Genomic DNA, 57,671 nt, shown 5'->3' with positions numbered 1-57,671 from the left:
TTCAGCTAATCATAATAGCGGCAATACCAATAATAATTTTTCTCAAGAAAAACCAAACGAAAACCCACTGAATTAGTTTATAATAAATCATGTTGAGCTCAGGCTGTCGAGGTATCTCGATGGCCTCTATCCTTGTTTTGGAATAATAAAAAAACACAATGGTTTGGAGAGTTATTTATGGTCGACAAAAAAATGAAGGAATGTACCTCCATCATCACAAATTCAAAAAATATCGTTGTATTAACAGGAGCAGGAATCAGTACTGAGTCTGGAATACCGGATTTTCGGTCCCGTAGTGGGATTTATCAAAATACACCTGAAGAGATCTTATCAATAGATTATTTTTTTCAACATCCCCAAAACTTTTACCAATTTGCTTTTGAAAATTTATACTATCCAGATGCTGCTCCCAATATCGGGCATGAAATTTTGGCTAAATGGGAACATGAAGGCAAGGTAAAACATATTATTACCCAGAATATAGATGGATTACATCAAAAAGCGGGAAGTAAAAACGTCATTGAATTCCACGGGACGATGAAAACAGCCTCTTGTTTGAACTGTTCAAAATTGTATACTGCAGATGAAATGGTTAATAGAAAGAATTCAATGAAGGATTTTTACGTTTGCGATCATTGTGAAACGAAATATCCAGAGGATCACTATATTAAACCAGACGTTGTCTTATTTGGCGATGCGGGTTTATGGTTTACCTATGAAGGATTTAATACGATTTCAAGTATTATCCAACAAGCTGATTGTGTAATGGTATTAGGATCGAGCTTAAAGGTCACACCTTTTTCAACATTCCCACGTGACCGAGGTCCAGAGGCTCCGGTTATCATTGTCAACAAGGGGAAAACCTCATATGACTTTGAACCGAATACATATGTTATTCAAGAATCTATCGGAAAAACTCTGCAAATGATGGACGAACAACTTCTTTATAGTCGGTTGAAATAAAGCACAACGTTTAAAACCAAAAAAGGACCAATCCGGTCCTTTTATTAATTTTGTGCCTTTTTATCAACATTAATCTTCCCATCAGCCTGCAATTCGGCGTAAAACACTTCCTTTACATTTTTCACACCCAGCTTGTTAAGTTGGTTCATAAGCCATTCTTCTTTTAAATTATGCTCCTTCAAATTACTTTGCACAATTTTTCCGTCAACAATCAATTCTGACGGTATGTATTTTCGCGGTGTGATTGGGATGTTTGCATCCTTTTTCGTCACAGGTTCTTGCTCTGCCTTTTTAAGAACACTGAGCTGTCCGTTTGGCTCAAGGATGGCGTAATCGACTTCTGCTACGGAAAAAATGTTTTTAGCTCTTAACAGCATGCTGATATCGTCCATGTTTAATTTATTAGCTGCCATCACCTTTTCAAGTATTTTTCCCTTTTTTATAATGATCGACGGTTCTCCGTCCAAAATCACACGGGCTTTAGGAGATTTTAGGCTTACGTACTCAATCATTAAGGTAAGAATCGACCAAAGGGTTAATCCGGTTACTCCATCGATCAGTTTAATATCACGATGAACCACCATATCTCCTGCAATATTACCAAGTGCAATTCCTGTAATATAAGTGAAGAAGGTTATATTACTCAATTGCTTTTTACCAAGCATTCTTGTTAAAAAAAGCAAAACGAAAAAGCCAATTAAGGTGCGAATCGAAGTTGTGATAATCGTTTCCATATAAAGCCTCTTTACCAAGTTTTGTGTTTATTTTTCCCAATTGAGGAACAAATTATCAGTGGAAAATGTACAAATGATTCTGTTTGTAATTTTAATCAATATTGGTTTCACTTACGGATGTACCTACATAAAGTATCAAAACTAAAGTTGATGAGGGATGATCCATTTGCAGGAGAAAGTCCACTTTAAAACGATGGAAAAGGATAATGATTGTTATCAACCATTTATAAGTGCCAATCCTATTACTTCTTTTAACAAAAATCAAATTTACCCAAATATTGATAAGACCGCATATCTTAGTCCGTTCACAAGCGTAATTGGTGATGTTACAGTGAGCAGCAATGTTTTTATTGCCCCTAATGTGAGTATCCGCGCCGATGAAGGGACACCATTTGTCATTGGTTCCAATACGAATATTCAAGATCATGTCGTCTTTCATGGTTTGTTAAATAAACTCATTTCTTATGCTGGAAAAAAATACTCTATTTTCGTAGGAAATGAAGTTACGATTGCACATGGGGCGCTTATCCACGGTCCCTGCTTTATTGGTGACAGGGTTTTTGTTGGCTTTAATTCGATTGTATATAATGCTTTGGTTGGAGAGGGGGCTTTCATTTCGATTAACTCGGTTGTGACAAATGGGGTCAGGATTGCTGCCAACCGCTTTGTTCCGCCTGGCGCGCACATAGACACGCAAGAGAAAGCCGATTCTCTTTCTCAAATACCAAAAGAAAATAAAGCATTTTCACAGGAAGTTCAGCGGGTGAATCAGGAATTTCCTGCGTCCTATCATGTGCATTTTGGGAAGAAGTGTTGCTCATGTGGAATTCCTTATAATGATTAAGATGGCCTCTTTATTGAATTAAAAAAATGGCATTTTTTTAAAAGCATGCCAACCCGCATTAAGGTTAATCTATTACTGATTAATTTTTTAAAAGGGGACATTACAATGAGTCAATCTAAGCATGAAGCAGAACGATTGTGGAGAGTTCGCAAGGAAGCCCAGCATCCGCATGGGAAGATAAAGTCATTAGAACAAATAGCAGATGAAGTGGGAAAAAATAAAAATAAATGATCATTAAACAAGGAGGACCAAGATTGTAATGATCTTGGTCCATTTTTGGTTTACTCTTCGTCTTCGTATAAAATATCATCAAAAGCAGTTGACACTTTTTCGAATTCCTCATCTGATTCGATTGCCGCCAATTCGCCTTCTTCATCCACTTTTAAAAAGAAAATATCGATATCCTCTTCTTCGTTTTCGTTTTGAATATCTTCGACAAAGCCAACAGCGACGTATTCAGTACCTTCGATTTCGATAGTACCAAGCACCTCGACTTCTTGTTCAGTTCCTTCATGATCTTCAATGCTAAAAACTTCGCCGACTTCAATTTTATCCATATTCATTCCCCTTTCTTTTTTCCTAAAATGGAAAGACCTATAAACTATCATCCCATAAATGGGACATTTAATACAAATTTATAATGGTTCATTGGAATATAAAGGGGATTTTAAAGTTTAGATAGAAATGATTGTTAATTTTGAAAATAGTTATTTCAAAATAGTTTATAAAAGATATATCAAGTGGTAAACTTGGTATACCTTTTCTTCTTTTGAGGAAGATAATGGTGGTGAATTGAACAAAAAGTCATATTGGAGGAGAACATATGCCAAAAAGTCTGCAGGATACAACAACATTACATAACGGCGTGAAAATGCCATGGTTTGGATTAGGCGTATTTAAAGTACAAGAAGGTACAGAAGTCATTGAGGCTGTTAAAGCTGCCATAAAAAATGGTTATATCAGTATAGATACTGCCGCCATCTATCAAAATGAAGAGGGAGTGGGACAAGGGATTCGTGAATCTGGAGTTTCACGAGATGATTTGTTTATTACCTCTAAGGTTTGGAATTCTGATCAAGGATATGAGTCCACCCTTCAAGCTTTTGATACAAGCTTAAAGAAACTTGGAATGGATTATTTAGATTTGTATTTAATTCATTGGCCAGGAAAGAACAAATATAAGGAAACATGGAAAGCGCTCGAAAAGTTATATAAGGATGGCCGTGTTCGTGCGATTGGCGTAAGTAATTTTCATGTTCATCATTTGCAAGACTTACTTAGCGATGCTGAGATAAAACCGATGGTTAACCAAGTGGAGTACCATCCACATTTAGCTCAGAAAGAGCTTGTTGATTTTTGTAAGAAGGAAGGGATACAACTCGAAGCATGGTCTCCACTTAAGCAGGGGCAACTTCTAGATGAACCTACCTTAAGTGAAATTGCAGCGAAATATCAAAAATCAGTTGCTCAAATCATCTTGCGTTGGGATCTTCAAAACGGTGTAGTGACGATTCCGAAATCGATCAAAGAGCATCGGATCATTGAAAATGCTGATATCTTTAATTTTGAACTATCACCTGAGGACATGGAGAAAATTAATGGTTTGAACAAAAATGAGCGGGTTGGGTCCAATCCTGACACGATGATGAATGGATTTACGGAATAATTATCGAGTAGTGCCTTCGATCTTTACATAGAGCGGAGGCCTTTTTATTGGTTGTTTAAGTGAGATTGACAGTATTTGTGATTTTTTGTGAAATTTTGACTATTCCGAACAAATTCCAACTGTGGTATTCTTCAATCAGGTGTGAAGGTTTTACCTATTTTTTGTTTTTGGAGATGGAAGCATACAAGACTCTTGTTCCCCAAACCATTTATAGCGATTTTTTGCGATAATATCGTAACAATAATCGGTCATAAATTTGGGGATGAGTGATAGGACGGAACATGCTTTCCAGGGCCATTTTAACTTACTGCAAATCTTAAATATTGCCCGAGACTTTGTATAGTATTTCTCGTTTTCTATTAAAATGAGACTATTGAGGTCTTTATCAATCCGATATTCTTCGATTAATTTTTGTCCGGTTTTCCTTGAAGTGATGCAAACTGGAAATATCCATTGGGATCTCTTTTAATAATAAACTGAACACTTGCGTTGCAAAGATTGCAAACACCGTCAAATAAGATAATTCGTTTCACGGGACCACCTTCTCAGTTAAACAGTTATGCACTTAATTTTAACTCAAAAAACAAAAATGGCTAATGAAATGAAACTCTTAAGTGTTGAATTTCGTCTAATAATAGGAATTTAATATCACAAAATAAGTCGTTTGATTGGAAATATATCGATAAAGGAAGTTTAATTATGAGAAAAACACCAGCATTAGTATTTTGTTTTTTTCTGTTTTTATTTTTAGCAGGATGTAATGAGGGAAAACAGATCGTTGATACCGATATAAACCAGCAAACCTCCGGTTCAAAAACTCAGCAATCTGATACCAAAACGAAAGAGACAGTTCAAGAAAATCAGAATAAGCAAAATGCTGAAGATCAGCAGGCTGCGACGCCTGACCAAAAAACGGATAAAACTCCAGTGAAATCACAATCTCCTGCGCCAGATCAACCGACAACACCTGCACCACCAGCTCAAAACCAAAATGATGATGGGATTGCAGTGGTTGCTCAACCGGAGAGTATTCCTGTATTAGTTAACAAGCATTTTAAACTTCCTGATGGGTACGCACCAAAAGATTTGGTCACTACTACGATTCCGTTTGTCTCTAGTGCAACCGCTGAAAAACGAAAGCTTAGAAGCGAAGCGGCCGCAGCGATTGCCCAGCTATTTGCGGGCGCAAAGGCCCAAGGGGTTAATCTTTTGGGAGTGTCAGGCTATCGCTCTCATGCAACACAAGTTTCGTTGTTTAATTATTATGTAAGTAAGGATGGCTATGAAAAGGCCAGAACCTACAGTGCACTTCCAGGAACAAGTGAGCACGAAACAGGGCTCGCGATTGATGTGACCGGAGGTGATGGAAGATGTGCAGCTCAGGACTGTTTCGGTGGCACAGCGGAGGCCAACTGGCTTCAAGCTCATGCGGAGGAATTTGGGTTTATTATCCGATATCCAAACGGAAAAGAGGCGATAACCGGGTATAAATATGAGCCTTGGCATCTCCGTTATGTAGGGAAATCCATTGCCGCAGATATAATGGGCCGCAGCATAACCTTGGAAGAATACTTCAACGCGGTACCAGTAAGCAAATAACCAATTCATAAATTAAACCAAATGGGACTGACGCTCCGAAAAAACCTGAGCATCAGTCCCATTTCCTTCACCACACTACCGTGCTGGGGGACTGTCCCCCGGCACGGTAGTGCGGTGAAGGGAGGATGTGTGGTGCGGGCTACCAAAATTTCAGCAGTGCACGATTTACTGAATTTTACAAAATAGGCTAATAACCATGTGGAAAAGCACAAACCCTGTTAAAAAAGATACATATAGTATTAGAGTAAAAATACAACAGGGAAGGTCTGATAATATGTTCGATAAAAATTACGATAAACACTACGATAAGCACCACGACAAGCAGCATGATAACAAACACTACGACAAGCACAAGGATAGTGGCAGCAAATCGGAGGATTCCTCCAACAAAAATAAGCCGTATTACCCTAGTTCAAAGGATTCTTACTCTTACGAATCGATCAAAAAGGATGTCAATTCAGTACTGCCGATTTCCAAAAACAAACCACAAAAACCGAAATCCATTAAAAAAGCCGTTGTTAAAGTTCCAGTAGTATTAGGAGAAGCTACTGTTCAGATTGATATGTCGGCTAAAATCCATTTTCCTGAACCAGTTCTGGAAATTAAGGCAGTTAAGAAAAATTTAAAGCTTACACAATGTCGTTTATTGTTACCAACAAACAAGCTCTTTATCAAAGGATTTGTTCGTAAAAACATTCAGTATGCATCTCCAAGAAGTTCTTACCGTCATGGTGTAATCTCATCGATTCGCTCTTTAACAGTTGATGTTCCATTTGAAACGGTAACGGAAATCGATTTTATTAATCTTCCTCAATTTAGTAAAAATCCTGATCGCCATGAATTCACTTACTTTGCAAAGAATGACTTGCCAAAAGGCTTCTCAGACAAAGAGCACTTATTATCTGCGGATCTTTCACAATTTGACCAAATTAGTGGAGAGGTCTTCAACGAACTACCATTTTGCGAATTATTATCCAGCCATTTCATCGAATACGATGAAGCTCTAGATCGTGAAATGGGTAAAGTATATGGAAAAGATGATGAATGGGTAGATGCACCGTTTGAAGAAGGCACATTCAAGAAAATTGAAGAAAAAATGGTTCTAGAATTAACATTTAAAGTACTTCAAAAGCAACAGGTAGAAATTGATGGTCATGACCACAAACATAAAGGTAAAGACTGGGAATACTAAACTTATAGGGACAGCTCCCCATCACCGCATTAAAGCAACGGGGGACTGTCCCCCGTTGCTTTAATGCGGTAAAGTTCAGTTTTCGGGATCAAGAATTATTAAATATTTGTTTATAATTATTCAGTTTTGTGATTAAATATTAGTAGTTGATTTAATACACAATTAAAAATAATTAATAAACAAAGGTGAGAATGATGGTCGAAATTAGAAAAGCAAAGGTTCCCGATATAGAAGCTATACATGAATTAATTACAGGATATGCCGAACAAAAAGTATTACTTCCTAGAACGATAGAATCACTCTATCAAAATATCCAAGCCATGTTTGTCGCTGTCATCGACGAGCAAGTGGTTGGCTGCGCAAGCTTAACTATTTTTGATCATCAATTAGCAGAAATCCGTTCACTTGTGGTGGACCCGAAAATGGGGAAGAAGGGAATAGGAAAGCTTCTGGTCGATCAAATTGTCGAGGAAGCAAAGCGCATCGAAATTGATCGCCTTATCTCATTAACTTACCAAGTAGAATTTTTCCAAAAATGCGGGTTTGAGGTTACTGTTAAAGATAGTATGCCTCAAAAAGTATGGAGCGACTGTATCAATTGTCCAAAAATGCCTAGTTGTGATGAAATTGCAATGGTTTACTATGTTAAGTGATAACTAGAGTTGAAAAAATACGAGATAACCAGGTAAATACATGCCTAACTAATTACAAAACGAATTTCATTCAAAGAACCAAGAATGAAAACAAAGCACTCACTTAGTAGTGAGTGTTTTTTTCTAAGTACAGCTGGAAGGCCCCTAATCCACTTTAAACATTCAAGAAAATAGGACCTTCGACCCCATGTCCATCCCAACGGTATTTTCCTTATTATTTTGAATATATTTATTACAAAAGATTTCTTGGAAAATATTAGAACTACACTATGGTGATTAAGGGGTACTATATGTACAAGGACCGTGTAACCTTTTACAGTAATCAAAATAGAACAGGTCATATTTCACTTTTCCTAAGAAGTTTTTTCATATCTTGTGGAGCTGCGCTTGTTGCAATCTCATTGCAATTTTTTTTAATGAAAAACTTTGTAATAGATGGAGGAATTGTTGGGATTGCCATTTTACTTTCGCATATTTGGAGTTTAAAAGTGGGAACACTTTTGTTTATTCTAAACGCGCCTTTCTTAATAATCGGAAGTTTTTACCTTGGAATAAGGTTTCTTCTGCTAAGTCTGTATGCCATTCTTGTTCTTGCGACGGGTACGAATGTTCTCGAACCTTATCCTGCTTTAACAGATGATCCTGTACTGGTAATTCTTATTGGAGGATTTCTATTGGGACTAGGTGTCGGGGTCATAATTCGATTTGGCGGATCACTGGATGGGACTGAAGTCATCGCCATTTTATTAAGTAAACGGTCCGGTTTTTCAATTGGGCAATTTGTCATGATAATGAACATTTTTATTTTTGGAAGCTCGATTTTCGTTTTTGGACTGAGGGAGTTCATTTATTCATTAGCTACATTTTTCATCGCTTATCGAACAATTGATTTTTCGATACAGCATTAACCCATATTTATAACTAGTCAATGCAATATCTATAAAATGCCTATCAATTATTCATCCATCTTATCATTTACTATATCAAGAATAATTATGAATTAGGGATGGATGGAGATGGCAAAGAGATATCGGGGTAAAACATTAAATAATCTGCCTTCAAGAGGAAGAGGGGAATGCCCTCTGTGCGGGACAAAACGAATTAAACTTTTGTATCCCTATAAAACTGAGACTAAGCTGGTCGTTAAAGTCTGCAAAAAGTGCAGAAACAAGTAAGGGAAGTAATGGATGTCGCTGCATTTGGCGGCATTTTTTATTTTTAATTTAAGATATGTCCTTGATAAACCTGTTCAAGGACATTTTTCTGCGTTCTTCATCTGATTTTGTCCTTGATAAGCCGGCTCAAGGACATTTTCTCGTGTCTCAAGCCTGAATTTGTCCTTGATAAGCCGTCTCAAGGACATTTTCTCGCGTACTTCATCTGTTTTTGTCCTTGATAAGCCGTCTCAAGGACATTTTCTCGCGTACTTCATCTGATTTTGTCCTTGATAAGCCCGCTCAAGGACATTTTCTCGTGTCTCAAGCCTGAATTTGTCCTTGATAAGCCCGCTCAAGGACATTTTCTCACGTACTTCATCTGTTTTTGTCCTTAATAAGCCGTCTCAAGGACATTTTTCCTGGTCTTTCATCTGATTTTGTCCTTGATAAGCCGTCTCAAGGACATTTTCTCGCGTACTTCATCTGATTTTGTCCTTGATAAGCCCGCTCAAGGACATTTTCTCGAGTCTCAAGCCAGATTTTGTCCTTGATAAGCTCGCTCAAGGACATTTTCTCGCGTCTTTCATCTAGTTTTGTCCTTGATAAGCTCGCTCAAGGACATTTTCTCGCGTCTTTCATCTAGTTTTGTCCTTGATAAGCCGTCTCAAGGACATATTCCCGCGTCTCAAGCCTAATTTTGTCCTACATAAGCTCGCTAAAAGGACATATTCCCGCTCTTCAACCCTGTTCCTTCAACCCAATTCTAAAAATTACACTCTTCATTCTAGTATTCTCCCTTTTAAAAAAATGAAAAAAGAGACCGCCAAAGCTCAGGCAGCCTCCATTCTGTACAATCAATTTAATTTTTTAGGAGAGTCATTTAAATCAATCTTGGTTGCATCTTCAGGATTTAGTGTTGACCTTAAAACAAAAAACAGCGAACCGCCCACCATTCCAAGACAAAAAATAAATCCAATGGTTATTACCCATAAATAAGCCAAGAAAAATCCCTCCTTTTCTTGATGTATATGCATGGATAGAATTGAAGTTTCCGATTTATCAAAAGCAATTTGAATGAAGTTACTAGAGAGTGAGAAATTCTGTATACAAATGCGTTCGGTTGTGAGAAAAGTCATCCACTCTAGCATGAGATGATGTTGTAAAATAGGTTTGGATAAACATGGTTTTATATGGAAATCAATACAACCTCCTTGTATGGAAGGAATGTCGCAGATTGAATATAACCAATCGTAATTTTCATAGGTTATGGAAAACACATGGGTTTATCATTGAACTATCATTGCTCCTCCTTATCGTTGCATTGATGTTTAGAGTATCATTTTATGGTTTTTTAGGAGAACAAAACTACCTAACTTTTCATCTAATCATGGAGTTTTTTATCACTACCACCGCTCTCACCATCGCTATCCAATCTTGGATGGTTTTTCCTCATAATTTATCAAACTATCGATTATGGATTGGTGCCTTATTTTTTTCAATAGCCCTTTTAGAATTAGCACATATGATCACCTATAATGGTATGCCTTATTTCTTTGGCGATAGCTCTGCCTTTAGGGCAACCTGGTTTTTTATGGTGGCACGGTTAACGGAAGTGTCTGGAATATTGATCATTGTTGCCTTTAAAGATCGAAGGGTACCCGCTCAAAAAAGAATAGTAGCCTACGGGATTGCCCTTATTTATTCTGTTATTTGGATGGTTGTTTTGTTCAATCCGGAGCCGTTACTTCCTGAATTAGTGATTGATGGGTTTGGGACAACCGAGTTAAAGAAAAATCTCCAGTATACCGGTATCATCTTAGAGCTCATTGTCATTGTTTTTGCGGTCTCCCGCTTTCAGTCAAAGGATTTGTTTAATACGATGCTTATCGTCGCGTCCATATATTTGATTACCTCAGATTATTTATTTACGACCTATAAAAGTGTCTATGATATTAATAATTTTCTCGGGCATTTGTTTCAATTTGCCGGTTTCTATTTTTTACAGAGGGCGGGCTACCATTCTGCAGTAGAAGAACCGTTTCAAAAGCAAAAAGAAGCAGAAAATCTATTAAAGCAAAACGAGAAATTTCTACAAACGATAACCTCTCACATGGGTGAAGGCCTCATAGTTTTGGATAATTACGGTAATACCACCTTTATGAATCTTGAAGCGGAACGGTTAATTCAATGGAAGGACAAAGAAATTGTCGGTAAAAATTTTCATGATTTGGTTCACAAAAAATTTGAAGGGAATAATTATCTCTTCTGTAAATATCCATTCCAAGAATCTAATCAAGGTGCAGATCTCTTTCGAGAAGAGGAGGACTATTTTTCGAAAAAAAACGGAGAGGTTTTTCCAGCATCTTACGTAGTAACTCCCTTTTTCGAGCAAGATCATCTGGCTGGTTCGATTATGGTGTTTCGCGATATCACCCAACAGAAAAAAGACAGGGAAATGATTCAGTACATGGCTTTCTACGATGAATTAACCGAGCTTCCAAATACCCGCTTTTTAAAAGATAGATGGTTTGAAATCGTGAATAAACAACCGAATCAAAAAAAGGTCATGTTCATAATTGATATTGATCGGTTTAAAAAGATTAACGAAGCGTTGGGGCATTCGTTTGGTGATATGATTTTGAAAGCGACTGCCAATAGGCTCAAGAAACAGCTTTCAGAACAAATGATTATTGCGAGGCTTACAGGAGATGAATTTGCGCTCATACTCCCTTGTGAATGTAAGGAACTGGAGCAGGATGTCACAACCATAGTGAAACAGATCCAAGATACGTTAAGAGAGCCCTTGCAAGCTCAAACATTATTAGTGAACATAACAGTTAGAATGGGTGTTGCTGTTTATCCAGACCATGCCGAGTCGATGGAGGAGCTACTTCAACGGGCAAACATGGCGCTCGTCGAAGCGCAGCTGCAGAACAAGTCTTTTCAATTTTATCACCATTCAATGGACGGTAAAGCACTCGATCATCTAGTGCTAGAAAATGATTTGTACCATGCACTAGAATGCAATGAACTATTTTTGGCCTATCAGCCGCAAATAGACATAGAGACAGGCGAAATTATTGGAGTTGAAGCTTTGCTGCGCTGGAACCATCCGCAGTATGGATTAATACCTCCTGCAAGGTTTATTCCTATTGCTGAGGATACTGGACTAATCGTTCCGATAGGAGAATGGGTGTTGCGCACCGCTTGTAAACAGGTAAAGGAATGGCAAAACCAAGGACTTCCTCCCTTTGTTGTAGGAGTAAATTTATCAATTCGTCAATTTTATCAGCAAAACTTAGTTGAAACAGTAAAGGAGATCTTAGCTGAAACAAAGCTATTACCAAAATATCTCGAACTTGAAATTACTGAAAGCATGATGATGAATATGGATCATACATTGAAAACCTTGCAATTATTAAAGGAATTAGGAGTTCAAATTGCTATTGATGATTTTGGCACAGGGTACTCATCTCTGTCTTATATAAAATTCCTTAAAGTGGATCGCCTTAAAATCGATCAGTCCTTTGTGCGGGATCTAATTACTGATGAAAGCGATACGACCATTGTATCTACGATTATTTCGATGGCTCAGCATTTGCAGTTCACTGTCATTGCTGAAGGGATCGAAACCTTGAAACAAAAAGAAATATTACATAAAGAAAACTGTAAACTTGGACAAGGATATTTATTTAGTCCGCCATTATCTCCTAGGGAGCTGGTGGAGCAATTTGAAAGGATACAAGCAAAAGCCGGTGCCATTTGTCAACATACAATACATTCATAAATGGGAGTAAATTTATATAACTGTTTCTAATAGAGTAGGAGAAAGAAAAGACATTATTCGAATGTCTTTTCTTCAATTATGTATATTTGTTTGTTAATGTACACACAATCTTCGAAATATTAAACCACTTTCTCCTTTATAATTTAATTAATAAATTACAAAAGATGGATAATAGGATATTGGCATGTTTATATTGTTTTTTTAAAATAATGTCAAAAAGTCATCCGAAGGAGAAGATACATGAGTATGTTAAAAAAATTTGCTCCAATATTTATTATCATCTATATCCTCCTTTACTATATCTGGCTTTACTTGTGGAAAGATCATAGTGAAATGATTGTATTTGGAGGAAATCTTTTTCAATCGATTGGGCCACTTATCGCATTCAGTTTATTATTTAATACCTTTTTAAAAACGAAGAACTCGGACCGTTATTTCTGGTTAATTTTATCAGCCGGCTGCTTGTTTTTTTTCCTCGGACAGGGAATTTGGATATTTAATGAATTCGTTTTACATAATGAACCACCATATCCGGGATGGCCTGATGTTTTTTGGGTAATCCAATATGTTTTATACTTATCTGCTTTTCTATTTATCATGCATAAAATAACGCAAACCTTACCAACAATACGTTTCCTTTTTGATATTATGATCATAATGATCGCAGCTATCACATTAAGCTGGGACCTGGTGATTGATCCGTTGTTAACAATGACCGCGAATTCTCATTCTTGGTTATTCACGCTTGTATATGTGGGGTATCCAATTTTTGATATTGGTCTTTTGTTTGGAGCGATAAGCTTGTTTGTTATCTCAAATGGAACAATCCCACAAAAAGCCATTATTCCCATTGTTCTAGCCTTTTTGATCAAGGTGATTGCCAATTCCGGCTACACATATTTAGTCGTCAATAATAGTTATTCGACAGGAAGCTTATTAGATCCGTTATGGTCATTATCTTTACTATTAATCGGCTTTTCCGGATTATATGCGGAGGTGACCGTCAAAGAGAACGAGAAAGTAACAACGATTGAAAGTTTCCTGCCAGTTCGTTATTTCCTTCCTTATCTATTAATCTTGATATTATTTATTTTTGAAATGGAGAAGCACCATTCTATTATGGATGTAATGACGATTGGTTTATTTGTGACACTTTCACTCATTATGATTAGACAGATCATCATTCTGATTAAAAATCAAGATCTATTAAACAATCATCAGCGTTTGTCCGAAGAGTTATTAGGGAAGAATTTGCAGTTAGAAAAAATGAACCAAAGTTTATTGGAAAAAGAACAACAGCTTACCGACGTGTTTAATAATCTTGATGCCGTTATCTGGTCAAGGGACTTAAGAACAAACTCAATGATGATTTCTACCGGATTTGAAAAGTTATATGGATTTTCACGGAGAAAATTATTGGAGAGACCTTCCTTATGGAAGGAAGTCATTCATCCAGAGGACATATATAGAGCGAATGAAATGGATCGTTTTATCTTACCCATTCAAACAGGAAGTCCACTATTCGAATATCGGATTATTCGCCCTGATGAAACGATTAAGTGGGTTCAGGTTCGGAGAACGCCCATTTTCGATGAGCATGGTAAATTGATCAAAATCCATGATGTAATGACAGATATTACCGACCGAAAGAAGGCCGAGGAAACCATTCAACACATGGCATATTATGATGAGCTGACTGGACTGCCAAATCGAAATTTATTTTATAAAATATTAAATCAGGAGATGCAGGCGGCAAAGGAAGGAAATAGCTCTGTTGCGATTATGTTTATTGATTTGGACCGCTTTAAATCGGTAAATGATACTCTTGGACATCATGTTGGGGATCTACTATTAAAAGAAGTAACAGCAAGATTAAACGAATGCATTGGAAAAAATGGTACAGTTTGCAGACTTGGAGGGGATGAATTTACAGTAATCCTACCGTCTGAAATTGAAAATGATTGTGAAATGATGTCGATAAAAATTTTAAATTCGATCGATAAAACGTTCAAAATCGAGGGGCATGAAATTTTTGTTACGCCTAGTATTGGAATAAGCATTTACCCGGAACATGGGGAGACGGAGGAAGAATTAATTAAAAAAGCCGATATCGCAATGTACAATGCTAAGGATAGCGGAAAAAATACCTATCATTTCTATAATTCGGGATTGGATGATATGAATACTCGAAAAATGAAATTGGAAAACGCATTAAGAAGAGCAATCGAAAAGAACGAACTTTTCCTGCATTATCAACCGAAGGTGGAGTTAGCTACAGGTAAGATTCTAGGATTAGAAGCATTGATTCGTTGGACCCACCCTGAGTTTGGTATTATTTCTCCTGAAGAATTTATCCCCTTAGCCGAAGAAACCGGTTTAATTGGACAAATCGGTGAATGGGTTTTGAAAAAAGCATGTTACCAAAATAAAACGTGGCAAAACATGGGGCTGCCATCGATTACAATTTCAGTAAATGTGTCAGCTCACCAGTTAAATGAAGCATTCGTACTATCTGTATTTAGAGTATTGCAGGAAACAAATTTAGAACCAGATTGCCTAGAGCTGGAAATTACAGAAAGTGTCATGCAAAATATATCAAAGTCGTCTGCCATTCTTAAAGAACTAAAGGAAATAGGTATCCAGATTTCTCTTGATGATTTTGGTACTGGCTATTCCTCATTAAGTTATTTAAGACATTTGCCCGTAAATAGTGTGAAAATAGATAAATCCTTTATTCAAGATATACTGCCACACTCGAATGGGGGTGTGATGGTAAAGACCATCATCGATATGGGCAAGAATTTGAATTTCAATGTGATTGCAGAAGGGGTTGAGAACCCTCAGCAAAATGTATTTTTACAGCAAAATAATTGCTATATCGGACAAGGGTTCTTATTTAGCCCGCCGGTTCCGGCGGAAAACATCGTACGACTACTTAGGGAACCGATTAGTTTAAATGCTATTGGTGTTTAACCAAATCCTTTAATAAAGCAAAAAAACAACAGCCGCCTCAGGAGTCCCGAGGCGGCTGTTTCTATGATTTAATGCATTTCGTCCTTCAATTGCTTTCTGAAATCCTCAATAAGACTTTCAAGCTCTTCAATTTGATTTACCCAGACTTTTGATTGACCGTTTCTCAGCGAGGATAGCGCACTTTCAATTAGGAAAATTCGCGGTTTCCTTACATGCAAGAGTTCATCTTGAATAAAGTCCAAAAGCTCAGATCTTTTTGATTGGTCGTCGAATTGGGCAGCGGTTTTCTTAAGTGCTGATAAAATGGAAACTAGCCGCAGCTGAAGGGATTGGTCCTGTTTTTTACAATTTGGCAATTTATTTTCTAACAGTTCCGGCGGAATTAATTGCGCTCCAGTTTCGGCCACTTCACTAACCAGCTTCACGATTCGATCTACACTATAACGGACAACATGGTGAACGCTGGTATTCATATCATAAGCCATTGCATTAAACTTTATATTATGCTGAAGAATCCCCATAAACATAATGGCACAATCCAACAAATACGGTTTTTTATCTTCCCCAAAAAGATCGATAAACCGGTAGTATAGCCAGCCAAGCATTCTTAAGTTGCCAAGTTTAATAAATTGTTTCAATTCTACATCATTAGAAAAGTTAACTTCTTCAAACAGAGAAACTAGTTTATTTGCTCTGTTTGTTTTCATTTGCATTTCGATTTGCTTTATGAAGATCTCTATATTTGCTGGGTCTTGGCCCATTAGTAATTCGTTCCGGTCTTGTTCCAGCTTTTTATAAATCATTTTAAAAAGAGCGATTAGCAATTCATTTTTAGAAGAAAAATAGTTATAAAATGTTCCTTTAGAAATTCCACTATGCTCAATAATATCCTGGATAGAAGTGTTCTGAAATCCCTTTTCAATAAAGAGATGGTGGGCTGTTTTTATGACATGCTGTTTCCTGTCGTTCATTTCATCACCTGTTATCTTTTTGGACTACTAGTATAAAAATCATAATACAGTATATTTTTGGATAATTCAAACCCAGAAAATAAAAGGAATTTTTGAATTGCATTATTTGAACTCATGGTATATGATATAAATCTAGCTGAACCGAGGGTTCAAAATTATGAACTAAACGTCTAGGAGGATTACAATGGATCACAAAGAAACAAAGACTGATCGTCCACCATACGGAATCATTTCTGTTTTGATGATTGGAGCTTTTATTGCATTTTTAAATAATACATTATTAAATATTGCACTGCCGTCAATTATGACTGATTTAAAAATTGAACCAGCAACCGTTCAATGGTTAACAACGGGCTTTATGCTGGTTAACGGAATCTTAATTCCAACTACAGCCTTTTTAATACAGAAATATTCAGTGCGTCATTTATTTTTAGTTGCAATGGGCTTATTTACAATCGGCACGTTGATTGCTGGTATTGCTCATACATTTCCTATTTTATTAACAGGGCGAATGCTTCAAGCGTCTGCTTCAGCGATTATGATGCCGCTGTTGATGAACGTAATGCTGACAAGTTTCCCTATTGAAAAAAGGGGAACAGCAATGGGAGTATTTGGTCTAGTGTTGATGTTTGCACCAGCAATTGGTCCAACTTTATCCGGCTGGATTATTGAACATTATGACTGGAGAATGTTATTCCACTTTATTTCGCCTATTTCTTTTGCGATTCTTTTGGTTGCTTTTTTCTTATTAAAAGATAAAAAAGAAAAGGTAAATATTTCTCTGGACTTATTTTCTGTTCTTTTATCGAGCATAGGTTTTGGCGGTATCCTGTATGGATTTAGTTCAGCAGGTAAGGAAGGCTGGGATAGCCCAGTGGTATATGGGACATTAATTGTCGGTGTTATCTCTTTAGTTTGGTTTATTTTGCGCCAATTAAAACAAGAGAAGCCAATGCTTAACTTTAGAATTTATAAATACCCAATGTTTGCTTTGTCATCTGTGATATCTATGTTCGTCACCATGGCGATGTTTTCAGGAATGATTTTGACACCTATTTACGTTCAAACAATTCGCGGAATTTCCCCACTTGATGCCGGTTTAATGATGCTCCCTGGAGCCATCTTGATGGCAATCATGATGCCGATTACCGGGAAACTATTTGATAAATTTGGCGGTCGTGTGCTAGCGATTATTGGCTTAGCGATTACAGCAATAACAAGCTATTATTTCAGTAAGTTAACAGTAGAAACAACATACATGCACTTAATCATTCTTTATTCTGTTCGGATGTTTGGGATGTCCATGGTAAATATGCCGGTGACGACAAATGGCTTAAACCAATTACCAGCCCGTTTCTATCCGCATGGAACTGCGATGAATAATACCATGTCCCAGGTTTCCGGTGCTATCGGTACCGCATTATTGGTAACGATCATGTCTAATCGTGCTGAAACACATGCGAAAGAAATAGCTAAAGATATGATGAGCAATGCACCGGCAGGAGCAGCAGCAATGCAGCCTTCACCTGAAGTACTTGCTCAAATGAAAGAACAAATTGCCATGAAAGCAATGCTTGAAGGGATTAATGATGCATTCTTTGTTTCGGTGTTTATTGCTGTGATTGCCCTAGTTCTTGCCTTCTTCATCAAAAGGGCAAAACAAGCAGAGGACATTATAACAAAAAAATCTGCTGAAAAGCTTGAACCAAAACTAGCAGAAAATAACTAAGGGCAGGCTGTTCCTTCACAGGTTACGTTCAGCAGCTATAAATAATTATGAAGTAAAGGAGAGCGGACATCATCCAGGATGGTTTCCGCTCTCCTTTTTTTGTGGAGAAGGGACGCAGCTTCAAACAACATTGAGCATTTTAAGTCATTTTCATAGAATCGATTTGTAAATAGTCGATAATAGAATATAATTGTTTTTGCGATAAAGTTATTTTTTGGTAAGGAGATTCAAATCATGAATCAAACATTCACTTTGCGAGAAAAAATCAAGCAAATACTGTACTTGCTAATCCCTATTCTAATTACCCAGCTCGGAATGTATACAATGGTATTCTTTAATATCGTCATGTCAGGAAAATACGATCCATCACAACTGGCTGGAGTCGCCATCGGTTCCTCGATATGGAATCCAATCTTTACAGGCTTAACTGGGATTCTGTTTGCTGTATCGCCTATTGCTGCCCAACGCTTTGGCGAAAAAAAGAAAAAGGAAGTTTCATCCGTCGTGGCACATGGAATCTATATTTCCATTTTTCTTGGCCTATTAGTTATCATCCTTGGCTCAATCTTTCTAAATCCCATTTTAACAATGATGAATGTACCGGGAGATGTACAGGTTACTGCCCACCATTTTATTGTTGGGCTGGCTTACGGAATCATTCCGCTTTTTCTATACAATGTGTTAAGGTCATTCATCTACGCTTTAGGAAAAACGCGAGTTGTGATGATCATTCTCCTGTTGTCATTGCCGATAAATTTCCTGCTTAATTATGTATTGATTTTTGGCAATTGGGGCTTTCCGGAGCTTGGTGGGGCTGGAGCAGGTTATGCCACTTCGATTACGTATTGGCTGCTTGCGGCAGCGATGGGGATCTTGATCAAAACGCAAAAGCCATTCTCTGAATACAAATTGTTTGCAAGCCTTAAATATTTTTCGATAAAAGAGTGCAGTGAAATCTTAAAAATTGGGGTACCGATGGGACTTGCCATTTTTTTTGAAACAACCATATTTGCTGTTGTGACGGTGCTCATTAGTAAATTTAATATTACCACCATCGCAGCCTATCAAGCTGCTATCAATATTGTAGCCTTTCTTTATATGATTCCACTTAGCATTTCCATGGCACAGACTGTTCTGGTTGGATTCGAAATCGGTGCGGGGCGTATGAAAGATGCTAAAATATACAGTTGGCTCGGAATATACATTTCGCTGATCATTGCCGCAGTTGCGGGCTTACTGGTTGTCCTTTTCCGTTATCAAGTGGCGGGTTTATATTCTAATGACCAGGCAGTCATCCATGTTACCGCGCAATTTTTAATCTATGCACTAGTGTTTATGATTTCTGATGCCCTTCAAGCAACTGCTCTTGGTGCCTTAAGAGGCTATAAGGATGTCGTTGTTTCTTTTCTGATGACGCTTGTTGCTTATTGGTTTATTTGTCTGCCAGTAGGATATTTATTGGCCCATTCAACCGAACTAGGGGCAGTCGGATATTGGATTGGCTTAACTATAGGACTGCTTGCAGTAGGGATTGCCTTATCCATCAGACTTATTATCATTCAAAGAAAAAGTTTTGCCGGTGCCCGAATCCACCAGGATGGGATTGCTTAACAAAACACTATCTCGTATACCGATTTGCATAACTGGATGCAACAAATGCATCTGGTTTTATTTTCGGTTCCACTCCCATTGATTCTATCCTGGTCACCATTTCCTTCACAAAAGCACTAGTCTTATTCCTGTTACCTGCCCCAATATCAATATGACCTTCCATTATAAACGTGGCTCCATTGTACACGTGTGGCAAGACGATATTGATGAGTTTTTCCTTTCTGCTAGAATCAAACAGGGAGACAATTTCTTCTGTTAACGATAATTCTAATGATATTCGCTCATGTAATTGAGTCATTTTCCTGGGCAGAGTGATCTTTCGTATACAGGCCCATACGCCTTTCCCTTCATTTTGAATCACGATTCCGGTTATAAACACGGTTTTTGTCTTATGGACTTGAGAGTCGGTCCCGACCATTAACCGGAAGTTTCCGCTAGGCTCTGCTTTCATAAACATGCTGATCCGTTCAAACACGTGTTCAAAAGTCATTCCATTTTCCGTAAGGTTTTGAAAAGAAACAGTGTCTTGTTCATTTTTTACCATACGCTAGCACCACAGCTTCCCTTCCAAAAATTTCTTTTATATCATCTTATTCATATATTATGGGATAAGTCCTCCAATCGTGCGGAGAAGACAAGATTGAGAAAAAAAGCATTTTTAAAAAGGCTGTGTTAAAGTACACTGTTGATATTTGAACAGTCTGTTGATTGGAGTGGAAGGTGTGAGACTCCTGCGGGAGAAGGTGTCACGGGAGACCCCACAGGCGCTATGGCGCCGAGGAGGCTCCCGGACTCCCCCTAAGGTGCGCGAGCACCTGGAGCGAAAATCAACAGACAAATTTATCACAGACTTAAAAAAAATATTGATTCATGTGAACCCTTACGCGAATTTGTCCGTCTAATAAGTAAAGGAGGGATTTAAGTGAGAAAAATTTGGGTAATGTTCGGATCATTATGCGTGGCAGTCTTCATTCTCTTTTTTTATAAAACTGAACTAAAAATTGAAAATGAATGGAGGGACAATGAGCAACAAATTGTCTTAGCAAACAAAGTGTGGAAGATTCATTTCTCAGAAAAGATACATAAAAGCAGCGTCAACTCTAATTTGATTTATGTGACCAATGATAAAGGAAAGAAATTAACAAACGAATTATTCCTTAGTGATGATCAAAAAACTATTTATCTCACTCCCCCTGAAAATGGCTATGCGTTTAAAAAGTCCGCCTATACATTGCATATTGAAAAAGGAATCAAGTCTACCCTTGGAAGAAGCCTAATTTCATCAAAGAAAATCAGCTTTTTAGTAAAAGAAACATTACCTGTAGTTGGATCAAAAACAGAGCTAAATAACTATTTCCTTAAAATAATGGACGAACAAAAACAAAAAACCTCCTTGTTTGGATTTAGTGAAAATTCAAGCGAATCCAAGAGCAGTGATTTGGCTAAATCTGATTCTGCGGCAAAACAGGACCATTCGGAAACCAATGTTCAAGTTCAGGGTGTTGATGAAGCGGACATTGTCAAAACGGACGGGAACCTCATTTATATGGCAAGCAGTAATAAAGTAGAGGTTATCAAAGCAGTACCAGCACAGGAGATGCAGCGCCTTGCAACGATTTCCTATGACGAAGCATTTTCACCATTACAGCTTTTTCTGCATAAAGACCAATTATTAGTGATTGGTTCAAGCTACCAACATTACGACCAGCAGCTAAACCAATCGGCAGCTACTATCAAAATCGCCCCAATGTATCAATCTACTAAAGCAATCGTTTATAATGTTAAAAATCCATCCAAGCCTGAAAAGGTCCGTGAAATCAGCTTGGAAGGAGCCTATGTGTCATCAAGAAAAATAGATGGCCTCGTCTACCTTGTGACAAATCACTATCCTGATTTCTGGATCCTTGAAAAAAATAAAGACATCGACATCCGACCTAAATACTCTGACTCTGCAGTTAGTTCCGAAACAAAGCTTGTTAATTATAAGGAAATCCAATACTTCCCGGATTCGAAGGAATCGAATTACACGATGATTGCCGCATTTGACCTTGAACAACCTAACCAAGAAGCCAAGATCACCACCTATCTTGGCAGCGGAAGCCAGCTCTATATGTCAAAGAAAAATTTATACTTAGCTGTTCCCAATCAATTTATTCAGCCGCTAGCTGCCGACATTAGTGAAATGACGGCTCCGGATACAAATATATATAAATTTTCCGTTAACGGTTTAGAAGTAAACTTCCATAGTTCAACTGAAATCGAAGGAACGATATTAAATCAATTTTCAATGGACGAACATGAAGGGTATTTTCGCTTAGTCACAACGAAGGGCTTTCCATGGGATTCGAGGCAGCCTTCGACCAACCAGCTTTTTATCTTTGACGAAAATCTTAAGCAGGTTGGGGAATTAAAGGAATTAGCCAAGGGGGAGAAGATCTACTCTGCACGTTTCCTGGGTGATCGTATTTATATGGTAACCTTCAAGCAGACCGATCCATTGTTTGTGATTGATGCAAGCGAGCCGTCTCAGCCTAAGGTACTTGGTGAATTGAAAATTCCCGGCTTCAGCAATTACCTGCACCCGTATGATGAGAACCATATTATTGGCTTTGGGCAGGATACGAAGGTAATAGATGAAAAAGGAGCGAATGGGGAACCTCGAATATTAACGAATGGTGTGAAGATCACCATGTTTGATGTCAGCGATATGACCAATCCAAAAGAAAAATTTACTGAATTCATCGGTGGTAGAGGGACTTACTCACCTTTAAACTATGACCATAAAGCACTCCTGTTTAATAAGAATACAAATCTATTCGCTTTTCCAATTGCCGTTTACCAGAGCGACCCTAATGATGAATGGGGACAATTGTTTGAATTCCAGGGAGCATATGTTTACAATCTAGACCCTGACAAAGGCTTTACCCTGAAATCAAAAATCACCCATGAAACAACGACGGTCCAACCATATGAATCCTGGGAAAATAGCATTCAGCGTCTCGTTTATATCGGTGATACGCTGTATGCATTATCCGACTCTAAAATCAGTGCTCATAATCTAAAATCATCCGAGCAAATCAGCGAACTTTCATTAAAAAAATAATTACCAGTACAAATTTAGTTTGATTTATGGCCACTTTCTATAATAAATTGAGAGTGGCTTTTTATATAAGTGTTGACTTCCCATTAATGTTTTAGTAATATACCCATAGGGGTAATATAAAATTCATAAAGTGATTTAAAAAATTTTATTTTTTAAAATACCCATACAAGTATTTTTGCTAACTACGAGGAGGACATTATGACTGAAACGAAAAAGACAACCATTGTATTATTTAGTGGCGATTATGATAAGGCGATGGCTGCATACATTATTGCTAATGGAGCAGCTGCTTATGACCATGAGGTTACAATTTTCCACACCTTTTGGGGATTAAATGCCTTACGTAAAGATGAAAACATCTCTGTGAAAAAAGGCTTCCTTGAAAAAATGTTTGGCAAAATGATGCCAAGCGGTGCAGAAAAAATGGGGCTTTCAAAAATGAATTTTGCTGGTTTTGGTCCGAAAATGATCAAAGAAGTGATGAAAAAGCATAATGCCATGCCTTTATCTCAACTAATTGAAATGGCCCAAGAACAAGATGTGAAATTAGTTGCCTGTACGATGACGATGGATTTGTTAGGTCTGCAAAAAGAAGAATTACTGGATAATATTGAATACGCTGGTGTTGCAGCTTATTTAGCCGATGCACAAGATGGCAATGTAAATCTATTTATCTAAAATACAAATAGGGAAATGGTTGTTGCTGTGAATTACAGTTAGATAACGATTAATTAGGGGAGGAAATCATAATGAACGTAAATGAAGTTTTAGATGCAAAGGGACTTTCATGTCCAATGCCAATCGTAAAAACAAAGAAGGCGATGAATCAACTCGAAAGCGGTCAAGTTTTAGAAATTCATACTACAGACAAAGGGGCAATAAACGACCTGACTGCTTGGGCGAAATCAGGCGGACATGAATTACTGAAGCATGAGGAAGACAATGGCGTCATAAAGTTTTGGATTAAGAAAGGCTGATACTCAGGGGACCAATAATGGTTCCCTGTTTTTTTTGTTTATCTTGACATAAAAAGAAAAAATATGGTATTAAAAAAGTATGAATTAGCACTCGGAATGATTGAGTGCTAATTATCTGATAAGATCAGTTTATCATCATACACACTACGTATCCGAAATTAACGTAGTTTGGATAATGAAAGGAGATAGTTTAATGGCAAAAATGCAGTTTAAAGCAGAATCAAAACGGCTCTTAGAAATGATGATTAACTCCATTTATACTCACAAGGAGGTATTTTTAAGAGAGTTAATTTCCAATGCCAGCGATGCAATTGATAAAATCTACTACAAAGCTTTAACGGACGAAGCGTTACGCTTTGACCAAGACAACTACTACATAAAAGTTGTACCGGACAAGGAAAATCGCACACTGACAATCATCGACACCGGTATTGGAATGACAAAAGAGGAGCTCGAAACAAACCTCGGTACCATTGCCAAAAGCGGTTCTTTAGCCTTTAAAAAAGAAAACGAACTAAAAGATGGCTACGATATTATTGGTCAGTTCGGAGTGGGCTTTTATGCGGCGTTCATGGTTGCGGACGTTGTTAAAGTTAAAAGTAAGGCTTTAGGAAGCGAAGAAGCGTACAAATGGGAATCCACCGGCGCAGATGGCTATACAATTGAGCAAGTAGAGAAAGAAGAAGTGGGCACTGAGATTATCTTAAAAATAAAAGAAAACACTGAAGATGAGAACTACGATGATTATATTGATGAGTATCGTCTAAAATCAATTGTTAAAAAATACTCAGACTTCATTCGCTATCCGATTAAAATGGACGTCACAAGCAGCAGACTAAAAGAAGGTAGCGAATCGGAATACGAACAATATACGGAAGAACAAACCATTAACAGCATGGTGCCAATTTGGCGCAAAAATAAAAGCGAATTGACAGACGAAGATTACGAAAACTTTTATGCCGAAAAACGATACGGTTTTGATAAGCCATTAAAGCATATTCACATCAGCGTAGACGGAACAATCCGCTACAATGCGATTCTATACATTCCGGAAAATATCCCGTTTGACTACTATTCAAAAGAATTTGAAAAGGGCTTAGAGCTCTATTCAAACGGTGTTTTAATTATGAACAAATGTGCAGACCTGCTTCCGGACCATTTCAGCTTTGTGAAAGGGATGGTTGATTCTGAGGACTTGTCGCTCAACATTTCAAGAGAGATGCTCCAGCATGACCGACAATTGAAGCTAATTGCTAAAAACATTGGCAAAAAGATTAAAAGCGAGCTGCAAAGCCTGTTAAAGAATGAACGAGAAAAGTATGAAACATTCTACAAATCTTTTGGGCGCCAGTTAAAATACGGTGTATACAGCGATTTTGGTGCTAACAAAGAAGTGCTTCAGGACCTGATTATGTTCTACTCTTCAAAAGAGAAAAAACTCATCACATTGGATGAATATGTGTCTGGTATGCCTGAAGACCAAAAGTTTATCTATTATGCTTCCGGGGAATCTGTTGAAAGACTTGAAAAGCTGCCACAAACGGAGTTTGTTTTAGAAAAAGGCTACGACATCTTATTCTTCACCGAGGATATCGATGAATTTGCGATCAAAATGCTGATGACCTACAAAGAAAAAGAGTTTAAATCCATTTCTAGCGGTGACCTGGGAATTGAAGGCGAAGAGATCAAAGAAGATTCTGAATCAGAAGATAAAGATAGTAAAGAGCTGTTTGACTACATGAAATCCATCCTGGCAGATAAAGTAACAGATGTCAGAGTGTCCAAACGGTTAAAATCTCACCCCGTCTGCTTGGCGACAGAAGGAGAAATCTCCATTGAAATGGAAAAAATCCTAGCAGCTATGCCTGATAATCAAAATATCAAAGCAGACAAGATTTTAGAAATTAACAAAAATCATGAAGTTTTCCAAGCTTTAAAAGAAGCGTTTGAAAACGACAAACAGAAACTAGATCTTTACACGAAGCTTCTATACAATCAAGCCTTACTCATCGAAGGTCTTCCGATTCAAGATCCGGTTGAGTTTACAAATGATATTTGCAAAATGATGGTGTAATATAAAAGGAGAGACATCTTGAGGAGACAAAAAGATGTCTCTTCTTTTTTTCGCTGTTCAACTTAGATCTCCATTTCTTAAAATGCTGTTTTTAGATTTTAGTGCACAGACTAAGAGAGCTTTCAAAGAGTATTTTTCACAATAGAAGAGGGAAAAATAAGCAAGAAAGGAGAGATAATATGATGGATAAAGAAACTTCTTATGTTGCCGCTGAGCTTTCGCCTAATATGATTAATGAATTAAAATCATTCGAAGAAAAATTAAGCCAAGGTTCAGATAAAAAACTAGTGGTCATTGCATACGAAAAAGACGACGATCAGTAATGAAGCATGCTCACTTTTTCTCTCTAAATTTTTATAAAAGGTAAAGAGGCGATACTTGATACATGAAGTATCGCTTTTTTCATAAACTGAAATGATGGTTCAATCGATAAAACGAGCAGGATATAATTTAAGAAAGGAGTGAAAAATACGATGATACGATATACGGATGAAATTCCCCAGCCCACCAATTTATATGAGCTTTATAATTCAGTAAATTGGAATGATTTCCTACAGCTGCCGCCGGACCGTCTTCATAAGGCGATGCTCCAAAGTTGGCTTGTCATTAGTGCCTATGATCACAACAAATTAATTGGTACTGGACGAGTTATCTCTGATGGGGTGATTAATGCTTATATTTGTGGGTTAGTGGTCCATCCCGATTATCGTAATCAAGGGATTGGCAGAGAAATTTTCCAGAGGCTAGTTGATCGGTGTGATAAGGAAAATCTCCATTCCCAGTTATTTTGCGGTGATACATTAATTCCTTATTATCAGAAGCTAGGGTTCGAAATCTTTGCAACAGGAATGAAGAACCGAGAAAATGGTTAGAAAAGAGTACTATTTATCTATGAAATGGAAAGATTCTAGTATGATATAATGCTAGTTAAGAAGCTACTTATAGATAAAATAATCATTAAGGTTGTGAGCCCATGTTAACGGTAGAGGAGCATAATTTTATAAAAGAAAGCATTCCCTTTTATGCTCATTTAAATATTGATGAACAAGGGCAGTTTAATCAGGCCATTTCTCGAAGGATGTTACGAAAAGGGGACAAGCTCTCACATCCGAATGAATGCAGTGGGCTCGTTGTCATCGAGAGCGGCCGTGTTCGAGCTTTCATTATGTCTGAAGATGGAAGAGAAATCACCTTGTTTCGACTGTTAGAAAAAGATATTTGCCTGCTTACGGCATCATGTATATTTAGAAATCTAAATTTTACTGTCTATTTTGAAGTCGAAAAAGATAGTACCGTTTACTTTTTATCCTCGACTGTGTTTGAAGAAATAAGTTCATATAATATCCATGTAAAGGAATATATGCTCGAGCAAATGGCCTCACGCTTCTCCAGCGCTATGTGGGTGATGGAGCAGGTCGTCTTCGGGAGCTTATCGAAACGTGTTGCCAGCTTTATTATCGATCAAATGGAACTTGAACACAGTCGTACCTTAACGATTACCCATGAAGCCATTGCAAAAAATATTGGTTCAGCTCGTGAAGTAGTCAGCAGAATGCTCAAGCATTTGGAAAGTGACGGAATCCTACGCATGACAAGAGGGACACTGATCGTGGATGATTTGGAAAAATTAAAGCAATTATCACAATAAAAAGATGATGGCCGCTAAGATAGAAGGGTTCCTTTTTCTATCGTAGAACGTGAACTTGCACATATTTTAAACATTTAATTTCATAGCTAGGCTATTGAGCGGACATGGAGGCCCTTATTTTAATAAAAAAACCATTTTTCAAGACTTAAGAGGACATAGGATCCCTTATTTATATAAAAACCACTGAATAATGCTAATTTATTAGCAAATAAGGAACCTGATGTCCGCTTAGCCTTTCAAAACCCCCTTTTTTGCGAAAATAACGGATCTGGTGTCCGCCAAGCCACCAAATAAATTGCTATCAAAATGCAGAAAAAATGACTAACAAATTTGTTAGTCATTTTTTCTGCATTTTTATGTTTGCAATAAGCTTCAAAGAACCCGTTACACTAGGACCGCCATCTTTTTTATGAGGTTCTGACCAAAGCTCCTTATAATTCAGCCTTAATATACTCAATCATTCTCGGTGTTATATGTGGAATGATAAGCGGCAGCATATTTGGCATTAGGGCATCCATCGTTTTTGGCAATAAATCAGGCATTAGTTCTTCCATATCATCTGGAAGCGGTCCGACTCTTCTGGAAACTTCGGCTAGCATGTCTGGCATCACCAGTGGCATAATATCAGGAACGAGCTTTGGCATAAGTGTAGGCATCATTTTAGACATCATATTCAATCCGCCTGGCGTATGCTTCATTGCCTTCATCATTGGGACCATTCCCGCTGGCATGTTCTCCATCATTGGTTTAAACAGAGAAGCCATAATATCCGCTAAAACCTCTGGCTTCATCAATACTATAAATTTTTCGAAATACCCCCACATTTCTATTGAGTAATCGGACTGATCTTTAATTTTATAGCCGAGACCCTCCATGACAAAGCGGGCAAGATCCGTTACCTCAAGACCAAGCTTATTCTTTTGATTGGAATCTCTTAGCTGAACCTGACAGCATGGGCATAGCGCAACAACCGTATCCGCTTTAACATCCACCGCTTCTTGGAGACGCATTCCTCCAAGTTTTGGTGCCACTGGTGTTTCACCAATTAAGGTAAGAACGGAGCCACAGCAATAACCTTCCTCACGATTGTGTTCCATTTCCACGTAATCGACTCCAGGCACCGCTTTAAGAAGGTCTCTTGGTGGTTCGTAAATTCCTTGTGCTCTTCCCGCATGACAGGAGTCGTGAAAGGTAATCCGTTTATTGACTTCATGGTCAAATGTTAATTTGCCTTCTTTAAGTGCTTCTGCTGCAACTTCAGAATAATGCTTTACCTCGAAATCATATTCAATGCCTTTCTTGGCTGCAAGCTCTGCATATAATTCCTTCCATACCAATCCGCACGCAGGACAAGACGTTACAATCGTTTTGGCACCACGTTTTTTGGCCTCTGATACATTATGCTCAAATATTTCCTCAAATACATCCCATTTACCAGATACCTTCATCGGGATACCGCAGCAAGCCTCATCACCACCCATATAGGTGAAATCAACACCCGCTTGATCTAATAGACGTACAGTGGCTTCAGCAACATCGGTGTTCACGAATGAAGCGGTACAACCGGCGAAGTATAAGACTTCACCCTTATCCTTTAATTTCGCCTTAATATCCTCCGGTACCCAATCGGCCCGTTTTTCCTTCTTGCCAGCCCAAATATTCCGTTCGCCTCTTAAGGAAGCGGCCATCATTTCAAACGGAGGGAAAGTCATCCGTTTTTCTTCATGAATAAGCGTTCCGCGTAAATCCATCCAGTTATGCTCAACCGGGATGTCCAACTGACAGCGGGTATTACACACCTCACAGGTTGTACAGAGCAAAAAGTTAGAAACGGTATCAGGATTAAATTTTTCTCTTCCGGCAATTACTTCACGAAGATAATGGTATTTTCCACGCGGCGATTGCGACTCCCAGCCTCTGCCAGCAAATTGCTCGCACGTAGAAACACAATAACCGCAGCGGGAACAAGCTGTTGCATAGTAGGCGACATCTCCAGGGATTCCTTTCTTTTTCCCTTCCCGGACAGCCTCACCGAATGGAGCTGTTGCCGCGTTGGCGAATGGGCGGATTAGCGGCTCCAATGTTGATGCTGTTCCCATCACTGTATCGATTATGCCACTGCCCAGTACCTTATTTGGATTAAATAATCCTTTCGGATCGATTTCTGCTTTGTATGATTTTATTTTTTCATAGCGTTCTTGCCCAAACACGCTTTTTGCTTCGCGGCGGAAGTAAAGACCAGTTGCATAGGCAGAACCCCCATGTTTCTTGGCAATTTCAATGACCGACAACGACAAAGCAAACGCCATGTTAAATGCAAATGTTCGTTCATCATGGGGGATAAATCCTAATAAGATCACTTTATTCCCTTTAGCAGCCATTCCTTCTAATACGAAGGAGTGTTTAATCTTTGAATCGATTTCACTAAGCACACTGGCCAAGCTCTTTAATGGAACAACCACTTCTGTTGGTATGATCGAAGGTCCAATTCGCTTAAAACGCATCGGTCTAAATCGTTCTTCCCACTCATGCTCTGCAGCCTCTTTTGAAAGCTCAAGTCCATAGTGTTGTACAATGATTTTCTTTAAACCGGCATCAATTGCCTCATGCCGCGATTCTGGATAAGCCACGAGCAGGACGAAGGTTTCAGGTAGCTCGGGTTCAGGACGACGTTTTTTCTCTTCATAAGCGTGACCATGACGATGCGGAAGTTTCTTTTTCAGTTTCATGGACTCTGGATTTAAGAAGGTTAGTGACCAAATCGGCAGCTTGGCTTCATAAATGGCCGATAATGCAGCTTCGATTGACTGATTATCAGGAAAGGAGATTAACCGGTGAATCTCGGCTTCAAGCTTTCTTACCTTCATCGTAATCTCGGTAATGATCCCCGTGATTCCTTCCATATCGGCGATATAAAGCTGCAGCTCCGTTCCGGAAAAAGCTTTCATTTCTCCGTCTGGTAAAATGACTTTTGCTTCGAGAACATTTTCTTTAAATACCCCATATTCATAACCGCCAAAGCCAGTTCCTCCCTGTGCCAGTAAACCGCCCACTGTTGAAGAGGGAAGGGAGGAAGGATATAAAATAAGGTCAAGTCCTTCTTTTTTTAATTGCCTTTGCAGCTGTTCCCAAATGATTCCTGCCTCAACCGTAACGGTTAAGTTGTGTTTATCCATTGAAAGGACCTTATTCATACTTGAAAGATCAACAACAATCGCACCTTCTTCTGGAAGTACGCCACCAAAGCCAGAGGTAGACATACCTCGCGGGACAAGCTTTACATTTTCCTCATTAGCAAGTTTGACTAACTTGCCAATCTGCTGTCCATTTTTCGGACGGACAACACCTCCCGGAATTCCGACTGGCAGGAAGGGTTTAACCAATCCCGGCAATGCGCCAACATCAAAAGAATACATTTTACGTTCGACCCGGTCTGTTCGAACATTGTCCTGAAAAATATCGACTAATTTTTGTTCGACCCGTTCACTTAAAGCTACCATTGTACTTCCCTCCGAAACTAAATTAAGTTTTATTATCAAAGCTGAACATCGAGATAGGATGAATGATAATATTCCTTTCATCATCAGTATCGTCAATCGGAAGGGTAAGTCTCTGTGATGTAGTCACATTGTAGAAAGCTAAATGTTACGGATGTATTACAATATTAAAATAAAATTGCTTCGGGTATTTTTGCAATTAAACACTGTGTTGATAGGTCATTCACTTATGCTGATCGATCTCTATTTTGTAAAATACAACTTGAAAAATTATTAAATTTGATAAATAATAAAAGAGTTTTTTAAAAACTGCGTAACAGGTTTGTCATCTTTTTTTATTATAATGGCGTAATAACCAGACTAAGAGCTTTCAAAAGTTCAGGAAAGATAATGGTTAAATTTATTCAAGTTCGGAGGTTTAAAGAGGTTACCATGAAATCAAGGGAAGCCTACTATGACAATGCCAAGTTTATTCTCGTTTTTCTAATGGTCTTTGGTCATTTAATTCAATCGTACATTCAGGAAAATAAGTTAATCTTTTCTTTATACAGTACGATATATTTGTTTCATATGCCTGCGTTTATATTAATTTCCGGATACTTTGCAAAAGGCTTCCACAAAAAAGGCTATTTATTAAAAATAGCGAAAAAGCTGATTTTGCCTTATTTAATCTTTCAAGGCATCTATTCGTTCTACTATTACTTTCTTCTTGAAAAGGATGCGCTCGAATTTGATCCATTAATTCCAGAATGGTCTTTATGGTTTTTAATCAGTTTGTTTTTTTGGAATGTAATGCTCTTTCTGTTTACGAAGTGGCAGCCGGTATACAGCTTTATTCTCTCGATTACCTTAGGAATTATTGTTGGATATATTGACGTCGTGAACGATTTTTTAAGTATTTCGAGAACCATCGTATTTTTCCCGTTGTTCTTACTCGGATATTATTTTAAAAAGGATAACTTCGCTAAATTAGCGAATGTGAAAATTAAGTTGTTTTCGGTTCTATTGTTTATTTTGATCGTTTTGGCACTTTACTTTCTGCCTGAATTTAACCACAAATGGTTATTCGGCTCTAAGCCTTATGAAGCCTTTAATGTTACTGGAATGATGGGCGCCTTCGTGCGACTCGGAGTATACAGCTTAACGTTATTGGCAACGTTTAGTTTTTTCGCGTTTGTTCCTCAGAAACAGTACTTTTTTACAAAATGGGGCGCGAGGTCTCTCTATGTTTACCTTTTACACGGCTTTTTCATTAAATATTTTAGAAACAGCAAGTTAGAGGATTTACTCAATGTCGATGGCAAAATCGTGGTAATGGTGGCTATTTCGCTACTGATTATCGCGTTTCTATCCAGTAATGTGATTAATGCGATTACTCAGCCGCTTATTGAGCTGAAGATATCAACATTGAAAAAATATACACTAAACGTTTATAGTAAAATTAGAAATCATAAATTAATTCCAAATGATGTTAGGGAACAGGGTACTTTTGAGTAACCTTATTTACAAACCGGGTCTTTACTAACATAATTGTTCCGACAGTAGCTAAAACCATTTTTTATGAAAGCAGGAGAAAATGGGAAAACTTCAAATGGGATAAATAGAGAAAATACCAGGGGTTTTTTTATGAAAAAATATATAATGGTCACCTGCTTGATACTGGCTTTAATGATAAATACACTAACAGGCTGTTTAGCAAGTGCGAGGGAACTGAAAATTACAGCACTAGGGGATTCGATTACCTTTGGGACCGGTGATCCATTAAAAAAAGGGTATATTGGAAGAGTCAAAGAGCAGATCGAGGGAAACAAAGGTGCGTTAATTCAAATGAGTAACTTTGGTGTACCAAAATATACGACAGCTGATATTTTAACCCAGTTAAAAGATAAAAAGGTGAGAAGAGAAATCCGCGGTTCCGATTATATCATTCTGTTTATCGGGACGAATGACCTGAGAAAAAGTGCTGAATATAAATTTGCTGATCTCAACCATAACAGGGTAAATAAGGGGAAACATCAATTTACTCAAAATCTTAATTTAATTCTTGATATCATTAGACGGGAGAACAGCAAGGCTCAGATTATTTGTTTAGGATTATACGATCCTTATACTCAATATAGGAATCATCAGGAAATCCTTGGCGTGATCAATAAGTGGAACTCGGAAATAACGATTGCTGCTTCTCGGCATAAACCAAGCATGTTTGTCCCAACTATCGATTTATTTTCTGACAAACCAAAAAAGAGCTGTTTTAGCGATTCATTGCATTTGAACGCGGCGGGCTATGAGCTGATTGCAAACAGGCTTACAGATAAGCTGCTTTTATTGGAATCTGATTAAATAAAAAGTTTTCAGCCCTGCACAAAAAAAGTGCAGGGCTGTTTTGCACAGGATCCTATTTAATCCGTTTCCTTATTTATTTTAATGGCAGGGGTATTATTGTACAGATAAGTTGGCGCGAATGGTTCTTGTTTATCGCCATTCATCGCCTCCTGCAGTTTAAGATTGGCGGCAACTGATTTTGGGAGCCCATTTGTTGAAGTGTGGAGATCACTATCCTCCAATATTTTATTTAATTCAATATTTGCTTCGTTTGCCTCTTGATCAAAGATGTCTTTGTCCATCGCAATCCCTCCTCATTTTAGTCTCACCACAAACTTTCTTATCATTCTATGCTTTGTGAAAATAGAACTTAATTCGGATAAACACATATTTATCCCGATTTTTAATTTTCTAAAAAATGAATTGACATTTTTTTCAGAATTCGCTAAGATATGAGAAATCACTTATTCGCTTTAACGCGTCAAATCGTTAATATTTTATAAAAATAGTATGCGGATAAAGAAAAAATGTAGAGTGTTACAACAGGAGGGGAAGATGAATGAAGTTGAGAGTCATTGCTTTACTATTATGTGGAATGCTATTCCTGCTGACTGCATGTGGTTCAGGGAGTAAAGAAACAAGCAGTGGTGCAGAAAAGGAAATGAAAGAAGTGAAAATTGGAATTATCCAGTTAGTTGAACATCCATCATTGGATGCAGCCAGAGAAGGATTTATTGCAGCGCTAAAAGATGCAGGCTATGAAAAAGGGAAAAACTTAACGATTGATTACCAAAACGCCCAAGGTGATATCAACAATAATATGACAATTGCTCAAAACCTGGTTGCGAATCAAAACGATTTAATTTTTGCGATCACGACTTCAAGCGCTCAGGCGGTTACAAAAGCAACTAAGGACATTCCGATTCTGTTTACAGCGATAACTGACCCAGTTGGAGCAAAGTTAGTGGAGAGTTTAGAGAAGCCAGGCGGAAATGTGACCGGTACATCTGATACACATCCAAATGCAATCAAAAATACAATCAAGTCGATTAAAGAATTCTTCCCTGACACGAAAAAGGTTGGTATCGTTTATAACTCTGGTGAGCCGAATGCAGTCACAAATACGGAAAATGCGAAAAAAGTATTGAAAGAAATCGGTTTAGAACCAGTGTTAACATCCATTTCCACCACTTCGGAGGTAAAGCAAGCGGCTGAATCATTAGTAGATCGCGTCGATGTCTTCTACGTGCCAAAGGATAATACCGTGGTAGCCGGACTTGAATCGATTATCAAAATTGCAAACGAACATGACATCCCAACCTTTGTTGGAGAAGGAGATTCTGTAAAGCGCGGAACGTTTGCCTCTTATGGGTTTGAATACCACGACCTCGGATATACGACTGGTCAAATGGCTATCGATATCCTGAAAAATGACAAAAAGCCAAGTGCTATTCCTGTCGGCTTCCCAGACAACCTTGAGTTATACATAAACAAAAAAGCGGCAGCAGAAGAAGGGATTACTTTAACCGAGGAAATGACGAAAAATGCTAGAATTGTAGGGGAATAAGTTTTAAAAACCAGCCTTGTTATGTACAAATCGAGGGCTGGTTTTTTTAGTGGTCCTTAAAGTTTGTGTGTCAATTCTATTTTGGTAAGAATTATGTACGAGGAAACCCAATAACCTGTTAAAATAGAAATATAGGAAAATTCTGTCATGATTTATTTAGGGGGGATAGCATGAGCATTGCCATGATTAAATCGATTAATGTTGGAAAACCGAAATCCTTGAACTATCAAGGGAAAATCATCTCATCTGGAATCAATAAGGTGCCGGTTGAGATCCCTATCTATCTTTCAACACTAAATTTTGCCGGGGACGAACAAGCAGATTTAGAACATCACGGTGGAAAAGATAAGGCGGTTTGTGTTTATCCTTATGAACATTACGCTTATTGGCAGCAGGAGCTTGGACAAACATTGGATTATGGAGCATTTGGCGAGAACTTAACGACAGTCGGTTTATTAGAAACGGACGTTTGTATTGGCGATATTTTTAAAATAGGGGATGCCACACTTCAAGTTAGTCAGCCCCGCCGACCGTGTTTTAAGCTCTCTATGAAATACGGCGTGCCCGATCTTCCTGTTAAAGTCCAACAGACTGGCTTTACAGGTTACTATTTTAGAGTCCTTGAAGAGGGGAGAATTTCCAAAGACGATGAATTCACCTTGTTGCAACGACATCCTAAAGGCGTAACCGTTTATTATGCCAATCGGATTATGCATCATGAGAAAAACAATTTGGAAGGAATCAATACTCTCTTGGAGGTTGATGAATTGTCCGAAAGCTGGCAGAAAACATTCTTAACTCGCAGAAATGGACCATTGAAGGAAGATTTATAGCAAGGATCGAAAAATTGGAGGTTGATTATGAAAAAACAAAACCCACAAACCCCATTTTCACAGTCAGTCCTGCAAAAAATCAATCAATTAAAAGAGTACATGAGCAAGTCCTCCTATACCGTAGTTTTCAGCGGCGCGGGAATGTCCACCGAAGCGGGCTTGCCGGATTTCCGTTCAGTAGGTACTGGGATGTGGACTCAATTTAATCCTTTAGAACTTGCAAGTACAACTGCAATGAAACATAACCGCGATCAATTTATCGATTTCTACCGTTATCGAGTGCAAAGCTTGAAAGAATGTAAGCCTCACGAAGGTCATTATATTCTGGCAGAATGGGAGAAAGATGGGAAAATTCAATCGATCATTACCCAAAATGTAGATGGCTTTCATCATGCAGCAGGAAACAGAAGAATATTGGAGCTGCATGGGACACTAAGAACCTGTCATTGTTCTGAATGTGGAAAAACGTACCCAATCGAACAGTTTATGGGTGAGAATGTCCAATGTAATTGCGGAGGCTTCATCCGCCCATCGGTCGTGTTATTTGGTGAAGCATTGCCGGAGGGAGCTTTACACCAATCCTCAATAGAAGCAAAAAAGGCAGATTTGTTCATTGTATTAGGTTCATCTTTAAGTGTGTCTCCTGCCAACCTATTTCCGTTAGAGGCAAAAAGGCAAGGAGCAAAGCTTGTCATTATCAATATGGAGACAACAGACCTAGATAACAAAGCAGATCTCATTATTAATGGTGAAAAAATTGGAGATGTATTAAGGGAACTGGCCAAGTGAGAAGTTTATTGTGAGTTTTTGAGAGCCTTGTGGTGGGGAATTTTTTTATCACAAGGCTTTGTTATGGGGTGTTATCGATTAGGATCGGCTTGCTAGTAGGCTCTTTGATGATCTGGATGTTTCTAAATGTTTGCAAATTCTCATGATCTTAGGGGATTTTTGATAAAAAGCCGCTTTTTTTGATTTTTGCCCCAGTTTTTTTGTTTTTTTAAGAAAAATCTTACTTTTTTTATAAAAAATTAAGCTTTTTTTAAGATTTCAAGCTTTTGGTTAAGAATATTTGCTCATGGGGAGGTGTTTATGCCCGTTTGAATGTGGATATGGTACATTTCGAAAAATATATAGACCAACTTTCAAAATATATGGACCAACTTTCAAAATATATGGACCAACTTTCAAAATATATAGACCAACTCCGAAAATATATAGACCAACTCCGAAAATATATAGACCAACCTAAAATTATATAGACCAACTAAATCGTATATGGACCATATCATGTTATATATGGGACAAGAATGATTGGGTACAAATGCCAAGCCCCCAATAGCCCCCAATAACACCCAATGTCTCCCCCACTTCACCTAAACAAACCAAGAAACAATTCCTTAAACGCATCACTTGCAGGGGATAAACTCTGCTTTTTGTTTAACAAGTAAAAATGCCGTTTTAACGAGAGCCCCCTAATCCTGGTTGTCTTCAAAATTCCTAATTCCGCTTCTTTTTGAATCGCTGTTTTAGAAATGATTGCTGCACCAAGGCCGGATCCTACTGCTGACTTGATCGACTCCGTATTTTCAAGCTCCAAGATCACATTCAGCTTACTAGGGTCTAATTTGTTTTCCAACAATTTTCGTTCCAGAACCTGCCTTGTCCCTGATCCTCTTTCTCTCATAATGAGAGGCAATAAGACCAATTGGTCGAGCTCAATAAACTCATCCACAAGCAACGGGGATGGAGATGACATCGATGAAATGATCAATAGCTCATCTTCTAAAAAAGGAATGATTTCTAATTTTTCATGATGAATAGTCGCCTCGATAAAGCCCAAATCAATTTCCCCACTAAGTAGCTTATCGATAATTTGATGGGAGTTATCAATTTTCATCTTAATATGGACTTTAGGATATTTTTTTATAAAAGCACTGAGGTGGTAGGGAAGTAAATATTCCCCAATCGTCATACTGGCACCTAAGCGCAAATCTCCATGAATTGTATCGGATAGTAGGGCTAGTTCTTTCTCCGCCACATTCACCAGCTCAATAATTTGTTCTGCATATTGATACAAAAGCTTGCCGGTATCCGTTAACTCCATTTTTTTCGTGCTTCGGTCAAATAAGCTGGTGTTTAAATATTCTTCTAGATGTTTGATTTGTAGACTAACGGAAGGCTGGGACAAATGAAGAACCTTGGCTGTTTCCGAGAAATTCTTTTTCGTTGCCGCAATATAAAAAACTTTCAGGTGGTCAAGAAACATATGGATTTCCCCTTAGGATTAAAGAAGATACAAAAGGAACGGACCTAATCCAACTAAAGCGGCGAATCCTAATATCCCGATGAGGGCCGGTTTACTTCCAGCTCGTTTAAACTCAACTACGTTTATCCCTAAACCAAGCGCCACCATAGCCATGGACATAAACAGACCGCTTAAGGAAAGAATCCCACTTGTAATACTTTCCGGTAGAGACACAAACGTATTGATTAAACTAAATCCTAAAAATCCAAAAATAAACCACGGAATCGGTAAGTCTTTTATATCTCTTTTCTTATTTTCATCAGCTTGCTTATCGTTCTTATTATATAAGAAACCGATCACAAGAGCGACTGGAATAAGTAAGGCGACCCGACCGAGTTTTGCGACGATAGCTGATTCGCTGCCAATATCACCACTTGGTGCGGAAGCGGCAATCACATGGGCAACTTCTTGTAAAGTTGAGCCAACTAAGACACCATAAAGCGTTGGATCAAGGTTGAAAGATTGATAGACGAATGTATAAACAAGTGTGCCAAACGTTCCAATTGTCGCGATGATGGCGACTGCGAGTACAGTCTGTTCTTTTTTAGCCTTAATTACCGGGGCCACCGCTGCTATGGCTGCTGCACCGCAGACTGCTGTCCCAACTGCGATTAATACCGCTAGTTTTCGATCAACAGCCGCTGCCTTCCCGATCAAAATCGTGATGATGAGGGTAAAAATAATGACAATTACATCGATAAATAAGACAGAAACTCCAGTATTCAGGATTTGCTGAAAATCTAAACGGATCCCCATAAGTATGATCCCAAGTTTTAATAAATACTTGCTGCTAAACGTAATTCCTGCCGAATATTTCAACGATGATCCAATTACCGCATTCCAGAAAACACCTAATAAAATCGAGATGATCATTACTCCCATAATTGAAAGGAAAGGGGCTTTTGCAAGTTGGTTTGCCATAAACGATAAAAAGAAGGTTAAAAACAAGCCACAGGAAATGGTTTTTATTTTACCGTGGAGCTTCCCTTTTAGAGGAACGTTCATATATTGATTAGCCTCTGTCACTCTTATTCGTTCCAAATACATCCGATTCAGCTCCTTGAAAAGATTATATAATTAACGATAACAGATAAACCGGACGTTTATTATTTAACTATTTAATCCTAACTATTAATTTTCTTAATACTACTTAGCTACTGAAAAAAGCGATTTATCTTCCAGACTGACAAAACAAATTCCCTAAATTAATCATATATTCCTCTATAAAGCTATAAAAATCTTAGTACAAGTATCTTTTTAACAAAGATCTTAAGGGTATAAAGCATATCTACATATATAAAGGAGGAATTTTGTTGAAGGTTTGTAGAAAAAAATCGATCGCAGCAGTTGTAGTGCTTCTCACCATGATGATTCTTGCGGCATGTGGGACGGACAAGGGAAAGGATAGCGGTGATAAAGCTAGCAATACTAAAGAGGATAAGCCTAAGTTTATTAGTATTGTAACCGGTGGGACGGGAGGAACCTATTATCCATTGGGCGGCTCGTTTGCAAAAATTATTTCAGACGAAACAGGTATTCAAACGAACGCGGAGGTTTCAGGTGCTTCAGCAGAAAATATGAAACTGCTTGATAATGAGGAAGCAGAGCTAGCATTTTCACAAACAGATATTGCTGCCTACGCCATTGAAGGTAAACTTATGTTTGAATCGAGCAAGATCACGAATGTACAGGCGATTGGAACCCTTTATCCTGAGACGATTCAAATCGTAACGACGAAAAAATCGGGGATCAAATCGGTAGCCGATCTAAAAAATAAAAAGGTGTCAGTTGGAGCTCCAGGGTCAGGTACTGTCGCCAATGCAGAGCAAATTCTTGAGGTCCACGGCATGACATTTGCCGATATTCAAAAGCAAGATCTTTCCTTTGACGAATCGACAGCCGGACTGCAGGACGGCACGATTGATGCCGCGTTCGTTACTGCCGGGACTCCAACAGGTGCAGTGGAAAGCCTGGCTGCAACTGAAGATGTGGTGATTATTCCGATCGAACAGGATAAAATCGAGGCGTTAATTAAGAAATATCCATATTATACAACCGATGAAGTGGCCTCAGGTGTCTACGGATTAGAGGAGAAAGTAAAAACTGTAGCTGTTCAGGCAATGCTCGTTGTTCGCTCCGATCTCTCCGAAGCGGTTGTTTACGACATTACGAAAGCTATTTTTGAAAATACAAATCAAGTGACACATGCCAAAGGCAAGCTGATTATGGCGGAAAAGGCATTAAACGGTGTTGGAATTCAGGTTCACCCGGGAGCACAAAAATACTTTGATGAAAAAGGGATTAAGGCCGAATAAGCTATTTTTGAAAACAATTTGATAAAAGATAGACCAGTTGATCGGTCTATCTTTTCCATTTTTTAAAGGAGGGGAGTATGACAATAAGAAAACGGATTACCCTGCTCATATTATTAGTTGTTCTAACTACTGCAGCATTGTTCATTCCTTATAAGCAAGCTCTTGTGTTTGAATATCAAAATACAAACAAATCGATCGCCTTCATTCCGTTTAATACAGACTCAACCTTCCAAATCAAGTACACCCATTCCATTCATTTAAGTAATGTGATAGAAAAATTTCGGGTAAAACACGATGGTAAAATGGAACTTTATGAACTGGAGTATGAGGATTTTGCGATTGGAATGCCAGCAAATGCAGGACCTGGCGAGACCTTTGAGGTGAAAAACGGGAAATATTTTATACAAAATATGAAAAAAAGCTTTTCGGAGATCGATTTACGTGTTGGTCAAGTCAAGGCCAATCATACGGTAATCTATCAAAAAAAGTATTATCCTTTATCCAAATTTATTCAACCTGGAACATGGGTCCGCATGAAAATAAAGAAACTAAATTTAATTCAGCTGTTGAGGGGAGTGAACATCCTTGAATCTTGAATTGGAGAAGCTAACGAGAGAGCAGCAACAGGCGCTGATGGAAAAATACGATCCAGAAGCTGCTTCTAGGAAATTAAGCGGTTATTTAGGCTGGGCGGTCTTTTTGGGATTGCTGGCATTTTCTTGCTTTCAGTTATATACCTCAATCTTTGGGATATTAACAGCCCAGCTGCAACGCTCAATCCACTTAGGCTTTGCCCTTGCGTTAATTTTTCTTCTTTTTCCTGCGCGAAAACGACAGTTATCAAAGCATAAAGTGACCTTATTTGACCTCATCCTTTCGATTATTTCTGTTGTGGTAGGGGCGTATTGGCCATTAAATATTGATCAATTGGTAATGCAGGCGGGGCAGCTGACAACTGTTGATTTTTATATTGGACTAGCCGCATTAATCCTCGTATTAGAAGCAACAAGACGGACAGTTGGACTGCCAATCACCGTTATAGCCGGTTTATTTTTGATCTATGCCCTGTATGGTCCTTACATGCCAGGTTTTATTGCTCATCGCGGGCTATCGTTAGAACGTCTTGTTCAGACGATGTTCTTTACGACAGAAGGAATTCTTGGGACTCCACTTGGAGTATCGTCAACGTTCATTTTCCTTTTCCTTTTGTTCGGCTCATTTTTAATAAAAACAGGAGTAGGAGAGTATTTCAATGATTTGGCCCTTATTGTAGCGGGACGAAGAATCGGGGGCCCGGCTAAGGTAGCCGTTTTCTCAAGTGCCCTACAGGGAACGATCAGTGGAAGCTCGGTTGCTAATGTTGTAACATCGGGAGCATTTACGATTCCGATGATGAAAAAATTAGGTTATCGGAAAGAATTTGCCGGTGCAGTCGAGGCTGCAGCTTCTACCGGAGGACAGCTCATGCCGCCAATCATGGGAGCTGCTGCTTTTCTTATGGTTGAATTTATTGGAAATGGCATTTCCTATTGGGATATCGCAAAAGCCGCTGCCATTCCAGCCGTTTTATATTTTACCGGAATCTGGATTATGACCCACTTAGAGGCAAAACGAATTGGTCTGCGCGGATTAACGAAAGAAGAACTGCCTGACAAAAAAGTAGTACTAAGAAAGCTATATCTATTAATCCCAATTGTCATTGTTGTGCTTCTGTTAATGTCAGGAATGAGCGTAATGCGCTCGGCGATTTGGTCGATCGTTGTAACAGTAGTAGTTAGTGCCATCCGGAAAGAAACAAGAATCGGTGTTAAAGGTTTTATCGAAGCATTAGTTGATGGTGCACGTACCGCTTTAAGCGTGGCCGCAGCCACAGCCTGTGCGGGAATCATTGTTGGAGTTGTAACGAAAACAGGGCTAGGACTTAAGCTGGCGAATGGATTATTAGATCTTGCAGGTGGAGCGTTAATCCCAACTTTATTCTTCACGATGATCGCCTCGCTGATACTCGGAATGGGGTCACCGACAACGGCGAATTACGTAATTACCTCAACAATTGCCGCACCCGCGATCATATTATTGGGTGTTCCAGATTTGTCGGCACATCTTTTTGTCTTTTATTTTGGGATTATTGCTGATATAACCCCTCCGGTCGCCTTGGCTGCTTTTGCTGCAGCAGGAGTATCTGGTGGAGAACCAATCAAAACAGGAATCGACTCCGCAAAGTTGGCGATTGCAGCGTTTATTATTCCATACATGTTTGTGTTGTCACCTGAGCTATTAATGATTGAGACGACAATTGTATATTTAGTTTGGGTTGTTTGTACTGCACTTGGTGGAATGATGATTATTGGTGCCGGGATTATTGGGTTTTGGTTTCGGAAGCTATATTTATCGGAAAGGATTCTAGGGATTGTCGGAGGTTTATGTCTGATTTATCCGGAAATGATTACGGATATCATCGGAGTCAGCTCCTTCATTGTTCTACTCGCTTTACAACGATTCATAAGGCTAGAAAAATCAGCTGGTTAGTTATTAATGATGGGGATAGCCGAATTTGGGCTATCCATTTGTTTTTCTAGCGCAGCCGTTTTGCAGGTATAGCCGATAGTATATTTTCAATTTTAAAGCGCCGAATTTGGTCTCTGAGATAACAAAAAGCATAGACGTATGTCTTGTCGATGGAGTTCACTAAGATTTTTCGATTTGAAAATTGCTGATTGTTTGCTATATAGATAATCTCTAAAGGCATTTTTTCAATCATCGAGCGTGAAAGGAGTCTTTCCATTTTTATCACCCTTCAACATTTTAGTATACTTTTATTGTATTCAGAACAAATGTTCTGTATACCTGAAAATATTGAGAAACTTATATGGTATGAGTCCATTTATTGTGTTTTCCAATAACGATGTTGTTTTTTGTCTTTCGACATCAGCAAAAGTCGATTGCCTGCTATTTTTGCATCAGGGTGTCATTTTCTGCGCTTGCCTAGGAAATAAAGGAATATTTCCGTATTTCTCCAAACGAAAAAACGCCGGTACCCACAACGGATACCGACGAACTTTAATCTTTATAATTGTTCTCCATTTGTACCAATCACATTTTGATACCAATAGAAAGATTTCTTCCGTTTACGCTCAAGTGTTCCGCTGCCATCATCGTGCTTGTCAACATAAATGAAGCCATAGCGCTTGGAAAATTCACCGGTTGATGCACTGACTAAGTCAATGCAGCCCCAGCTTGTATAACCCATCAACTCAACGCCGTCTTCAATCGCTTCACCCATCGCTTTAATGTGCTCACGCAAGTAATCAATTCGATAGTCATCATTAATGGAGCCATCTTCCTCGACATTATCATAAGCCCCTAAACCATTTTCCACTACAAAGAGGGGAACCTGATAACGATCGTGAAGCTTGTTTAAGGAGATGCGCAATCCTTCAGGGTCGATTTCCCAGCCCCAATCACTTGCCTTCAGGAATGGATTTTTCACTCCGCCGATGATGTTGCCTTGTGATGCTTCTAATTCTGTCTTAACTTTTTTCTCTGTACGAGACATGTAATAGCTGAAGCCGATATAGTCAACAGGATTTTCCTTCAACAACTCAAGATCACCGTCTTGAGTTTCTAATTCAATGCCATGCTCCTTGAAATAGCGCTTAATGAAAGCAGGGTACTCACCACGAACTTGAACATCGGCACAGAAGTTGTTGAAGAGGCGCTCCTCTTGAAGGGCAAACATGACATTTTCCGGATTGCTATCAAAAGCGTAAACCGGTGCGAAGATAACCATACAGCCAATCTTTGAATCAGGAATGATTTCGTGACATGCTTTTACCGCAATACTGCTAGCAACAAATTGGTGATGGAATGCCTGGAAAGTAGGTTGGTAACGGTCTTCTTCTTTATGGATCGAGAAGCCAAGACCCATAATCGGCATCACTAAGCCGCTATTAATTTCATTAAAAGTCATCCAATATTTTACTTTGTTTTTATAACTGTTGAAGATTGCATTTACATAGCGCTCGAAGAAGGTGACCACTTGACGATTTCTCCAGCCGCCGTATTCCTTAACAAGGTTAACCGGCATTTCATAGTGAGAAATGGTTACAACCGGTTCAATTCCATACTTGTGTAATTCATCAAAAACACGATCGTAGAAGGCAAGCCCCGCTTCGTTTGGTTCTAACTCATCGCCATTTGGAAAAATTCGTGTCCAGGCAATCGACATACGGAATGCTTTGAAGCCCATCTCTGCAAATAAGGCAATATCTTCTTTGTAGCGATGGTAGAAGTCGATACCTTCATGATTTGGATAAGAATATTTGCTTTTATCAATTTCAAAGTTAAAACCAGGTTCCTGTAAAATCGATAAACGCTCTTTTCCTCCAGGAAGAACGTCGGCAATATTTAACCCTTTATTGCCTTCGTGAAATCCACCTTCCATTTGGTTAGCAGCTGTTGCCCCTCCCCATAAAAATCCTTCTGGAAATTTATTGCCAACTGTATTCATTTTGTTTCCTCCTAGTAAAAATATTAAGTAAACCTCTTATCTTTAGAATGAATATATAAAAATTAGAAAAGGGGGAGGGAAATCCCCCTTATTTTTACTTATACTAATAAAGCCATGAATGCATCTCGTGTTTCAACATGTCCTTCCTTGACAGGTTGAATCGATTGATAACGATCAGGGTTTGTAATAATAATTGGTGTCGTTAAGTCGTAGCCCTCAGCTTTAATTGCTTCCAAGTCAAAGGTTACCAGAGTATCACCAACATCCACAAAGTCACCATCTTTAACATGTGCAGTAAAATGCTTTCCATTCAATTTAACAGTATCTAAACCAATATGAATAAGAATTTCTGCACCGTTATCACTCGTAATGCCAATTGCGTGTTTTGTTTTAAAAATAGTCGTAACTCGACCAGTGACGGGAGATACAACTTTTCCTTCAGTTGGCTGGATGGCAAAACCCTTTCCCATAATCCCGCTTGAAAACGTAGAGTCCTTCACTTCACTTAATGGTTTTACTTCACCTTTTAATGGGCTAAATAATTTTTCAGCGGCGACGATTACATCTGGTGATGAACCATCAGCTTTACTTTGATCACCATCTGTCGTTTCTTCCTCATCACTTTCAACATCCTCAAAGCCCATTAAATACGTTGCAATAGCACCAGCTGCGAAAGCAATTGGGAAACCTAATACTGCTAATACAAATCCTTCACCGATAAATGATGCAATCCCTGGTAAACCGGCATTACCGCCAAGGATATAGTATTTTACGCCTAAAGCACTGTAATAAGCTCCTCCGACAGCACCACCGATTAACGCTCCGATAAATGGCTTCTTCAATCGCATGTTAACGCCATACATAGCCGGTTCGGTAATCCCCATCACAGCAGTTAAACTTGTCGTCATCGCAAGTGATTTAAAAGATTTATTTTTTGAACGTAAAGATACTGCAAATGTTGCCCCAGCTTGCCCCATATTGGCCATGAACATTGAAGGTAAAATCAAGTCGTACCCCTTTGTAGCGAGATTGTTCATCGCAATTGGAAGAAAAGCATAGTGCATACCCGTCATAATAATTAATGACCATGTACCACCTAAGATTAATCCAGCAAAGATCCAGCCATGTTCAAATAATGCGCCAACTCCAAAAGAAAGCAAGTTTCCAAGATAATTACCTAGAGGTCCAACCGCAATTAGCGTCACAGGTACCACAATTAGAATCGTTAACGTTGGAACAACAATCAGTTTAAACATGCTCGGAATAATCCGGTCGACCCATTTCTCAACATAAGATGCAATCCAAATTGCCAGTAAAATCGGAATTACCGTAGAAGAATAGGTGACAGCGGTTACAGGTAAACCGAGAAAAGCAACCTTTTCACCTGAGCTTAATAATGCGGTTAAGGTTGGGTGTAAGAGGGCGGCCCCGATTGCTGCTGCTACATAAATACTGCTTCCAAATTTACGCGCTGCACTAACTGCTAATAATATAGGCAGGAAGTAAAACGCTCCGTCGCCAATTGCATTCAAGATGGTATAAACTTGACTCTCATTTGTTAGCCAGCCAAGCGTCAGTGCGATGGCGAGCAATCCTTTGATCATACCGGCACCGGCAATCGCAGGAAGAATCGGTGTAAATACACCGGAAATCACATCAAAGATAGAGGCAATCACATTTTTACTATTGCCAGATTTCTTTGATTTGCTATCTGCCTTAATGGAACTGTTTTCTAAAATGGCGGTATATACTTTTGGTACATCGTTCCCGATAATAATTTGAAACTGTCCACCGCTAATATTTGTGCCCATTACTCCAGGAACCTTCTCCATTTTTTTGCGGTCCACTTTTTTTATGTCATGTAGGTTAAATCGTAATCTTGTCATACAGTGAATCATGTGCTGTACGTTTTCTTCGCCGCCAACAAGCTCAACAATACTTTTAGCTGTTTTTGTATAATCCATTACAGTACCCTCCTTATTTTTGAAAAAAAATAACCTGAGGAGCAGGAGAGGGCATATTTACCCAACTCGAGCTTCTCAGGTTTTGCCTGCTTAACCAGTAACAATCCTGTTTGATTATGATTTAGTTTTAACAAAGCGGATGAAGATATTCGTAAGCATGGCCAACGCTTACGAGTTCTCCATCATTCAGGGAATAAAAAAAAACCTAAATTGCAAGTCAAAGGTGACATTGCAATTTAGGTTTTGCCTGCATGATCAGTAACAATCCTAACAAATCAATATTAATTTGTGATATTAGAATAGCATGCGCTTTCATTTCTTGTCAACGCTTTCTTTAGAAAAAATTAATTCCGATTTACAACCCTCTCGATATGGATCGTAAGATAGGCCATTTCTTCCTTCGTAATCGTATGCCTATAAGTTTTTTCAATAAAACTTTTAATCTTTTCCGTGCAGTGAAATGCATCCTTGTGCTTATCCTTAACCAATTCATATAAAAAATCATCGCGACTCTCGAAATGAGTTTCACTAAAAAGGCGCTGGGCAAAAAACTTTAAATGGGTGAGAAAGCGGAAATAATTTAATGATTCCTCATCAAGCTCAATTTTGAAATGATACTTTACGATTGTTAGAACATCTTGAATTAGTTTCGTTATATTCACCACGTTTGGCATTTCTTCATTTAACTCAGCATTGACGATATGCATGGCAATAAAGCCCGCTTCATCCTCAGGAAGAGAAATGCCCAACTTGCTGTCAATCATTTTTAACGCTTCTAAGCCGATACAAAATTCATCCTTATAAAACCTTTTAATTTCCCAAAGCAAAGCATTATTAATTAATAAGCCCTTTTGATTTCGTTCAATCGCAAAATTTATATGGTCGGTCAACGAAACATAAATGCTGTCATTAAGCTTTTTGCCGATTCTTTCTTTGGCACGGTTAATAATCTCTTCAGAAACCTCCATGTATTCTAAAGGGATTTCGTAAAGTAATGTTTTAAATTTTTCCGAAACATCCTTGTTGTCGAGCTTAAACACCTTTTCGATTTTACTCTCGTCTACAACATCACCAGGGCGTTTCTGAAAAGCAATCCCTCTGCCCATAATTACGGATTCTTTATTTTGAGCATCGATAACACTAATAACATTGTTGTTAATTACTTTAGCGATTTTCATCATAATCACCTATTGTAGTAAATTTTGGAATAAAAAAAACCTAAAACTAATGATGAGCCTATTAGTCTTAGGTTTTGCCTGATTGAACAGTAACAATCCTATTGCGGTAAAATATAATTAGATAAATATTATCATGGTTCTGCATAGTTGGCAATCACTTTGGAATGGGATTATACTGTTTGAAATTGTTAACCGATAAGATAATAATAAACCAATATTCTGTTGTACTTTTTAAAAGGAAGGGAAGGGGGTTGTTATGGACGAACAAAGGGAGGAAACCATTCAATATGAAGAGCCAACTGTTGAAGACTTTCTGATCGAGGAGGATGACCCGGGGAGAGAGCGGAGAAAAAAGCGCCGAAAAAGAATAATCCGTTCTAGCGCCGCAATTATCGCAGTTGTTTTTTTGATCAGCAGCTTTTCGATCTTTACCACTTTTTTTAATTTGCCAGCCCTTGAATTTTTGAAAACATCATTTCAGTTATCCCAGCGTGAGGATATCCAACAATTCAAAAAAGCAGTGGTGGCTGTTGAAGGAAATAACATAAAAGGAACAGGCTTTAATATAGCAGCAGACGGATATATCATCACCAATTATCACGTAATCGAAAACATGAAACCGATCGTCGTTCATTTTTCGGATGGACAAGTTTATAAAGCGACCGTGGAACAGGGGTTTCCAGAAATAGATGTAGCATTTTTAGATATTAAAGGGGAAGATTTACCTGTTCTAACATTGGACAATAAAGCTAGTTTGGCAGAGGGGAATGCGGTCTTTGTTATCGGTAATCCGTTGGCTTTTTACCAAATTGCCAATAAGGGCGAATTAATTGGCCTAAGGGGTGTAAATGATATTGAAGTTCCAGTTCTCGGAATCACGGCTCCAGTCTATCGAGGTAATAGCGGCAGTCCTGTGATTAACGAAGAGGGAAAAGTGGTAGGAGTGGTGTTTGCTTCGACTATTCCGAGAGTCAATAAGGGGGAAAAGCTGGAGGGGCTGGCGATTCCGATCGAGGAAGTTTTGCGAAGGTTGCCGTAGTTTTTTAGTAGGTTGATTTGCAACAGGGTCATGGTTTATCCGCGGAAAATGGCCGTTTATCCGCCTGAAAATCGATTTATCCGCCGAATTGCTGTATTTATCAGCCAAACTCGAAATTCAACACAATCTGCCAAAAGACATTTCACTAAAACAGCTCTGAATCTTGGAATACTTGTTCCATTTTAATCCATACTATCAGTGATATTGAATGAATGGAGTGGTAAGGAGATGGAAGATTATATTCCTCGAAATGAAACGGAAGCCGCACTGCATGAATATAAACATGGGCTAGGCACTTTTACGCAAAAAATGCCGGAAATCGCCCGACATTTCAATGAGTTTACTGAGGCATGTTTTAAAGAAGGCGTCCTATCCCAAAAGGAAAAGCAGTTAATTGCGTTAGGCATTAGTGTATATTCACAGGATGAGTATTGTATTATTTATCATACGAAAGGCTGCCTTGACCAAGGCGCAAGCGAAGAAGAAATACTTGAAGCCTTAGGGGTAACCGCTGCGGTTGGCGGCGGCGCAGCGATGAGTCAAGCGGTAACACTAGTTCAAGATTGCATTTCTGATCTTAATCAAATGACACAATGATAGGTGGCCGGAATGGATACTAATAAAAGAACTTATTCGTTAGCTAAAAGAAAAGAAGAAAAAGAAAGTTTAGAAATTAGTTCGACTGGCTATGGATTAGAATCGGTGTCAAATTCAATCGAAGAAGACCGATCAACACAATCTACCAATGATGATAATCCTTCTTGTGGAGGATTATAAAAATACTAACCAATCAGAAATGTGAGGGCATCGTCCGAAAATGGATGATGCCCATAATTATTTACTCGACTTTGATTTTGATTATCGATACGGCGTTATAGCCATAGCCCTTTTGATTCCAAAAAGCTGTTAACGGTTGAATTCGTCCGGCGGTATCCTTTGCCCTTGAGTAAATTGTGTACTCACCTTTTACTCCAACGTCCCAGTTGTAGGACCAATTGACCCAAGCATAGGTTTGATACTGGTTTTTGTGAAGGGTGGTTTTTCGCCAAGTATCTCCTTTATCAAAGCTTATTTCTACCTCGGAAATCACTCCTTCTCCTGTCCAAGCAATCCCGTTAATTTCATGACTCCCCTTTGGCAAGATTGTTAAATGTAGAGGCTGAAGAATGGTTGAATTTATATTCATAGTTGTAACCGGAAAACGGTCTTTGTCCTTGTCTCTTTGAGGATAATATACATAATCTTCTGTTTGAAAGTGGCCTTCAAAAGGACGGTCGATTACTTCAAGTCTGCTGAGCCATTTTACTGAAGCCATTCCGTACCAATTCGGAACGATTAATCTAAACGGAAAACCATGCTTTAAGCTAAGCGGTTGATCATTATATTGAAAGGCAATCAACGTGTCGGGATGGAGGGCTTTTTCGATTGGAAGGCTTCTTGCAAAATGGATATTTCCTTCGACTCCGGGTTTCTTCCCGCTGTCCGCTCCGTGAAAAACAATTTCTTTAGCCGATTCAGAAACCCCGACATTTTTAAGAAGCTCAATCAAAGGAATCCCCGTCCATTTTCCTTGGCTGATCGCTCCATCTTCCCACTGTTCGCCATACACTTTTGGGACAAAATAGTTCCGCTTATTACCTGCGCACTCAAGTGGAGTTACAATAGATTTAGTAGGCATAGAAATGATTTCATAATAATGTAAGTAACGAGGCTGTCTTACTTGACCGGAAATTTGCAACCATAAATGATTTTGGGTGAGAAAAGGGTAGGGAAAATGGTTTCGTAGATAAAAATATTTCGTTGGTGTTTGCCAATAATTAAGAAAGTGGATAGGGGATTCCTGATTTTCTGGCTCTAAGCTTCTTGTTGTTAAAAATGGGACAATCCGTTCCCTTTCCATGTGATCACCTCACTTCATACTTATAATATTCCTATAGAAATGTGGTAGAACGCTAAGTTTCCTGAATACGAAATGATACATGGATCCAGAATTGGGTGCGTACCCAGTAAAAGGATAGTAAACTACTAGAAAAATTTAGCAGAATCACAAATAAAAACGGTTGGAATTCCATTTCCAATAGTCTAATATAAGAAAAGTACATAATTTGCAGGAATACCACGCAAAGGGGAGAAAAGTTGTTGCTAAAAAGATTTATAATTGTCTCAATTGGTTTGCTTATTCCGATACTTTTGGTATCATGTTTTGTGGACGTAGAATCTACGAATCAAAAAGTTGAAGAAATTGGCCAAGAGAAAAGGGAATTTACATCTTTAGACGAACTGGGAAATTTTGATTGGAAAAATCAAAATCATTTTGATTGGGATAAGCTATACTTCTCCAAACAAGATTTCAAGGAAATACTGCTCCGAATAACCGATGAAAATGAAAACGGAAAATCGCTTTATAGTGATGCTGAACTTGTTGATAATAAAACGGTTGTTTTGACAGTTAATAATTCTGATGGAGCGTCATTTGAGAACTTAATCCAAGCTGCCGTGATGGATACGTTTATTCGGCAATTTTATGCTCATACTGAATTGTTTGATGATCAAAAGGATCCCGTTATCCGCTCACAAGACTTAGCAGGTACAGTGATTGCAGAAAATAATGGCCCAATTGATTTTGATGAAGACACTGGCCGTCCTAAAATTTTAGGGACATTCAAGCTTGGGGATAAAGTAGATGTTGAAGGAAACATTATTACTTTTACGAATGCTCAGTACACTGATCAACGGGTTGAGTTTGAAGAAAACCAACCGGTCAAAGTATTGTTATTAGATCTTGAGTTCCAAAATGATGGTCAAGCTGAAGCGTTTATTACTGATTCAGACTTTGAGGTCTATGACTATAAAGGTGATAAAATGGATACCTATCCAGTTGCTTATTTTAATGGGAAAATTCAACCTGGAAAACTACTGAAAGGTCAACAGACTTATGGTGTATCAGGAAAAGGCCCTTATAAAATCTATTATAAAAATAATATCACTGGAGCAAAAGCAGCATGGGTTATTGATGTGAAGTAAGGAAAAGAAGTCTCCTTTTCTAGGGTGTGCGACATGTCCGGTGAAACACAAAAAAATTGAAAATTTAACAAATGGAGGAAAAATATTAATGTCTCATTTACCAAATTGCCCAAAATGTAATTCAGAATATACATACGAGGATGGAAGCCTTTTTGTCTGCCCCGAATGTGCACACGAGTGGTCTTTAGAATCTGTATCTGAAGATACAAAGATTATTAAAGATGCTAATGGAAATGTATTAAACGATGGCGATACCGTTTCAGTCATTAAGGACTTAAAAGTAAAAGGGAGCTCATCCGTTATTAAAATAGGTACAAAAGTTAAAAATATCCGTTTAGTCGAAGGCGACCATGATATCGATTGTAAAATTGAAGGTTTCGGCGCGATGAAATTAAAATCAGAATTTGTTAAAAAGATCTAAAGCTGGTTCCATACAATGTAAAAGCAGGAAGCTTGAAAATGGAGCTCCTGCTTTTTACTTTTATAATAGATAGTTGGCTTGATTGGAGTATCTCAATAATTCTTAAATCACTTACTCTATAATTGTTTTTTTATAAATTTAGGGAGGTTTTTTAAGCCAATCATACGAGCGTAGGTAAATAGTTGCCCTTTATGGTGAATTTCATGTTCTCTCATTATTTGCAACACATGCCTACCTGGAAGCTTGGTTCCTAATAGCTGGGTTAAATCAACAGGGTTTTCCAATTGTTTAGCTGTTAAGCTTTCAAGATTATTCCTGGTATTTGACGTTACTTCAGCTAAAAATTGTTGTAACTGTAAAGCGGTTTGAACCTCTGGTTGTTGTCCGGATGGTCTTACTGCAGATCCTTCTATCACGGCCCTGACAAAGTAATCTCCGGCATTCCCTATGTGAAGCACTAGATCCTTTAAACTCAAAGCTTTGTCCCAGGGCTTAAAGAGAAGATCATCGTCTGAAATCATTTCGATGATTTCATTTGTAACGAGCCGATGACGAAGCCAGCTATCTACGATTGATTTTTTGGTTGTATTCATTATTTTCCTCCCAATCCAACAGAATAGATATTTCCAATATCCAAGTGTATTCTTGAGGATTGTAAAAAAGAAGAGAAAAAAAGCCGACTTCAGTCAAAGGTACGTCTTAATCAGCAAATGAGGAGGATTCATTTATGCTTCATTGTAGCTATTAAAAACTGAAAATAAAATTATATCAAAATAATTATAAATTTCGGTTTTTAGATACCGAAATTGTATCTAGCGAAAATAAAAAAATTTTAATTTATCAACTGTTACTTTTTGTCTTTTTAAAATTGTCAAAAAAAAACATCAAAAAAATTGTTGCGTTTCGCCCGGAAGAAAAGTAAGATTACTATTGTGATATATTAAATTTATCTGAAAAATTATTTTTTTCTAAAATTATGTATTGACATCATAGGAGGAACAAAAAATATGGAAAATAAGTTACCATTTTCGAAGTATTTCGTTGTAGGAGTAATGTTGTTTGCATTATTCTTTGGTGCAGGCAATTTAATCTTTCCAGCATCTCTTGGACAAAATGCAGGTTCAAACGTTTGGCAGGCAGTAGTAGGATTTTTAATTACGGGTATTGGGCTGCCATTCTTAGGAATTTTAGCAATGGGCATCTCGGGAAGTAAAAACCTGCAGGAGCTTGCAGGCCGGATTCATCCGATGTATGGTGCTGTTTTTACTTCATTATTATATTTAACAATCGGGCCATTCTTTGCAGCACCAAGAACCGGCGCTGTTTCATACGATATCGGAATCGCTCCGTTTGTTGGTGAAAGCTTTGGACAAGTAGGATTAATTGTATTTACACTTATATTTTTCGGAGTTACCCTTTGGTTTTCTTTAAATCCAGCAAAAATCGTTGATAATGTTGGGAAATTCCTTTCACCAGGAATTCTAATTCTTCTTTTTGTATTATTGATTATGGTCGTTGTTAAACCAATGGGTTCTATTGAAGCACCTCAAGAAGCTTATGCAAGTGGCGCGTTCATGAAAGGCTTCATGGAAGGTTATAACACGATGGATGCACTCGCATCACTCGTGTTCGGTATCATCGTTATTAATGCGATTCGTTCGATGGGTGTTACTTCTACTCGTGGAGTCCTTATGGCTTCAGCAAAATCGGGAGTTGTTGCAACAGTATTCCTTGGAATCATTTATGTAGGAGTTGCTTATTTAGGAGCAACTAGCACAGAAATGTTTGGCCTACTTGCAACTGGTGGCCCTGTACTTGGCAAAACAGCAGCGCATTATTTTGGAACAGCAGGAACGGTTATGCTTTCTGTCATTATTCTTCTAGCTTGTCTTACAACGAGTATCGGTTTGATGACAGCATGTGGAGAATATTTTAATACTTTATTCCCTAAAATTAGCTATAAGAAGTGGGTTCTGTTCTTCTCTTTAGTTTCATTAATCATTGCAAACTTTGGTTTGTCGAACATTATTAATTACTCTATTCCTGTATTAATGTTCTTATATCCATTAGCAGTATCATTGATGCTTCTAACGTTTTTATCTAAATTATTTAACCATTCTCGGATTGTATACGTTGCAGCTACAGTAGTAACATTTATGATCAGTATCATTGATGGTTTTAAAACATTCTGCGCTTTAATCGGAATCGAATACTTTGGATGGATGGTGCCAATTGTTTCATTTTATGAAAAGAACTTGCCATTATACAACGAAGGACTTGGCTGGTTGCTTCCGGTTTTAGTTACCATTGTAGTCACTGGAGCTATCGCTCGCGTATTAAAAGCTTCTGGATTGCGTTTGAAAAACAAAACAGAAACTGCTGCATAATCCATTAAAAACCTCTCCAATTGGAGAGGTTTTTTTAGTGACTGGAACACTGTATTATAATAAGAACAAAGTAGATTTATTTTTTCTCAAGGCTGTGTTAAATTAGTCTGTTGATTTCCGTTCCAGGTGCTCGCTTTCCGCGGGGGAGTCCGGGAGCCTCCTCGGCGCCATAGTGCCTGTGGGGTCTCCCGTGACACCTTCTCCCGCAGGAGTCTCCCACCTTTCTCTCCAATCAACAGAGTGTTCAAAAATCAACATTGTTCTTTTAAACAGCTTTTCTCAAAAAGAAAAAAGGTTTCATCATATACATCGAATAGATAGGAATAGTTGTCTTTTGTGCCTTCCATATAGCTTCTTTTTTGATAAGAAGAGGTAGCAAGGGGTGTTAAAATTAATATGGAACTACAAATAAAAATTAAGCAAAGGATACCAACGAGCGTGACCATAAAACATTCCTCCTTTATTTTTCAAAATAAGCTTATTTTATGAAACGCATTTCAGAGCAAGAAGATTTTTCAAAAAGGTGAGTTCAAAATGGCGAATATAAAAGACATTGCAAAGATGGCAGGAGTATCCGTAACAACAGTATCGCGTGTATTAAATCATCATCCATATGTTAATGAGGAAAAAAAGAAGGCTGTTTTGCGAGCCATCGAGGAATCAAATTACCAGCGAAATATTAATGCCGTACATTTAAGCAAGGGAGAAACCTTTTTGATTGGAGTGGTTGTTCCATTCACGAATCACCCTTATTTCGGCTTGCTTGTGGAAGGGATCGCAAATGAAGCGGTGAAAAACAAATACAAATTGGTTCTCATTCAAACCAATTACGAGGAACAGCGTGAAATTGACGCCTTAAATATGTTGAAACATAAGCAAATTGATTCTTTAATCATCTGTTCGAGAATATGTGAATGGGAGAGAATAGAGGAGTACCAGAGGTTTGGACCGATTATTTTATGTGAGGATACGGAAGGTAGAAAGATATCATCAACTTACATAAACCATTACAACGGTTTCTACAAAGCCCTAGAATATCTTCATCAAAAGGGACATCGCAGGATTGGGTATACCATCGGAAGAAAATCAGGAGCCAATAGTAAACAAAGAGAATTGGCCTACAAAGACTTTTTAATGGAGATAAATGAACTATTTGATCCAAATTACATTTTCTACGATTGTTATAATTTTGAAGATGGGGAAGAAGTGGTAGAGCGGATCAAAAAAATGAATAACCCGCCATCTGCACTTTTAGTAACGAGCGATATGGTTGCAGCAGGTATTTTAACCTGCTGTAAAGTGCAAAACATTTCGATCCCAGAGGAACTTGCGTTAATGGGATTTGACAATCAACCCATTGCTAAAATTATGAACATCACAACACTTGAAATCCCACTAATAAAAATTGGAAAGAAACTGTTTTACCAAGCAATGGACCATACAAATATTACGCATGAGAAGATATTTGTGAAATTGATTGAGCGAGACACTGTGTAAAAAAGAAGAAACCCAGGATTGAAGCCAATCCTGGGTTAGTTTACTTTATTATTGTTGTTCAGTTAATTTTTCAATGTTTGGTTCTACACCAAACCATTCTTTATAGATCTTAGTGTATGTTCCATTTTCAAGAACTGTATTTAACGCTTTATCCATATCAGCTTTTAGCTCGCTGCCTTTTGGTAACAATAAACCGTAGAATTCTGGTTCAAACGCTTTGTCATCTTCAATCACGACAAGCTTATCTTTAGGATTGTTTTTCACATACTCTTCAACCACTGTGTTATCTGCTACTACTGCATCAACACCGCCGTTTTTCAATTCCATAATGGCTAAAGGAATGTTTTCGAACTTCTTAAGATTCTCGTTGTTTTCTCCAAATAATTTTTCAACTGCAGCTTGTCCAGTTGTTCCGTTTTGAACGGCAATTTTCTTGCCTTCTAAATCAGCAGCCGTTTTTACAGTGCTGCCTTCTTTTACAAGAATCATATTTGTTGATAAGAAGTAAGGAGAAGTAAAGTCATAGCTAGCTTTACGCTTATCGTTAATCGTAATAGCAGATGCTGCTAAATCTGCACGCTTTCCTTCAATCTCAACAAAAATCGGATCCCAGCCAACATTTTCGATTTTCACTTCGTAACCAGCTTCTTTAGCAACAGCGTTCATTAAATCAACATCAAAACCTACGATTTCACCTTTGTCCATATATTCAAATGGAGCATATTCTGCAGCTGTCACAACACGAAGTGTTTTCTTTGATTCCTTTGTGTCTCCTGCCTTATCTTCGCTTGTTCCACATGCAGTTAAGATGAAAGATAATGAAAATAATAACACTAACATTAGCTTAAATTTTTGTTTCATTTTAAAATGCCTCCTAAATAATATGTTTTCTCTCTTGTTGATTATTTATTCAATAATTATTTTTTCAACATAACTTATTGTAATCGCAATTGCTTAAATATGCAATACGGTGCATAAAAAAACTTTTTTGTAATCAAGACCATCATTTTTAAAAAGGGCTGTCTTAAAGCTCAGTGTTGATTTTTTACACATTGTTGATTGGAGAGGAAGGCGCTTGACTCCTGCGGGAGCAGCGGGACAGGTGAGACCCCACAGGAGCTTTAGCTCCGA

General features: G+C 38.2%; 51 protein-coding genes and 1 pseudogene (1 of these 52 running past the window's edge). 35 read left to right on the top strand and 17 right to left on the bottom strand.

Annotated elements, in window-relative coordinates:
* Together ACI48O_RS17585 and ACI48O_RS17580 are read left to right on the top strand one after the other, a co-directional pair.
* Positions 1 to 76: the final stretch of a hypothetical protein gene (locus ACI48O_RS17585; RefSeq protein WP_435563158.1), read on the top strand. It extends 269 nt beyond the left edge of the window; the window shows 76 of its 345 coding nt (coding positions 270-345); the start codon falls outside the window, past its left edge; the stop codon is at positions 74 to 76.
* Between the two features lie 101 nt (positions 77 to 177).
* On the top strand, positions 178 to 963 hold the full coding sequence (locus ACI48O_RS17580) for an NAD-dependent protein deacylase (RefSeq protein WP_435563157.1): 786 nt from the start codon (positions 178 to 180) through the stop codon (positions 961 to 963).
* 44 nt (positions 964 to 1,007) lie between these two features.
* Here the strand turns inward: ACI48O_RS17580 and ACI48O_RS17575 are convergent, their stop codons facing one another.
* A complete protein-coding gene (locus ACI48O_RS17575; RefSeq protein WP_435563156.1) occupies positions 1,008 to 1,697 on the bottom strand; it encodes a YetF domain-containing protein in 690 nt (229 codons plus the stop codon).
* 166 nt (positions 1,698 to 1,863) lie between these two features.
* Here ACI48O_RS17575 and ACI48O_RS17570 point away from each other — a divergent pair, with 166 nt between their 5' ends.
* Complete coding sequence (locus tag ACI48O_RS17570; protein ID WP_435563155.1) at positions 1,864 to 2,541, top strand: LbetaH domain-containing protein; 678 nt, start codon at positions 1,864 to 1,866, stop codon at positions 2,539 to 2,541.
* A 105-nt stretch (positions 2,542 to 2,646) separates the two neighbouring features.
* Positions 2,647 to 2,772, top strand: a complete 126-nt coding sequence (locus tag ACI48O_RS17565) for a DUF6254 family protein (protein WP_435563154.1) — start codon at positions 2,647 to 2,649, stop codon at positions 2,770 to 2,772.
* Between the two features lie 50 nt (positions 2,773 to 2,822).
* Here the strand turns inward: ACI48O_RS17565 and ACI48O_RS17560 are convergent, their stop codons facing one another.
* Positions 2,823 to 3,104, bottom strand: coding sequence for a DUF1292 domain-containing protein (locus ACI48O_RS17560; protein WP_435563153.1), 282 nt, complete (start codon positions 3,102 to 3,104; stop codon positions 2,823 to 2,825).
* A 260-nt stretch (positions 3,105 to 3,364) separates the two neighbouring features.
* On the opposite strand from ACI48O_RS17560, the gene ACI48O_RS17555 reads away from it, so the two are divergent.
* Positions 3,365 to 4,207 carry an aldo/keto reductase gene (locus ACI48O_RS17555; protein ID WP_435563152.1) on the top strand — a complete coding sequence of 281 codons (843 nt, stop codon included), beginning with the start codon at positions 3,365 to 3,367 and terminating at the stop codon, positions 4,205 to 4,207.
* Positions 4,208 to 4,357: 150 nt separating this feature from the next.
* On the opposite strand, the pseudogene ACI48O_RS17550 reads toward ACI48O_RS17555, so the two are convergent.
* Positions 4,358 to 4,677: pseudogene (locus ACI48O_RS17550) on the bottom strand (thiol-disulfide oxidoreductase DCC family protein).
* Between the two features lie 229 nt (positions 4,678 to 4,906).
* On the opposite strand from ACI48O_RS17550, the gene ACI48O_RS17545 reads away from it, so the two are divergent.
* The 4 genes from ACI48O_RS17545 to ACI48O_RS17530 all read left to right on the top strand — a co-directional run bounded on the left by ACI48O_RS17545 (position 4,907) and on the right by ACI48O_RS17530 (position 8,559).
* Complete coding sequence (locus tag ACI48O_RS17545; protein WP_435563151.1) at positions 4,907 to 5,806, top strand: M15 family metallopeptidase; 900 nt, start codon at positions 4,907 to 4,909, stop codon at positions 5,804 to 5,806.
* A 274-nt stretch (positions 5,807 to 6,080) separates the two neighbouring features.
* The gene (locus ACI48O_RS17540) at positions 6,081 to 6,998 is read left to right on the top strand and encodes a CsxC family protein (RefSeq protein ID WP_435563150.1); all 918 of its coding nucleotides are present in this window, start codon (positions 6,081 to 6,083) and stop codon (positions 6,996 to 6,998) included.
* 194 nt (positions 6,999 to 7,192) lie between these two features.
* Positions 7,193 to 7,651: an N-acetyltransferase gene (locus tag ACI48O_RS17535; protein WP_435563149.1), complete on the top strand. Its 459-nt coding sequence runs from the start codon at positions 7,193 to 7,195 to the stop codon at positions 7,649 to 7,651.
* Positions 7,652 to 7,941: 290 nt separating this feature from the next.
* On the top strand, positions 7,942 to 8,559 hold the full coding sequence (locus ACI48O_RS17530) for a YitT family protein (protein WP_435563148.1): 618 nt from the start codon (positions 7,942 to 7,944) through the stop codon (positions 8,557 to 8,559).
* Positions 8,560 to 9,662: 1,103 nt separating this feature from the next.
* On the opposite strand, the gene ACI48O_RS17525 is transcribed toward ACI48O_RS17530, so the two are convergent.
* Complete coding sequence (locus ACI48O_RS17525; RefSeq protein WP_435563147.1) at positions 9,663 to 9,809, bottom strand: hypothetical protein; 147 nt, start codon at positions 9,807 to 9,809, stop codon at positions 9,663 to 9,665.
* 233 nt (positions 9,810 to 10,042) lie between these two features.
* Here ACI48O_RS17525 and ACI48O_RS17520 point away from each other — a divergent pair, with 233 nt between their 5' ends.
* Together ACI48O_RS17520 and ACI48O_RS17515 are read left to right on the top strand one after the other, a co-directional pair.
* Positions 10,043 to 12,595, top strand: a complete 2,553-nt coding sequence (locus ACI48O_RS17520) for a bifunctional diguanylate cyclase/phosphodiesterase (RefSeq protein ID WP_435563146.1) — start codon at positions 10,043 to 10,045, stop codon at positions 12,593 to 12,595.
* Between the two features lie 240 nt (positions 12,596 to 12,835).
* Positions 12,836 to 15,568 (top strand): DUF4084 domain-containing protein, encoded by a 2,733-nt coding sequence (locus ACI48O_RS17515; protein WP_435563145.1) that lies wholly within the window; start codon positions 12,836 to 12,838, stop codon positions 15,566 to 15,568.
* 68 nt (positions 15,569 to 15,636) lie between these two features.
* Here ACI48O_RS17515 and ACI48O_RS17510 read toward each other — a convergent pair whose 3' ends face one another.
* The gene (locus ACI48O_RS17510; RefSeq protein WP_435563144.1) at positions 15,637 to 16,539 is read right to left on the bottom strand and encodes a TetR/AcrR family transcriptional regulator; all 903 of its coding nucleotides are present in this window, start codon (positions 16,537 to 16,539) and stop codon (positions 15,637 to 15,639) included.
* 184 nt (positions 16,540 to 16,723) lie between these two features.
* Between ACI48O_RS17510 and ACI48O_RS17505 the strand changes: the two genes are divergently transcribed.
* On the top strand, positions 16,724 to 18,268 hold the full coding sequence (locus ACI48O_RS17505) for a DHA2 family efflux MFS transporter permease subunit (protein WP_435563143.1): 1,545 nt from the start codon (positions 16,724 to 16,726) through the stop codon (positions 18,266 to 18,268).
* 234 nt (positions 18,269 to 18,502) lie between these two features.
* Positions 18,503 to 19,879 carry an MATE family efflux transporter gene (locus ACI48O_RS17500; RefSeq protein ID WP_435563142.1) on the top strand — a complete coding sequence of 459 codons (1,377 nt, stop codon included), beginning with the start codon at positions 18,503 to 18,505 and terminating at the stop codon, positions 19,877 to 19,879.
* A 7-nt stretch (positions 19,880 to 19,886) separates the two neighbouring features.
* Here the strand turns inward: ACI48O_RS17500 and ACI48O_RS17495 are convergent, their stop codons facing one another.
* Positions 19,887 to 20,423 carry a ribonuclease H-like YkuK family protein gene (locus ACI48O_RS17495; RefSeq protein ID WP_435563141.1) on the bottom strand — a complete coding sequence of 179 codons (537 nt, stop codon included), beginning with the start codon at positions 20,421 to 20,423 and terminating at the stop codon, positions 19,887 to 19,889.
* A 378-nt stretch (positions 20,424 to 20,801) separates the two neighbouring features.
* Here ACI48O_RS17495 and ACI48O_RS17490 point away from each other — a divergent pair, with 378 nt between their 5' ends.
* The 7 genes from ACI48O_RS17490 (at position 20,802) to ACI48O_RS17460 (ending at position 27,681) form a co-directional block, all read left to right on the top strand.
* Positions 20,802 to 22,982 carry a beta-propeller domain-containing protein gene (locus tag ACI48O_RS17490; protein ID WP_435563140.1) on the top strand — a complete coding sequence of 727 codons (2,181 nt, stop codon included), beginning with the start codon at positions 20,802 to 20,804 and terminating at the stop codon, positions 22,980 to 22,982.
* A gap of 198 nt (positions 22,983 to 23,180) precedes the next feature.
* Positions 23,181 to 23,660, top strand: coding sequence for a DsrE/DsrF/DrsH-like family protein (locus ACI48O_RS17485; protein WP_435563139.1), 480 nt, complete (start codon positions 23,181 to 23,183; stop codon positions 23,658 to 23,660).
* A 71-nt stretch (positions 23,661 to 23,731) separates the two neighbouring features.
* Complete coding sequence (locus ACI48O_RS17480; RefSeq protein ID WP_435563138.1) at positions 23,732 to 23,959, top strand: sulfurtransferase TusA family protein; 228 nt, start codon at positions 23,732 to 23,734, stop codon at positions 23,957 to 23,959.
* A gap of 193 nt (positions 23,960 to 24,152) precedes the next feature.
* A complete protein-coding gene (gene htpG / locus ACI48O_RS17475; protein WP_435563137.1) occupies positions 24,153 to 26,033 on the top strand; it encodes a molecular chaperone HtpG in 1,881 nt (626 codons plus the stop codon).
* Positions 26,034 to 26,212: 179 nt separating this feature from the next.
* Positions 26,213 to 26,356: a hypothetical protein gene (locus ACI48O_RS17470; protein WP_435563136.1), complete on the top strand. Its 144-nt coding sequence runs from the start codon at positions 26,213 to 26,215 to the stop codon at positions 26,354 to 26,356.
* A 150-nt stretch (positions 26,357 to 26,506) separates the two neighbouring features.
* Positions 26,507 to 26,905 carry a GNAT family N-acetyltransferase gene (locus ACI48O_RS17465; RefSeq protein ID WP_435563135.1) on the top strand — a complete coding sequence of 133 codons (399 nt, stop codon included), beginning with the start codon at positions 26,507 to 26,509 and terminating at the stop codon, positions 26,903 to 26,905.
* A 101-nt stretch (positions 26,906 to 27,006) separates the two neighbouring features.
* Entirely contained in the window at positions 27,007 to 27,681 is a 675-nt protein-coding gene (locus tag ACI48O_RS17460) for a Crp/Fnr family transcriptional regulator (protein WP_435563134.1), read from the top strand.
* A 431-nt stretch (positions 27,682 to 28,112) separates the two neighbouring features.
* Here the strand turns inward: ACI48O_RS17460 and ACI48O_RS17455 are convergent, their stop codons facing one another.
* Entirely contained in the window at positions 28,113 to 31,181 is a 3,069-nt protein-coding gene (locus ACI48O_RS17455) for an FAD-binding and (Fe-S)-binding domain-containing protein (RefSeq protein WP_435563133.1), read from the bottom strand.
* A gap of 429 nt (positions 31,182 to 31,610) precedes the next feature.
* On the opposite strand from ACI48O_RS17455, the gene ACI48O_RS17450 reads away from it, so the two are divergent.
* Both ACI48O_RS17450 and ACI48O_RS17445 read left to right on the top strand, forming a co-directional pair.
* Entirely contained in the window at positions 31,611 to 32,675 is a 1,065-nt protein-coding gene (locus tag ACI48O_RS17450) for an acyltransferase family protein (RefSeq protein ID WP_435563132.1), read from the top strand.
* A gap of 129 nt (positions 32,676 to 32,804) precedes the next feature.
* Positions 32,805 to 33,518, top strand: a complete 714-nt coding sequence (locus ACI48O_RS17445) for a GDSL-type esterase/lipase family protein (RefSeq protein WP_435563131.1) — start codon at positions 32,805 to 32,807, stop codon at positions 33,516 to 33,518.
* Between the two features lie 59 nt (positions 33,519 to 33,577).
* On the opposite strand, the gene ACI48O_RS17440 is transcribed toward ACI48O_RS17445, so the two are convergent.
* Entirely contained in the window at positions 33,578 to 33,802 is a 225-nt protein-coding gene (locus ACI48O_RS17440; protein WP_435563130.1) for a hypothetical protein, read from the bottom strand.
* 257 nt (positions 33,803 to 34,059) lie between these two features.
* On the opposite strand from ACI48O_RS17440, the gene ACI48O_RS17435 reads away from it, so the two are divergent.
* From ACI48O_RS17435 to ACI48O_RS17425, 3 genes are all read left to right on the top strand, one after another.
* Entirely contained in the window at positions 34,060 to 35,067 is a 1,008-nt protein-coding gene (locus tag ACI48O_RS17435) for an ABC transporter substrate-binding protein (RefSeq protein WP_435563129.1), read from the top strand.
* A gap of 170 nt (positions 35,068 to 35,237) precedes the next feature.
* A complete protein-coding gene (locus ACI48O_RS17430; protein ID WP_435563128.1) occupies positions 35,238 to 35,900 on the top strand; it encodes an MOSC domain-containing protein in 663 nt (220 codons plus the stop codon).
* Between the two features lie 27 nt (positions 35,901 to 35,927).
* Positions 35,928 to 36,689, top strand: coding sequence for an NAD-dependent deacylase (locus ACI48O_RS17425; protein WP_435563127.1), 762 nt, complete (start codon positions 35,928 to 35,930; stop codon positions 36,687 to 36,689).
* A 580-nt stretch (positions 36,690 to 37,269) separates the two neighbouring features.
* Here the strand turns inward: ACI48O_RS17425 and ACI48O_RS17420 are convergent.
* On the bottom strand, positions 37,270 to 38,166 hold the full coding sequence (locus ACI48O_RS17420; protein WP_435563126.1) for a selenium metabolism-associated LysR family transcriptional regulator: 897 nt from the start codon (positions 38,164 to 38,166) through the stop codon (positions 37,270 to 37,272).
* A gap of 18 nt (positions 38,167 to 38,184) precedes the next feature.
* Entirely contained in the window at positions 38,185 to 39,252 is a 1,068-nt protein-coding gene (locus ACI48O_RS17415; protein WP_435563125.1) for a YeiH family protein, read from the bottom strand.
* A 266-nt stretch (positions 39,253 to 39,518) separates the two neighbouring features.
* Between ACI48O_RS17415 and ACI48O_RS17410 the strand changes: the two genes are divergently transcribed.
* The 3 genes from ACI48O_RS17410 (at position 39,519) to ACI48O_RS17400 (ending at position 43,049) form a co-directional block, all read left to right on the top strand.
* Entirely contained in the window at positions 39,519 to 40,520 is a 1,002-nt protein-coding gene (locus tag ACI48O_RS17410) for a TAXI family TRAP transporter solute-binding subunit (protein ID WP_435563124.1), read from the top strand.
* Between the two features lie 77 nt (positions 40,521 to 40,597).
* Positions 40,598 to 41,116 carry a DUF1850 domain-containing protein gene (locus ACI48O_RS17405; RefSeq protein ID WP_435563123.1) on the top strand — a complete coding sequence of 173 codons (519 nt, stop codon included), beginning with the start codon at positions 40,598 to 40,600 and terminating at the stop codon, positions 41,114 to 41,116.
* Between the two features lie 37 nt (positions 41,117 to 41,153).
* On the top strand, positions 41,154 to 43,049 hold the full coding sequence (locus ACI48O_RS17400; RefSeq protein ID WP_435563195.1) for a TRAP transporter permease: 1,896 nt from the start codon (positions 41,154 to 41,156) through the stop codon (positions 43,047 to 43,049).
* Positions 43,050 to 43,095: 46 nt separating this feature from the next.
* Here ACI48O_RS17400 and ACI48O_RS17395 read toward each other — a convergent pair whose 3' ends face one another.
* From ACI48O_RS17395 to licT, 4 genes are all read right to left on the bottom strand, one after another.
* On the bottom strand, positions 43,096 to 43,305 hold the full coding sequence (locus tag ACI48O_RS17395; RefSeq protein ID WP_435563122.1) for a WYL domain-containing protein: 210 nt from the start codon (positions 43,303 to 43,305) through the stop codon (positions 43,096 to 43,098).
* A gap of 282 nt (positions 43,306 to 43,587) precedes the next feature.
* A complete protein-coding gene (locus ACI48O_RS17390) occupies positions 43,588 to 45,030 on the bottom strand; it encodes a glycoside hydrolase family 1 protein (RefSeq protein ID WP_435563121.1) in 1,443 nt (480 codons plus the stop codon).
* Positions 45,031 to 45,128: 98 nt separating this feature from the next.
* Positions 45,129 to 46,994, bottom strand: coding sequence for a beta-glucoside-specific PTS transporter subunit IIABC (locus ACI48O_RS17385; RefSeq protein ID WP_435563120.1), 1,866 nt, complete (start codon positions 46,992 to 46,994; stop codon positions 45,129 to 45,131).
* A gap of 344 nt (positions 46,995 to 47,338) precedes the next feature.
* The gene (gene licT, locus ACI48O_RS17380; RefSeq protein WP_435563194.1) at positions 47,339 to 48,172 is read right to left on the bottom strand and encodes a BglG family transcription antiterminator LicT; all 834 of its coding nucleotides are present in this window, start codon (positions 48,170 to 48,172) and stop codon (positions 47,339 to 47,341) included.
* 256 nt (positions 48,173 to 48,428) lie between these two features.
* On the opposite strand from licT, the gene ACI48O_RS17375 reads away from it, so the two are divergent.
* The 3 genes from ACI48O_RS17375 (at position 48,429) to ACI48O_RS17365 (ending at position 49,988) form a co-directional block, all read left to right on the top strand.
* Positions 48,429 to 49,211: a S1C family serine protease gene (locus ACI48O_RS17375; protein WP_435563119.1), complete on the top strand. Its 783-nt coding sequence runs from the start codon at positions 48,429 to 48,431 to the stop codon at positions 49,209 to 49,211.
* A 228-nt stretch (positions 49,212 to 49,439) separates the two neighbouring features.
* Entirely contained in the window at positions 49,440 to 49,808 is a 369-nt protein-coding gene (locus ACI48O_RS17370; protein WP_435563118.1) for a carboxymuconolactone decarboxylase family protein, read from the top strand.
* A gap of 12 nt (positions 49,809 to 49,820) precedes the next feature.
* Positions 49,821 to 49,988, top strand: coding sequence for a hypothetical protein (locus ACI48O_RS17365; RefSeq protein WP_435563117.1), 168 nt, complete (start codon positions 49,821 to 49,823; stop codon positions 49,986 to 49,988).
* Positions 49,989 to 50,049: 61 nt separating this feature from the next.
* On the opposite strand, the gene ACI48O_RS17360 is transcribed toward ACI48O_RS17365, so the two are convergent.
* On the bottom strand, positions 50,050 to 51,111 hold the full coding sequence (locus tag ACI48O_RS17360) for a sulfite oxidase (RefSeq protein ID WP_435563116.1): 1,062 nt from the start codon (positions 51,109 to 51,111) through the stop codon (positions 50,050 to 50,052).
* A 239-nt stretch (positions 51,112 to 51,350) separates the two neighbouring features.
* On the opposite strand from ACI48O_RS17360, the gene ACI48O_RS17355 reads away from it, so the two are divergent.
* Together ACI48O_RS17355 and ACI48O_RS17350 are read left to right on the top strand one after the other, a co-directional pair.
* Positions 51,351 to 52,235, top strand: a complete 885-nt coding sequence (locus ACI48O_RS17355; RefSeq protein WP_435563115.1) for a DUF4352 domain-containing protein — start codon at positions 51,351 to 51,353, stop codon at positions 52,233 to 52,235.
* Between the two features lie 88 nt (positions 52,236 to 52,323).
* Positions 52,324 to 52,656, top strand: coding sequence for a zinc ribbon domain-containing protein YjdM (locus tag ACI48O_RS17350; RefSeq protein ID WP_435563114.1), 333 nt, complete (start codon positions 52,324 to 52,326; stop codon positions 52,654 to 52,656).
* Between the two features lie 116 nt (positions 52,657 to 52,772).
* Here the strand turns inward: ACI48O_RS17350 and ACI48O_RS17345 are convergent, their stop codons facing one another.
* The gene (locus tag ACI48O_RS17345; RefSeq protein WP_435563113.1) at positions 52,773 to 53,249 is read right to left on the bottom strand and encodes a DinB family protein; all 477 of its coding nucleotides are present in this window, start codon (positions 53,247 to 53,249) and stop codon (positions 52,773 to 52,775) included.
* A gap of 414 nt (positions 53,250 to 53,663) precedes the next feature.
* Here ACI48O_RS17345 and brnQ point away from each other — a divergent pair, with 414 nt between their 5' ends.
* Complete coding sequence (gene brnQ, locus ACI48O_RS17340) at positions 53,664 to 55,043, top strand: branched-chain amino acid transport system II carrier protein (protein WP_435563112.1); 1,380 nt, start codon at positions 53,664 to 53,666, stop codon at positions 55,041 to 55,043.
* A gap of 534 nt (positions 55,044 to 55,577) precedes the next feature.
* The gene (locus ACI48O_RS17335; RefSeq protein ID WP_435563111.1) at positions 55,578 to 56,540 is read left to right on the top strand and encodes a LacI family DNA-binding transcriptional regulator; all 963 of its coding nucleotides are present in this window, start codon (positions 55,578 to 55,580) and stop codon (positions 56,538 to 56,540) included.
* Between the two features lie 48 nt (positions 56,541 to 56,588).
* Here the strand turns inward: ACI48O_RS17335 and ACI48O_RS17330 are convergent, their stop codons facing one another.
* Positions 56,589 to 57,401, bottom strand: a complete 813-nt coding sequence (locus ACI48O_RS17330) for a basic amino acid ABC transporter substrate-binding protein (RefSeq protein WP_435563110.1) — start codon at positions 57,399 to 57,401, stop codon at positions 56,589 to 56,591.
* Positions 57,402 to 57,671 lie beyond the last annotated feature (270 nt).

This window comes from Neobacillus terrisolis (assembly GCF_051233475.1).
In the GTDB taxonomy this organism is placed as follows: domain Bacteria; phylum Bacillota; class Bacilli; order Bacillales; family Cytobacillaceae; genus Bacillus_BU.
Note: the sequence above shows the minus strand (reverse complement) of the source record. Positions and strands in the feature narration are given on the sequence as shown.

What these genes read in the sequence shown, in the direction of transcription:
- ACI48O_RS17465 (WP_435563135.1), top strand. Translation starts at nt 26,507, where the DNA reads ATGATACGATATACGGATGAAATTCCCCAGCCCACCAATTTATATGAG.
- ACI48O_RS17385 (WP_435563120.1), bottom strand. Translation starts at nt 46,994, where the DNA reads ATGGATTATACAAAAACAGCTAAAAGTATTGTTGAGCTTGTTGGCGGC.
- ACI48O_RS17430 (WP_435563128.1), top strand. Translation starts at nt 35,238, where the DNA reads ATGAGCATTGCCATGATTAAATCGATTAATGTTGGAAAACCGAAATCC.
- ACI48O_RS17415 (WP_435563125.1), bottom strand. Translation starts at nt 39,252, where the DNA reads ATGTATTTGGAACGAATAAGAGTGACAGAGGCTAATCAATATATGAAC.
- ACI48O_RS17405 (WP_435563123.1), top strand. Translation starts at nt 40,598, where the DNA reads ATGACAATAAGAAAACGGATTACCCTGCTCATATTATTAGTTGTTCTA.
- ACI48O_RS17425 (WP_435563127.1), top strand. Translation starts at nt 35,928, where the DNA reads ATGAAAAAACAAAACCCACAAACCCCATTTTCACAGTCAGTCCTGCAA.
- ACI48O_RS17515 (WP_435563145.1), top strand. Translation starts at nt 12,836, where the DNA reads ATGAGTATGTTAAAAAAATTTGCTCCAATATTTATTATCATCTATATC.
- ACI48O_RS17450 (WP_435563132.1), top strand. Translation starts at nt 31,611, where the DNA reads ATGAAATCAAGGGAAGCCTACTATGACAATGCCAAGTTTATTCTCGTT.
- ACI48O_RS17345 (WP_435563113.1), bottom strand. Translation starts at nt 53,249, where the DNA reads ATGAATACAACCAAAAAATCAATCGTAGATAGCTGGCTTCGTCATCGG.
- ACI48O_RS17505 (WP_435563143.1), top strand. Translation starts at nt 16,724, where the DNA reads ATGGATCACAAAGAAACAAAGACTGATCGTCCACCATACGGAATCATT.
- ACI48O_RS17480 (WP_435563138.1), top strand. Translation starts at nt 23,732, where the DNA reads ATGAACGTAAATGAAGTTTTAGATGCAAAGGGACTTTCATGTCCAATG.
- htpG (WP_435563137.1), top strand. Translation starts at nt 24,153, where the DNA reads ATGGCAAAAATGCAGTTTAAAGCAGAATCAAAACGGCTCTTAGAAATG.
- ACI48O_RS17575 (WP_435563156.1), bottom strand. Translation starts at nt 1,697, where the DNA reads ATGGAAACGATTATCACAACTTCGATTCGCACCTTAATTGGCTTTTTC.
- ACI48O_RS17445 (WP_435563131.1), top strand. Translation starts at nt 32,805, where the DNA reads ATGAAAAAATATATAATGGTCACCTGCTTGATACTGGCTTTAATGATA.
- ACI48O_RS17330 (WP_435563110.1), bottom strand. Translation starts at nt 57,401, where the DNA reads ATGAAACAAAAATTTAAGCTAATGTTAGTGTTATTATTTTCATTATCT.
- ACI48O_RS17470 (WP_435563136.1), top strand. Translation starts at nt 26,213, where the DNA reads ATGATGGATAAAGAAACTTCTTATGTTGCCGCTGAGCTTTCGCCTAAT.
- brnQ (WP_435563112.1), top strand. Translation starts at nt 53,664, where the DNA reads ATGGAAAATAAGTTACCATTTTCGAAGTATTTCGTTGTAGGAGTAATG.
- ACI48O_RS17360 (WP_435563116.1), bottom strand. Translation starts at nt 51,111, where the DNA reads ATGGAAAGGGAACGGATTGTCCCATTTTTAACAACAAGAAGCTTAGAG.
- ACI48O_RS17420 (WP_435563126.1), bottom strand. Translation starts at nt 38,166, where the DNA reads ATGTTTCTTGACCACCTGAAAGTTTTTTATATTGCGGCAACGAAAAAG.
- ACI48O_RS17395 (WP_435563122.1), bottom strand. Translation starts at nt 43,305, where the DNA reads ATGGAAAGACTCCTTTCACGCTCGATGATTGAAAAAATGCCTTTAGAG.
- ACI48O_RS17375 (WP_435563119.1), top strand. Translation starts at nt 48,429, where the DNA reads ATGGACGAACAAAGGGAGGAAACCATTCAATATGAAGAGCCAACTGTT.
- ACI48O_RS17580 (WP_435563157.1), top strand. Translation starts at nt 178, where the DNA reads ATGGTCGACAAAAAAATGAAGGAATGTACCTCCATCATCACAAATTCA.
- ACI48O_RS17390 (WP_435563121.1), bottom strand. Translation starts at nt 45,030, where the DNA reads ATGAATACAGTTGGCAATAAATTTCCAGAAGGATTTTTATGGGGAGGG.
- ACI48O_RS17455 (WP_435563133.1), bottom strand. Translation starts at nt 31,181, where the DNA reads ATGGTAGCTTTAAGTGAACGGGTCGAACAAAAATTAGTCGATATTTTT.
- ACI48O_RS17335 (WP_435563111.1), top strand. Translation starts at nt 55,578, where the DNA reads ATGGCGAATATAAAAGACATTGCAAAGATGGCAGGAGTATCCGTAACA.
- ACI48O_RS17440 (WP_435563130.1), bottom strand. Translation starts at nt 33,802, where the DNA reads ATGGACAAAGACATCTTTGATCAAGAGGCAAACGAAGCAAATATTGAA.
- ACI48O_RS17485 (WP_435563139.1), top strand. Translation starts at nt 23,181, where the DNA reads ATGACTGAAACGAAAAAGACAACCATTGTATTATTTAGTGGCGATTAT.
- ACI48O_RS17460 (WP_435563134.1), top strand. Translation starts at nt 27,007, where the DNA reads ATGTTAACGGTAGAGGAGCATAATTTTATAAAAGAAAGCATTCCCTTT.
- ACI48O_RS17545 (WP_435563151.1), top strand. Translation starts at nt 4,907, where the DNA reads ATGAGAAAAACACCAGCATTAGTATTTTGTTTTTTTCTGTTTTTATTT.
- ACI48O_RS17400 (WP_435563195.1), top strand. Translation starts at nt 41,154, where the DNA reads ATGGAAAAATACGATCCAGAAGCTGCTTCTAGGAAATTAAGCGGTTAT.
- ACI48O_RS17555 (WP_435563152.1), top strand. Translation starts at nt 3,365, where the DNA reads ATGCCAAAAAGTCTGCAGGATACAACAACATTACATAACGGCGTGAAA.
- ACI48O_RS17350 (WP_435563114.1), top strand. Translation starts at nt 52,324, where the DNA reads ATGTCTCATTTACCAAATTGCCCAAAATGTAATTCAGAATATACATAC.
- ACI48O_RS17535 (WP_435563149.1), top strand. Translation starts at nt 7,193, where the DNA reads ATGGTCGAAATTAGAAAAGCAAAGGTTCCCGATATAGAAGCTATACAT.
- ACI48O_RS17560 (WP_435563153.1), bottom strand. Translation starts at nt 3,104, where the DNA reads ATGAATATGGATAAAATTGAAGTCGGCGAAGTTTTTAGCATTGAAGAT.
- ACI48O_RS17370 (WP_435563118.1), top strand. Translation starts at nt 49,440, where the DNA reads ATGGAAGATTATATTCCTCGAAATGAAACGGAAGCCGCACTGCATGAA.
- ACI48O_RS17530 (WP_435563148.1), top strand. Translation starts at nt 7,942, where the DNA reads ATGTACAAGGACCGTGTAACCTTTTACAGTAATCAAAATAGAACAGGT.
- ACI48O_RS17565 (WP_435563154.1), top strand. Translation starts at nt 2,647, where the DNA reads ATGAGTCAATCTAAGCATGAAGCAGAACGATTGTGGAGAGTTCGCAAG.
- ACI48O_RS17510 (WP_435563144.1), bottom strand. Translation starts at nt 16,539, where the DNA reads ATGAACGACAGGAAACAGCATGTCATAAAAACAGCCCACCATCTCTTT.
- ACI48O_RS17365 (WP_435563117.1), top strand. Translation starts at nt 49,821, where the DNA reads ATGGATACTAATAAAAGAACTTATTCGTTAGCTAAAAGAAAAGAAGAA.
- ACI48O_RS17435 (WP_435563129.1), top strand. Translation starts at nt 34,060, where the DNA reads ATGAAGTTGAGAGTCATTGCTTTACTATTATGTGGAATGCTATTCCTG.
- ACI48O_RS17500 (WP_435563142.1), top strand. Translation starts at nt 18,503, where the DNA reads ATGAATCAAACATTCACTTTGCGAGAAAAAATCAAGCAAATACTGTAC.
- licT (WP_435563194.1), bottom strand. Translation starts at nt 48,172, where the DNA reads ATGAAAATCGCTAAAGTAATTAACAACAATGTTATTAGTGTTATCGAT.
- ACI48O_RS17495 (WP_435563141.1), bottom strand. Translation starts at nt 20,423, where the DNA reads ATGGTAAAAAATGAACAAGACACTGTTTCTTTTCAAAACCTTACGGAA.
- ACI48O_RS17540 (WP_435563150.1), top strand. Translation starts at nt 6,081, where the DNA reads ATGTTCGATAAAAATTACGATAAACACTACGATAAGCACCACGACAAG.